The sequence below is a fragment of the Aeromonas sp. 1HA1 genome (assembly GCF_029237385.1).
Lineage (GTDB): Bacteria > Pseudomonadota > Gammaproteobacteria > Enterobacterales > Aeromonadaceae > Aeromonas > Aeromonas popoffii.
In genome coordinates this window covers 1-57,671 of sequence record NZ_JAACGC010000013.1, presented here as the reverse complement: position 1 = coordinate 57,671, position 57,671 = coordinate 1, and the positions used below count along the sequence as shown (strand labels likewise).

Annotated in this window: 45 protein-coding genes, 2 tRNA genes and 1 pseudogene; 29 read left to right on the top strand and 19 right to left on the bottom strand. The window is 60.1% G+C overall.

What is annotated here, in order from left to right:
- Positions 1-34: 34 nt before the first annotated feature.
- Positions 35-1,951: a transglycosylase SLT domain-containing protein gene (locus GWQ22_RS06720; protein ID WP_275929833.1), complete on the bottom strand. Its 1,917-nt coding sequence runs from the start codon at positions 1,949-1,951 to the stop codon at positions 35-37.
- A gap of 82 nt (positions 1,952-2,033) precedes the next feature.
- Positions 2,034-4,541 (bottom strand): EAL domain-containing protein, encoded by a 2,508-nt coding sequence (locus GWQ22_RS06715; RefSeq protein WP_275929825.1) that lies wholly within the window; start codon positions 4,539-4,541, stop codon positions 2,034-2,036.
- 371 nt (positions 4,542-4,912) lie between these two features.
- Here GWQ22_RS06715 and raiA point away from each other — a divergent pair, with 371 nt between their 5' ends.
- On the top strand, positions 4,913-5,254 hold the full coding sequence (gene raiA, locus GWQ22_RS06710) for a ribosome-associated translation inhibitor RaiA (protein ID WP_042034639.1): 342 nt from the start codon (positions 4,913-4,915) through the stop codon (positions 5,252-5,254).
- 99 nt (positions 5,255-5,353) lie between these two features.
- Here the strand turns inward: raiA and GWQ22_RS06705 are convergent, their stop codons facing one another.
- The gene (locus GWQ22_RS06705; RefSeq protein ID WP_275929824.1) at positions 5,354-5,863 is read right to left on the bottom strand and encodes a VC2046/SO_2500 family protein; all 510 of its coding nucleotides are present in this window, start codon (positions 5,861-5,863) and stop codon (positions 5,354-5,356) included.
- A gap of 125 nt (positions 5,864-5,988) precedes the next feature.
- Between GWQ22_RS06705 and GWQ22_RS06700 the strand changes: the two genes are divergently transcribed.
- Together GWQ22_RS06700 and GWQ22_RS06695 are read left to right on the top strand one after the other, a co-directional pair.
- A tRNA-Tyr gene (locus tag GWQ22_RS06700) sits at positions 5,989-6,073 on the top strand.
- A 49-nt stretch (positions 6,074-6,122) separates the two neighbouring features.
- A tRNA-Tyr gene (locus GWQ22_RS06695) sits at positions 6,123-6,207 on the top strand.
- Between the two features lie 120 nt (positions 6,208-6,327).
- Here GWQ22_RS06695 and GWQ22_RS06690 read toward each other — a convergent pair.
- Together GWQ22_RS06690 and GWQ22_RS06685 are read right to left on the bottom strand one after the other, a co-directional pair.
- Entirely contained in the window at positions 6,328-10,050 is a 3,723-nt protein-coding gene (locus GWQ22_RS06690; protein WP_275929823.1) for a translocation/assembly module TamB domain-containing protein, read from the bottom strand.
- A 79-nt stretch (positions 10,051-10,129) separates the two neighbouring features.
- Positions 10,130-11,905: an autotransporter assembly complex family protein gene (locus tag GWQ22_RS06685; protein WP_212512433.1), complete on the bottom strand. Its 1,776-nt coding sequence runs from the start codon at positions 11,903-11,905 to the stop codon at positions 10,130-10,132.
- Positions 11,906-12,500: 595 nt separating this feature from the next.
- On the opposite strand from GWQ22_RS06685, the gene GWQ22_RS06680 reads away from it, so the two are divergent.
- Complete coding sequence (locus GWQ22_RS06680; protein WP_042036929.1) at positions 12,501-12,875, top strand: hypothetical protein; 375 nt, start codon at positions 12,501-12,503, stop codon at positions 12,873-12,875.
- Positions 12,876-12,954: 79 nt separating this feature from the next.
- Positions 12,955-13,233 (top strand): peptidylprolyl isomerase, encoded by a 279-nt coding sequence (locus tag GWQ22_RS06675; RefSeq protein ID WP_005309750.1) that lies wholly within the window; start codon positions 12,955-12,957, stop codon positions 13,231-13,233.
- Positions 13,234-13,237: 4 nt separating this feature from the next.
- On the opposite strand, the gene GWQ22_RS06670 is transcribed toward GWQ22_RS06675, so the two are convergent.
- Positions 13,238-13,795, bottom strand: a complete 558-nt coding sequence (locus GWQ22_RS06670; protein WP_108537896.1) for a peptide-methionine (S)-S-oxide reductase — start codon at positions 13,793-13,795, stop codon at positions 13,238-13,240.
- A 51-nt stretch (positions 13,796-13,846) separates the two neighbouring features.
- Between GWQ22_RS06670 and GWQ22_RS06665 the strand changes: the two genes are divergently transcribed.
- The 8 genes from GWQ22_RS06665 to mltB all read left to right on the top strand — a co-directional run bounded on the left by GWQ22_RS06665 (position 13,847) and on the right by mltB (position 22,644).
- A complete protein-coding gene (locus GWQ22_RS06665; RefSeq protein ID WP_212512436.1) occupies positions 13,847-14,533 on the top strand; it encodes a DUF1499 domain-containing protein in 687 nt (228 codons plus the stop codon).
- Between the two features lies 1 nt (position 14,534).
- On the top strand, positions 14,535-15,116 hold the full coding sequence (locus GWQ22_RS06660) for a carboxymuconolactone decarboxylase family protein (protein WP_212512437.1): 582 nt from the start codon (positions 14,535-14,537) through the stop codon (positions 15,114-15,116).
- Positions 15,116-17,278, top strand: a complete 2,163-nt coding sequence (locus GWQ22_RS06655) for a bifunctional TVP38/TMEM64 family protein/FAD-dependent oxidoreductase (protein ID WP_275929822.1) — start codon at positions 15,116-15,118, stop codon at positions 17,276-17,278. The genes GWQ22_RS06660 and GWQ22_RS06655 overlap by 1 nt, the downstream gene beginning before the upstream one ends.
- Positions 17,279-17,300: 22 nt before the next feature.
- On the top strand, positions 17,301-18,473 hold the full coding sequence (locus tag GWQ22_RS06650) for an ABC transporter substrate-binding protein (RefSeq protein WP_275929821.1): 1,173 nt from the start codon (positions 17,301-17,303) through the stop codon (positions 18,471-18,473).
- Complete coding sequence (locus GWQ22_RS06645; RefSeq protein ID WP_275929820.1) at positions 18,473-20,158, top strand: ABC transporter permease; 1,686 nt, start codon at positions 18,473-18,475, stop codon at positions 20,156-20,158. Before GWQ22_RS06650 ends, GWQ22_RS06645 begins: the two co-directional genes overlap by 1 nt.
- 16 nt (positions 20,159-20,174) lie before the next feature.
- Positions 20,175-20,840, top strand: a complete 666-nt coding sequence (locus tag GWQ22_RS06640) for an ATP-binding cassette domain-containing protein (RefSeq protein ID WP_275929819.1) — start codon at positions 20,175-20,177, stop codon at positions 20,838-20,840.
- Positions 20,833-21,435: a CDP-alcohol phosphatidyltransferase family protein gene (locus GWQ22_RS06635; protein WP_275929818.1), complete on the top strand. Its 603-nt coding sequence runs from the start codon at positions 20,833-20,835 to the stop codon at positions 21,433-21,435. Before GWQ22_RS06640 ends, GWQ22_RS06635 begins: the two co-directional genes overlap by 8 nt.
- 129 nt (positions 21,436-21,564) lie before the next feature.
- Positions 21,565-22,644: a lytic murein transglycosylase B gene (gene mltB / locus GWQ22_RS06630; RefSeq protein ID WP_275929817.1), complete on the top strand. Its 1,080-nt coding sequence runs from the start codon at positions 21,565-21,567 to the stop codon at positions 22,642-22,644.
- A 47-nt stretch (positions 22,645-22,691) separates the two neighbouring features.
- Here the strand turns inward: mltB and GWQ22_RS06625 are convergent, their stop codons facing one another.
- On the bottom strand, positions 22,692-23,174 hold the full coding sequence (locus GWQ22_RS06625) for a MarR family transcriptional regulator (RefSeq protein WP_042036914.1): 483 nt from the start codon (positions 23,172-23,174) through the stop codon (positions 22,692-22,694).
- A 95-nt stretch (positions 23,175-23,269) separates the two neighbouring features.
- Between GWQ22_RS06625 and GWQ22_RS06620 the strand changes: the two genes are divergently transcribed.
- Positions 23,270-24,151 carry an EamA family transporter gene (locus tag GWQ22_RS06620; RefSeq protein WP_275929832.1) on the top strand — a complete coding sequence of 294 codons (882 nt, stop codon included), beginning with the start codon at positions 23,270-23,272 and terminating at the stop codon, positions 24,149-24,151.
- Positions 24,152-24,255: 104 nt separating this feature from the next.
- Here GWQ22_RS06620 and pgm read toward each other — a convergent pair whose 3' ends face one another.
- Together pgm and seqA are read right to left on the bottom strand one after the other, a co-directional pair.
- Positions 24,256-25,920, bottom strand: coding sequence for a phosphoglucomutase (alpha-D-glucose-1,6-bisphosphate-dependent) (gene pgm, locus GWQ22_RS06615; RefSeq protein WP_275929816.1), 1,665 nt, complete (start codon positions 25,918-25,920; stop codon positions 24,256-24,258).
- A 58-nt stretch (positions 25,921-25,978) separates the two neighbouring features.
- On the bottom strand, positions 25,979-26,488 hold the full coding sequence (seqA, locus tag GWQ22_RS06610) for a replication initiation negative regulator SeqA (protein ID WP_212512446.1): 510 nt from the start codon (positions 26,486-26,488) through the stop codon (positions 25,979-25,981).
- 288 nt (positions 26,489-26,776) lie between these two features.
- Between seqA and GWQ22_RS06605 the strand changes: the two genes are divergently transcribed.
- Genes GWQ22_RS06605 through fldA form a run of 4 tightly spaced genes read left to right on the top strand, consistent with a single transcriptional unit; the run spans position 26,777 to position 28,699 of the window.
- The gene (locus tag GWQ22_RS06605; RefSeq protein ID WP_275929831.1) at positions 26,777-27,541 is read left to right on the top strand and encodes an alpha/beta fold hydrolase; all 765 of its coding nucleotides are present in this window, start codon (positions 26,777-26,779) and stop codon (positions 27,539-27,541) included.
- Between the two features lie 55 nt (positions 27,542-27,596).
- Entirely contained in the window at positions 27,597-27,818 is a 222-nt protein-coding gene (locus GWQ22_RS06600) for a DUF2788 domain-containing protein (protein ID WP_042036907.1), read from the top strand.
- A 20-nt stretch (positions 27,819-27,838) separates the two neighbouring features.
- Positions 27,839-28,135 carry a LexA regulated protein gene (gene ybfE, locus GWQ22_RS06595; protein ID WP_042036906.1) on the top strand — a complete coding sequence of 99 codons (297 nt, stop codon included), beginning with the start codon at positions 27,839-27,841 and terminating at the stop codon, positions 28,133-28,135.
- Between the two features lie 39 nt (positions 28,136-28,174).
- Positions 28,175-28,699: a flavodoxin FldA gene (fldA, locus tag GWQ22_RS06590; protein ID WP_017412672.1), complete on the top strand. Its 525-nt coding sequence runs from the start codon at positions 28,175-28,177 to the stop codon at positions 28,697-28,699.
- Between the two features lie 71 nt (positions 28,700-28,770).
- Here the strand turns inward: fldA and GWQ22_RS06585 are convergent, their stop codons facing one another.
- Positions 28,771-29,244 carry a DUF4442 domain-containing protein gene (locus tag GWQ22_RS06585; RefSeq protein ID WP_042036905.1) on the bottom strand — a complete coding sequence of 158 codons (474 nt, stop codon included), beginning with the start codon at positions 29,242-29,244 and terminating at the stop codon, positions 28,771-28,773.
- 244 nt (positions 29,245-29,488) lie between these two features.
- Here GWQ22_RS06585 and fur point away from each other — a divergent pair, with 244 nt between their 5' ends.
- The gene (gene fur, locus GWQ22_RS06580; protein ID WP_042036904.1) at positions 29,489-29,917 is read left to right on the top strand and encodes a ferric iron uptake transcriptional regulator; all 429 of its coding nucleotides are present in this window, start codon (positions 29,489-29,491) and stop codon (positions 29,915-29,917) included.
- Between the two features lie 116 nt (positions 29,918-30,033).
- Here the strand turns inward: fur and glnS are convergent, their stop codons facing one another.
- The 3 genes from glnS to nagE form a co-directional block, all read right to left on the bottom strand.
- Positions 30,034-31,695, bottom strand: coding sequence for a glutamine--tRNA ligase (glnS, locus tag GWQ22_RS06575; protein ID WP_275929815.1), 1,662 nt, complete (start codon positions 31,693-31,695; stop codon positions 30,034-30,036).
- A gap of 343 nt (positions 31,696-32,038) precedes the next feature.
- Positions 32,039-34,705: a beta-N-acetylhexosaminidase gene (locus GWQ22_RS06570; RefSeq protein ID WP_275929814.1), complete on the bottom strand. Its 2,667-nt coding sequence runs from the start codon at positions 34,703-34,705 to the stop codon at positions 32,039-32,041.
- Positions 34,706-34,826: 121 nt separating this feature from the next.
- Positions 34,827-36,281 carry an N-acetylglucosamine-specific PTS transporter subunit IIBC gene (gene nagE, locus GWQ22_RS06565; protein WP_275929813.1) on the bottom strand — a complete coding sequence of 485 codons (1,455 nt, stop codon included), beginning with the start codon at positions 36,279-36,281 and terminating at the stop codon, positions 34,827-34,829.
- A 272-nt stretch (positions 36,282-36,553) separates the two neighbouring features.
- Here nagE and nagB point away from each other — a divergent pair, with 272 nt between their 5' ends.
- Genes nagB through GWQ22_RS06550 form a run of 3 tightly spaced genes read left to right on the top strand, consistent with a single transcriptional unit; the run spans position 36,554 to position 39,728 of the window.
- Positions 36,554-37,354, top strand: coding sequence for a glucosamine-6-phosphate deaminase (nagB, locus tag GWQ22_RS06560; RefSeq protein ID WP_275929812.1), 801 nt, complete (start codon positions 36,554-36,556; stop codon positions 37,352-37,354).
- Between the two features lie 9 nt (positions 37,355-37,363).
- Entirely contained in the window at positions 37,364-38,509 is a 1,146-nt protein-coding gene (nagA, locus tag GWQ22_RS06555) for an N-acetylglucosamine-6-phosphate deacetylase (protein ID WP_275929811.1), read from the top strand.
- A gap of 4 nt (positions 38,510-38,513) precedes the next feature.
- Positions 38,514-39,728, top strand: coding sequence for an ROK family protein (locus GWQ22_RS06550; protein WP_275929810.1), 1,215 nt, complete (start codon positions 38,514-38,516; stop codon positions 39,726-39,728).
- A gap of 71 nt (positions 39,729-39,799) precedes the next feature.
- Here GWQ22_RS06550 and GWQ22_RS06545 read toward each other — a convergent pair whose 3' ends face one another.
- From GWQ22_RS06545 to aspS, 3 genes are all read right to left on the bottom strand, one after another.
- The gene (locus GWQ22_RS06545; RefSeq protein ID WP_275929809.1) at positions 39,800-41,416 is read right to left on the bottom strand and encodes a phosphoethanolamine--lipid A transferase; all 1,617 of its coding nucleotides are present in this window, start codon (positions 41,414-41,416) and stop codon (positions 39,800-39,802) included.
- Between the two features lie 282 nt (positions 41,417-41,698).
- Entirely contained in the window at positions 41,699-42,439 is a 741-nt protein-coding gene (locus GWQ22_RS06540; RefSeq protein WP_275929808.1) for a YebC/PmpR family DNA-binding transcriptional regulator, read from the bottom strand.
- Positions 42,440-42,531: 92 nt separating this feature from the next.
- Positions 42,532-44,298: an aspartate--tRNA ligase gene (aspS, locus tag GWQ22_RS06535; RefSeq protein WP_275929807.1), complete on the bottom strand. Its 1,767-nt coding sequence runs from the start codon at positions 44,296-44,298 to the stop codon at positions 42,532-42,534.
- A gap of 431 nt (positions 44,299-44,729) precedes the next feature.
- On the opposite strand from aspS, the gene GWQ22_RS06530 reads away from it, so the two are divergent.
- The 6 genes from GWQ22_RS06530 to GWQ22_RS06505 all read left to right on the top strand — a co-directional run bounded on the left by GWQ22_RS06530 (position 44,730) and on the right by GWQ22_RS06505 (position 51,044).
- Entirely contained in the window at positions 44,730-45,578 is an 849-nt protein-coding gene (locus tag GWQ22_RS06530; protein WP_275929806.1) for a DUF72 domain-containing protein, read from the top strand.
- A 389-nt stretch (positions 45,579-45,967) separates the two neighbouring features.
- A complete protein-coding gene (cmoA, locus tag GWQ22_RS06525; RefSeq protein WP_212512453.1) occupies positions 45,968-46,711 on the top strand; it encodes a carboxy-S-adenosyl-L-methionine synthase CmoA in 744 nt (247 codons plus the stop codon).
- A 3-nt stretch (positions 46,712-46,714) separates the two neighbouring features.
- Positions 46,715-47,692, top strand: a complete 978-nt coding sequence (gene cmoB / locus GWQ22_RS06520; protein WP_275929805.1) for a tRNA 5-methoxyuridine(34)/uridine 5-oxyacetic acid(34) synthase CmoB — start codon at positions 46,715-46,717, stop codon at positions 47,690-47,692.
- Between the two features lie 82 nt (positions 47,693-47,774).
- Positions 47,775-48,533 carry an ATP-dependent zinc protease gene (locus tag GWQ22_RS06515; protein WP_181364625.1) on the top strand — a complete coding sequence of 253 codons (759 nt, stop codon included), beginning with the start codon at positions 47,775-47,777 and terminating at the stop codon, positions 48,531-48,533.
- 3 nt (positions 48,534-48,536) lie between these two features.
- The gene (locus tag GWQ22_RS06510) at positions 48,537-50,075 is read left to right on the top strand and encodes an inactive transglutaminase family protein (protein WP_275929804.1); all 1,539 of its coding nucleotides are present in this window, start codon (positions 48,537-48,539) and stop codon (positions 50,073-50,075) included.
- 3 nt (positions 50,076-50,078) lie between these two features.
- Entirely contained in the window at positions 50,079-51,044 is a 966-nt protein-coding gene (locus GWQ22_RS06505) for an alpha-L-glutamate ligase-like protein (protein ID WP_042036878.1), read from the top strand.
- Positions 51,045-51,192: 148 nt separating this feature from the next.
- Here GWQ22_RS06505 and GWQ22_RS06500 read toward each other — a convergent pair whose 3' ends face one another.
- Positions 51,193-51,795, bottom strand: coding sequence for a peroxiredoxin C (locus GWQ22_RS06500; RefSeq protein WP_275929803.1), 603 nt, complete (start codon positions 51,793-51,795; stop codon positions 51,193-51,195).
- Between the two features lie 146 nt (positions 51,796-51,941).
- Here GWQ22_RS06500 and GWQ22_RS06495 point away from each other — a divergent pair, with 146 nt between their 5' ends.
- Positions 51,942-52,850: a hydrogen peroxide-inducible genes activator gene (locus GWQ22_RS06495; protein ID WP_108535784.1), complete on the top strand. Its 909-nt coding sequence runs from the start codon at positions 51,942-51,944 to the stop codon at positions 52,848-52,850.
- A gap of 83 nt (positions 52,851-52,933) precedes the next feature.
- Here GWQ22_RS06495 and GWQ22_RS06490 read toward each other — a convergent pair whose 3' ends face one another.
- Both GWQ22_RS06490 and GWQ22_RS06485 read right to left on the bottom strand, forming a co-directional pair.
- Entirely contained in the window at positions 52,934-54,781 is a 1,848-nt protein-coding gene (locus GWQ22_RS06490) for a leukocidin family pore-forming toxin (RefSeq protein WP_275929802.1), read from the bottom strand.
- Positions 54,782-55,800: 1,019 nt separating this feature from the next.
- Positions 55,801-57,566 (bottom strand): annotated as a pseudogene (locus tag GWQ22_RS06485) (leukocidin family pore-forming toxin); the annotation flags it as partial.
- Positions 57,567-57,671: the final 105 nt, after the last annotated feature.

Below are 57,671 nucleotides of genomic sequence, written 5' to 3'. Positions count from 1 at the left end.
AGGGAATTGGGCAGCCGCCGCCGCGGCTGCCATCTCAATAAGCGTGACTCAGCTCGCGTTCGGACATGAAGCGCAGCGGTTGTTGCAGTTTGTGCTGATAGATGAGATCGAACGACAGCACGTTCTGCACGTAGTTGCGCGTCTCCTTGTAGGGGATGCTCTCGACCCAGACATCCATTGGCTTGTCAGTGCTCTGATCGCGCCAGCGTTTGACCCGGCCAGGTCCGGCATTGTAAGCCGCCGTTGCCAGAATGCGATTACCGTCATACACATCCAGCAGCCGCTTGAGATAGGCGCTGCCAAGGCGGATGTTCATGGCGGGATCGAACAGCTGCTGCTCGTTACGATAGGGCACCCCCAACTTGCTGGCGGTCTCCTTGGCGGTGGCTGGCATCAGTTGCATCAGACCACGCGCACCCACCGGCGATTCTGCCCGTGGATAGAGGGCGCTCTCCTGGCGCGATACCGCATAGAGCAAGCTCATATCCACCGAGCGCTCCCGCGCCATCTGGCTGAAGGTCTGCTTGTAGGGTTTGGGGAAACGCAACTCGATCGCATCCCAGGCTTCGGCACGGATGCTGGCCAGAATAGCCAGCTCATGCCATCCCTGATTGAGCGCTATGTGGCCAAACTCGATACGCTGGGCCACCGGGTTGCGATCCATGTTGTGGACCCACTCAGCGCGCGCCGCCGTGATTTCATTCATGTCCAGCAGCTCACGCACCCGCAGCAAGAAGGGCCAATGCTGAGTTGCAGTACGCCAGTCGGGTACCTTGGTGCCGGCGCTCTGGTTCTTGATCCGATATGGCACACCCGTGCGCTGAGCGGCCATGAAACCATAGAAACCGCGCAAGTTGGCCGTTTCCAGATAGAGATCCCACGCCGGTTTCTTTTGCCCCTGTACTTCCAACGAGCGCGCCAGCCAGTAACGCCAGCGATCCTCTTTCTGCAACGCCATCGGCATGCGCTTCACCCAGCCGGAGAGCCCGTGCCAGTCCTGCTCCCAGATGGCGAGCCGGGCACGCAGCTCCAGCAGATCCGGATCGACCAGCCGCACGACTGTGGCATCCACCCAACTGCGCTGGGAAGTGGATCGCGCCAGCAGCAGGCGACGGGCCACGGCTCGCTCCACCGGCTCCAGCTCTGTGGTGGTCAACCCGAAGCGCGTGCGCATCGTGGGCAATTGGCCCAGCACGGATTCGGGCTGCTGATTGGCATAACGGGCCAAGCCCAGCAGCAACAGCCGCTTTGAGGGGGCTGTGGTGGAAAAATAGGCCGGGTTCATCGCCTTGGCGGGCTGCTCGAACAAGGCGATCATCTGATCGGCGTAAGGCCGCATGCCGCTGCCAAGTTGGGCGCCCAGATGGCGTATCAGGTTGGGGTTTTCCGCTTCAAACGCCAAGGTCATGCGGGTCCAGACCTTCTCCTGGGTACGCAATCCAGCCTGCTGCCAGAGCTGGAACAAAGGGGTACAGGCATCGGGACGGGATTGGCCGCTCAACCAGAGCTTGCCCGCCTCCTGCAAGGCCTGAGTCTGGTGCCCCGTGTAGTAGCGCGCCTGATAGTGCATGCAGAGCAGATCGGTGGAGCTCGGCTTGGCCGGGTAGAAACGCAGGAACTGGGACCACTGCTGACTCTGGGCCAGATAGGTGAGGTAACTGCGTTCCAGCCGGTTGGATTGGGGCGTGTCACCGTGATCGCGAATGAAGCTGACAACCTTGTCATAGTCTGCCGCCCCGGGCCGGAAGGCCAGCTGGTAGTAATCCAGATAGGGCAACAAAGGATAATGGGTCAAACGGGCGCGAATTTGCTGGAAACGGGCCTGATCGTTGGCTCTTACTGCCTCATGGGCCTGACGGTAGAGGGACTGATCCATAGTCTGTGCTGCGACTTGCATCAGAAGTCCGGGCACGAACAGCGCCGATAATATGATTCCCTGCAGGGCTTTCACCAAAGACGTCTCCATTGCGCAGTAATACCACCGCCCGTTGGCGGTGGTGTCGTGCACTCATTCTACTCGTTAACGTGAAGGGCTACAGCTCGCTCGCCACACTATTTTTCGCGCCTGAAACAACGCCATCACTGCGGGTAAGACGTTTGACATAACGTTCCAGATAAGGCACTGGCAACGGCTTGGAGGCCAGATACCCCTGATAGAAATGGCAGCCCTGTGCCTGCAAAAACTCCAGCTGCTGGCGTGACTCCACTCCTTCTGCCGTCACGTTGAACCCCATGTGGCGAGCCATGGCGATAACGGCCTCGACGATGGCCATGTTGTCGCCATCCTTGGGAATGTCCTGGATGAAGGAGCGATCTATCTTGAGTTCATCGGCCGGCAGCCGTTTCAAGTAACTCAGGGAGGAGTAACCGGCGCCGAAATCATCGATGGCGAAACTGATGCCGAGCACCTTGAGCTCGCTCATCTTGCTGATGGTATCTTCCGCATGGCCGAGCACCACGGATTCGGTGATCTCCAGATTCAGGCAGGCGGGATCCATGCCGGTGGCGGCCAGCACATCATGAATGCGCTCGACAAAGTCGCTGGCATGGAACTGCTTGGCACTGACATTGACCGAGAGCTGGGGGATGTGGATACCGTTCTCTTCCCACAGCACATACTGGGCGCACGCCTCGTGCAGCACCCAGTTACCGATGTCAACGATGAGATCCGTCTCCTCGGCAATGGGAATGAACTCGGCGGGAGAGACCAGCGCCCGCCCCGGCGGTTGCCAGCGGATCAGCGCCTCGACCCCTATGATGTCCCCCCCTTCCACCATGTGCTGCGGCTGGTAGTAGAGGGTCAGCTCCTGTTGGCTGAGGGCATTGCGCAGCTCGTTGTGAATGAGTAGCCGACGATCCGCCTGCTGCTGCATGGAGGCATCGAAGAAGCGGCGGGTCTTGCGGCCCGCCGATTTGGCCTGATACATGGCGGTGTCAGCCTGCTTGAGCAGATCGTCCACCCCCTGCCCACGGCCGGGGAAGAGGGTAATACCGACGCTGGCGCCTATGTGCAGCACCTGCTGGCCATGGGTGTAGGGGGCGGCGATCTCGCTGATGAGCCGCTCGGTGATGATGTCGGCCTGCATCTCCGCCTGGGGCGGGCTGGCCGACAGCGAGGGCAGCAGCAGCACGAATTCGTCGCCACCCAGCCTCGCCAGGCAATCCCCCTGGCGCACCAGCCGTTTGAGGCGAGTGGCCACCTCCTTGAGCAGCCAGTCGCCGGTGGCATGACCCAGGGAGTCATTGATGGTCTTGAAGTGATCCAGATCGATGAACAGCAGGGCCCCTATCAGGTGATCGCGGCTTGCCTCGCGGAACGCCTGAGCCAGGGTCTCGTGCAACTGGCGGCGGTTGGGCAGACCGGTCAGCTCGTCGTAGTAGGCGAGATGCTGGATGCGACGTTCGGCCTCCTTGCGCTCCGAGATGTCTTCGAAACAGATGACGAAGTGGCTGATCACCCCTTTGTCATCCTGCACGGGCGTGACGATTTCCCACTGGGGATAGATGTGACCATCGACGTGCTGGCGCCGGGTCTCTCCCTGCCAGCGGCTCAAGGTATTGAGCTCATAGCCCAGCCCCCCCAGCCCTGACCAGAGGTCATTGCCAAGATACAGCCCAATCACCCGCTGACTGTCAAAGCCGCTGATCTGGCTAAAGGCATGGTTGACCCGCAAAATCTTGAAGTCGGGATCCGTGATGATGATGCCCTCGTGGGTTTCGAAGGCCACTGCAGAGAGCCGCAGCTGGGCATCGCTCTGCAACCGCTCCAGCTCGGCCACCATGCGCACAGAGAAAATGGTCAGCACTGAATCCAGGTTGGGGATCTCGATCTCGCCTGAGAAGAGCAGTGCCAGATGGCCCAGGATCTGACCCTGTCTGTCGAACAGCGGCTGGGCGTAATAACGCTGCCCCGCTTTCAACTGCGGATTAAGCTGGCAATCGGCCTCGATGGTGACCACGCAGGCCTCACCACGCCGATAGAGCTGCTGGCAGGGCATGCCCGCGAGTTCGTACTCTTTGAGATCGATACCGTGACAGGCCAGTACCTTGAGGCGGTCGCTGCTGGTGCGCTCTGCCAGCCATACCGCATCCGCGACCAGGATATGGGCGAGTTGGTTGATCAGGGTATCGAAAAAGTCGAGCCCGGTTCTGGCGGACAGCGCTTGGGCCAGCTGGGCCAGCAGGGGATCTTGCAACAGGGGGAGCTGCTGGGACAGTTCAGGCGTACTGCGGGTGGTATCCAGCGGGGCCAGCCAGCCACAGCATACTTGCTGGGCAGAGACGTACTGGCCGCTCCAGAGCACATGGCGCACCTCGCCATGCTCGTCCATCAGGTGACCGATGAACTGGGCTGGCTGGCGTGAGTGGTAGAGTCTGGAGAGAAAATCAGAGAAGCCGGGTTCATCGTCCACGGCCAGCTGACCGGCCCAGGGATGTGCCCCCTCCCCTTGCCATAACTGGTAAGAGGCATGATCGGACAGGCTCCACTGCTCATGTTGCCGATCATAAAACCACATCATCTGAGTGCCCTGCTGTTTCATCTACTACTCCAACACCACGACAACCACGTTCAATACCCTGACAACTTGATAGAGCCACACAATACCCTCTCGCACTACGGGCATAGCGCGATAGGTGAGGAGTGAGAAAGAAGCGAGACTATGCGGTGAAAACCGGACATGAAGTCGACATGCGGCGCTGCCAAGGGGGGACAGAAACGATCCAAGTTTCCCATACTGCCTGCCAGTTTCATGGAGCTCAAGTGCTTTTTGACGCAGAACGGGAAAAGATCACAATTTATAAGTCGCGTGATAGTAAAGGATTCATTTCGTGACAAAGATCACATTTCAATATTCTGCCATGAGTACTCTGAAGGTGAAGACACAAGCAAGACGACCCGAAGGGGGCCAATATGAAAATCGAAATTACCAGCAAAATCATCGACATCACCCCGGCTATCCGCGAGCGCATTGAATCCCGCTTTGAAAAGCTCGAACGTCTTCAGGTGCCTCTTATCACACCCCATGTGATTGTCTCCAAAGAACGCCTGATGTTTATCGTTGAAGCCAGTGCTGGCATCCCCAACGGCAAACTGTTTGCACAGGCAGAACACGAGGATATGTACGCCGCCATCACCGAACTGGGGCAAAAGCTGGAACGTCAGCTCAACCGACACATCGAGAAGCCCATCGCCCGTCGTGCGGCCGCCAGTACCAAGGAAGTCGTACCCCAAGTGGATGAAGCCGACGCATAACCTGCAGCACATCGCGCGAATCAAACAATAAAGGCGGGATCTTCCCGCCTTTTTGCATCCTGACGTTGCCGCGAGTCGATGCCCCCTCCTTACCCTGTCTCAGCTTAACCAGTGCAGACGAGCATCCACCCCCTGTTGCAACGCATCCAGTATTGGCAGCATGAGCTGCGGATCGTCACCCCTTGGCTGATCCGCTATCTTGCGTTGCCAGCGCTCACGCCCCAGAAGCGAGAGGTTGTCATACACGGCGGGATCCAGCGTCGGCTGCGTGCCCAGCAAGGGCGGCGAGCGCAACGCCAGCCAGAGCCTGACATCCACCATAGAGCCCCCCTGTTGCAGCCGCTCGTTGAGTCGCACACCATCCCCATCATCCTCACCCCCTTGCAGGGGGGCCAGCGCTGGCAGCGCAAAGCGGCTGCGCCAGTCCCGGGGATCCGGCTTGGACGCGGCCACCGGATCGAACCAGGGCTGCGCCTCCACAGCATCGGTCAGCAAGGCCAAGTGCAGACGAAAATCAGCCCTGTCGCCGTGCTGGAGATCCCGATTTAGACGTTGCCCCAGCTGGGCCTCGTCAACCAACAGCTGATCACGTATCGCGCTGGGTAGCATGAGATAACTCTTGGAAATGGTGGTTTCATCGCTTATCGGCCGCAAATCGGATCCTGTGAGCAGGAAAAATCCCGTCAAGGGGTTCACAACAGCGGAAGATCTGTTAGTATGCGCCTCGCACTTGTGGAGGGGTTCCCGAGCGGCCAAAGGGATCAGACTGTAAATCTGACGGCTCTGCCTTCGAAGGTTCGAATCCTTCTCCCTCCACCATTTCAAGTGCAGTAGTCAGCAAGGCCAAGCAACAGATGCAATGCCCCGTGGAGGGGTTCCCGAGTGGCCAAAGGGATCAGACTGTAAATCTGACGGCTCTGCCTTCGAAGGTTCGAATCCTTCTCCCTCCACCAATCTTCAGAAAACCCGGCCTGGCGCCGGGTTTTCGCATTTCTGACCATGCAAAAACAGTGGGCCTTAAACCATCACACTGGCCCTATGAAAACGGGAGGCCTAAGCCTCCCGTTTTATATTCACCTGCCCGGCAGGGTGAAGCGATAGAAGATATCCACTGCCTGGGCCACCCCGCTCATGGCCTGCAGGTAGAGTCTGGGCATCAGCTCATAACGCAGCCTGAGCTCGGCAATGGGGCTGAACACACCGACCCCATACTGGAACTGCAAGCCGGGCAACAGATAGGCAGACAAGGTAACCTGAGTGTTGTTGCCACTGCCAGCAGTATCAAGCGCCACATCGCTCATGCCGAGGGATTTCCCCAGGCTGGAGACAACGCCGCTGGCCTGACTGACGGCACCGGCCACCAGCAAGCCATTGAAACCGCCATCTGCGCCACTGGTCTGCAAACCCCTGCCGCGCAGCAGATAGGAAAGCTGTTCGGATTGCGCCATCTGAGGTTGAGAAAAAACGGTGATATTGGGCTTGCTAGCCGGCCCTGTCACCCTGACCCCGACAGTCACATTGGCCGCTATGGTCGCGGGATCCCGAATGGCTTCTATGTTGAGGAAGGGCCGATCAAGCGGGCCGGAGAAGAGGATGCGACCATCCTTGATGATAAGGTTCTGGCCATAAGCCCTGAAGCGACCATCGTTGAGCACCAGCTGACCATTGCCGGCAAGTGGCCGGGAAGGCCCCTGGCTGATGTTGATGCCCCCGCCCACCCTGGTGGTGAGCCCCATGGCATCGAACCGTATGTCGTCTCCGAGCCGAATGGCAAGTTTGATCGCTATTGGCAGCGGCGTAGCCCTGGGCTCCGGCGGCAGATCGTCATGGATCACTATCACGTCATCGGAGACGGAGACCGCGCTCTCGGGCAGGCTCTTGACCAGGATCCGCGCCCAGGGAATGTCGACCTGACCGGTGATCTGGGTCTGCTCTCCCAGCGAGATGGCGATATCGGGGGAGAGTCGCACCCGTCCCATGCCCGGATATTGGGCATCCAGCTCCTTGCCCTGAATGGTGAGGCTGCCACTGACCGGCATCTGAGCCCAGCTCAACCAGCCCCCCAACACCAGCGGACCCTTGCCCACCAGCATGGTGCCGTCGAGTTCAGCCCGGTTGCCTTCAATCTTGAGGCGGGTCACCAGCTTGGAGAGGGTCACCATGTCGGAATGGGTCTGCACCTCCCCATCCAGCAGGTTGAGTTGACCAAACAGCAAGGGGGCGGCCAGGGTACCATCGAAACGGGCATCGGCGGAGATAACGCCCTGCAGGGAGCGTACCTCCGGGATGAGCGGGGCGAAGGTCGTCAGCTTGAGGTCGTCAAACTTGAGCTGCCCCGACAGCCTGCCACGGCCGGATGGATCCGTGACCAGCAGATTGGTATCGATAGTGCCTATCTGTTTGGAGACGAAATCGAGCCGGAGCGCCGCCTGCTGACGTTCGAAATCGATCCCAAACTCGAGCTGCTGATAATCGGTCTTGAGCCCATTAGCAACCAGGGTGCCCGGCGTGGTACGCACGGTGGCGCGCAGGGTCGGCTGGCTGCCTCGCCAACTGGCTTTGCCATCGGCGGAGAGCACCGCCAGCCAGCAGAAATTGTCCGGTAGCCAGGGGTGCAGACGCTGGAGATCTAGCCCGCTCAGGGCAAATTCGAGACTACCCTGCTGGGCCGAAACCTGGCTGCCCTTGACACAGAGGCTAGCCCCCTTGGATCCCAGGCAGAGATCCCCCATGGTCAACCGCTGGTGCGGCAGATCGAGGTCAAGCGCCCAGGGGGCTGTCAGCTCCCAACGCTGCAGCGGCGTCTTCAGCTTGAGCTCCGATAGGGTGCCACGCCAGCGGTCCCCGCGCAGGCTACCGCTCAGGTTGAGATTGGCCGCCACCGGCTCGCCCTTCATGGTCAGCGATAAAACATGCTGATTGAGATCACCGCTCAGGTTCAGGGCCAGCTGGCTGAGCGCGTTGGCCCCTTGTACCAGGCTCGCCACCGTCAGCGCCAGCTCACCGGCCGGCTTGTCGCCGACCAGGGCATTACCCTTGATGGCAATCCCCTTCAGATCCGTGCCCGCATAGTAGAGCCGGCTGGCGGCTAGTTCCGTCGTGACCCTTGGTGTCTGCTGGTTGCCGGTGAGGCGCACCTGTCCCTTGATGTCCCCCTTCAGACCGGGGTAGAGCCCGGCCAGATTGGGGGCATCGATATCCGCATCCAGCCTCCATGCCTGCTGGCTGAGGCTGCCCTTGACCTGCAGCTGGTTAGGGCCGCTTTGCAGTGCCAGCGCGGGGATCTGCCACTCCATCTTGTCGTTGCCGCTGAGGCGGCCCTTGATGGCCAGCGGATGCTGGTTGAGCTTGCCCTCGACCTTCAGTTCTGGCAGCTGCAGCTGCCAGTGGCCTGTCTCGTTCAGTTCGAACTGGCTGGTAATCTTGCCCGCCAGCTTGCCCTTGAGCTCGGGAACCAGTTCGGCGGGATTGATCTCCTTGAATTCGGTGGTGCCCTGCCAGCGTACCCCCTGGTTCCAGGCCAACTTGCCATCGAGCTTGAGCTCCCCTTTCAGGGCGTTGAGCTGCAGCTTTATCTGGTTCAGTTGTTCCAGATCCCCCTTGCCCGTCAGCGCCAGCTTGAAGGGGGGGACGTCAGTGCCTTTGCCAGCCGTATTCAAGGCAAACTGATAGCCGGAGAGTTTACCCTTGGCAGTCAGGCTGCCTTTGTCCAACTGATAGCTGGGCTCGTCCTTGGCTGGCTTGTGCAGGGGCCAGTCGAGGCGCTGCCACTCCAGCCCCAGATCAAACGGCAAGTCAGGGTTGAGGGCGGCCAATGACCCCTTGAGGTTGGCGGCCACCGGCCCCTTGGCTTGCAGATCCAGCGCCAGCTTGCCTACCGAGCCACCCAGGATCAGGGCCGCCTGCCCCCCCTTGAGTTTGCCATCCAGCAGCCCCTTGCGGGCCTTGGCGTCCAGGGTCAACTCAAGCGGATAATCCTCGGTCAGCCGGATATGGCCCTTAAGCGCCAAATCCGCCATGGCATGGCGCAGGGAGAGCTCGCGCACCTCGATGCGCTCCTCTTTCCCACTGGCCGACAGCCGCAGGGTGTCGAGCCCTTCGTTCAGCTCCCCTTGTTGATAGCGAAAGCGGGTCGCCGTCAGGCCTTCCAGCTGGATGGGGAAAGGCAGAGTGATGGCGGGCAGCGCGATGGGCGCCGCGTTGGTTGCCTTCTGCGCCTTGGCCGCAGCCGGTTTGGCTGCATCGGCAGGCGGCGTCTCGGCCAGGGTCACGGTCAGGCCATCCAGCACAGGCCCGCGCACGATGAGCCCCTGGCGACTGAGGGTGGCGCCGATGTCGAGGGACGTGAGGGTCACACCGACGCCGGGCACCGCCAGATCCAAGTCTGCCACCTGGAGGCTATCGACCTGGATCCGCAGGGGCAGCGGACGCCAGACGAAGGGTTCTGATGGCTCTTCCTGCACCGGCTCCGATTCAGCGACCTTGACCACGGGGTGGGTGACCGTCAGAGATTTGATCCAGAGCTTGCCCTGCAACAACTTGCCGAGATCCCAGTTCAGCACGGCCCGCTCCACCATGACATCCACCAGCTCGTCCTGCCAGCCGACCCCTTCCAGGGTCCAGCCATAACCGAGTTGGCCCGCCACCAGCTCTCCCTTGAGGGAGGGCAGCGCCGCCCTGGCCTGTTGCCATAGCCACTTGTTGCCCTGATGGGTGAAGCCCAGCAGGCTGACGCCAATCAGCAGCAGGAAGACGAGCCCCATCAGCCAGAGAAGAATGCGTTTTACCCAGATCACAGCACAGGCCCCCGCGAAACATGCAGCCGCAGCGGCCAAGAAAGAGAACAAAGAGGAAGATGGGTGCGTTTAAACCGGATCATAGTTCAGGCCCCAACGCGAAATGGAGCCGCAGCGGCTTGTCATCCTCGGTAATGGCCACCGCCAGATCGAGCCTGACCTGACCTATGGGGGTGACCCAACGCACGCCGACACCCGGGCCTATCTTCCAAGCCTCGCTGTAATCGACCGTGGCCGTCCCGCCATCCACGAACAGGGCGCCGAGCCATCTGTCACTGAAGCGGTAGCTGTATTCGGCACTGGCAACGCTCACGTAACGGCCCCCCAGCAACTTGCCGTCGCTGCCGCGCGGCGAGATGGTCTCGTAGCCATAGCCACGCACCGTCTGGTCACCACCGGTGAAGAAGCGCAGTGACGGCGGCACCAGCGAGAAGCTGTCCCCTATGATGGCGCCCTGCTCCGCCCGCAGCAGGAAGCGGTGATCCTCTCCCAGGGAGCGCAGCCACCTGCTGCGGCCCCACACCCGCACGAAGCTGATATCGGAGCCCCAGTAGGGATCGGAAAACTCCAGAGTCAGCTGCTGGCGATCGCCCCAATCAGGCACCAGACCACCGCGCATCCGCAACCGCGACCAGGAGACACCGGGGATCAGCAGCAAGCTGTTCCCCTTGTCTGCACCCTGGGTAAAGACCTCGTTTTCGAGCCGGATGAAGACGTTTCGGTCCCAACTCTCCGGCTGCCGCGTCCAGCGGCGCACGCTGAGGGTGGTCAGGTCGGAGCGGGTATCGTTGATGTCCTTGTATTGATAACCCGCCTGCAGCGAGTAGTAGTTCCGCAGTGGGTTGCCCACCGGGATCTGGTAATCGAAGCTAAGCTCGGCCTCGGGTTGCGAGACCTTGGCGGTGGCGTTGAGACGGTGACCATAGCTGTTGACCCAGGGCTTCTCCCACGTGGCGCTAATACGCGGCCCCACGTCGGTGGCAAAACCGATACCCGTTTCTATTTCGTGGTCGACCCGGTTGGAGAGCGTCACCTGCACCGGCACCCGGTTGCCCTCCGCCTGGCTGACCATGGGCCTGATATCCACCTCCTTGAACATCCTGGTGGAGGAGATATCCTGCGACATCTCGGCCAGCCGGATCGCCAGATAGGGGTCGCCGCTCTTGATGTTGACGAGCGGCCGAATGAGGCGCAGCGCCTCGGGCGTGGCGTCGTAGTGGATCTCGCCAAAGTGATAGCGCTGGCCGGAGCGAAACAGTATGTAGATCTCGGCCGTGCCCTGATCCGGGAACACCTTGACCTGACTCTTGCTGATCTTGGCGTCGAAGTAGCCGCGGGCCAGCCCCAGGCTGCCGAGATCCGCCTTGATGGATTCGTATTTGCCGTGGTGGAGGGGATCTCCCTCCTGCAGGGGCAGCTTGTCCAGCAGCGCACTGAAGATGTCGTCGCTGCCCGCATCCCCTTCCAGCAGTATGTCGAGGCGGGAGATGATGACAGGCTTGCCTGCATCCACCTCGATCACCACCCTGGCGGGGGCATTTTTGTAACGGCTCAGGGTGATCTTGGGCTGATAGTAGCCAAAGACCTGCAGGGCTTGTTGCACACTCTCGGTGATCTTGGGGCGGGCCGTGCGGAATTGGCGCTCTTGAAAGACGGGCAGCGCATTGAGGAAGGCTTCGACGTTATCCTTGGTTTCCCCTCTCAGCCCCTTGACCTGATAGGTGAGTTTGGCCGCCATGGCCGGGGTGACGAACAGCAGCAAACAGAGACTCAGGCCCAGTGCGCGGAGCCTGCGACGGAAAACCCGTCCGGGCGATGAGATCCCTGCTGGCAGGGGCGGATTGCATCCTGTCAAACGTCAATTTCCCCGAAAAACATGATTAAAATAATGCAAGAGTCAGAATGCATATGAGGCTCATTCGATGGCAAGCGCGCCTCATCCTAGCATATCCCCAGCGCAACATCAGAGCGAAGCGGCATCGAAATTCACCATAGTATTGAAGCCTTTGTCACTCGGCTTGCCCACTTTCCTCCCGCCAGCGCCACAGACTGATGCCATTGTGGGCAAAAAAAGAGCCATTCCTCAGCCATCAAGCCATAAATGCATCACAAGCGGCGCTTTGTCTCTCATCGCCCTTGCAGCCCCCCCCCCCTCGCCGACGCGACATCAACTGTCGGCAAGTGGTCAAGATGACGACGGCCAGCCCGCTACCTACCCCCTGAGTCCCTGCCTTCCTCCTTGAACCAAAGCTGACTTTAGATGATAAAAATCAACTGGTTGAATCTGAACAATCAAAGCCTCGTTCACCTCAATCGATTTATCCCGCTGCCCCCGGCTCCTTGTCTCGCCCACACTGGGTTCATCTACCGAAGACAACACATCGCCCGCACCGGCGTCATGAGTCCAGGGTCCCGCCGCCCCCGGTGCTCTTAACCGAAGGAGACACATCATGCCTGCACGTAGCGAACAGATGGCTGACTATATTGCGGACCGACTCGAATTCATCACCTTTCTCGCCTGCTGCAGCGCCCTGGTGGCCCTGCTGACCGGCATGAACGGCCAGCAGGCACTGGCCTTCACCGCCCTCAACCTGCCGTTCGGGCTCGCCATCCTGCTGGGCATCGCCATACTGGCGCCACTGCCAGTGCACTGGCGTCTGCCGGGCATCACCCTCTTGCTGGCAAGCTGCGCCCTGGCCACCTTGCAACTGGGGGGCGACTGGCTCAACCCCTTAGCCATCTGGAGCCTTCATGCCCTGCTGGGGTTGGAGATCCTGTGGCAATCGCGTCCAAGGGCCCGCCTCGGCGCCCGCACCCGCAGTTAATCCCTGCATGACGGCTGACGCGCGGCGGGAATTGGAGTAATCTTGCGCCCCGATTTGCCCGCCGCCGAGGAGCGCCAATATGAAGAAAGCCTGTGCCCAGCACATCCTGGTCAAGACAGAGAAGCAGTGTCTGGAGATCAAGGAGAAACTTGCCAAGGGGGCCGACTTTGGTCAGATGGCCAAGCGTTTTTCCACCTGTGCCTCGTCCAAACGCTCGGGGGATCTGGGGGAGTTTTCGAAGGGCGACATGGTCAAGCCGTTTGACGATGCCGTGTTCAAGGGCGAACTGCTGACCGTACTCGGCCCGGTACGCACCAAGTTTGGCTTCCACCTCATCAAGGTGCTTTACCGCAACTGATGGCTCAGGGTTGGGGTGTCAATGCCACGGGCCAGCCGCCGCAACGGCGGGCATAAACACCAAAGCGCCAGGGATGGCGCTGCGCCCAGTCATCCATCTCGGGTGCGGGCGTGAATTGGCTATCCGGCCAGAGCGATACCCGGCTCGCGCGACCATGCAGCGCCTGCCAACGCGTCAGGCTCACCTGGGCCAAGCGCCACTGATAATCATCTCTGGGCAACAGGGTCGGGACAAATTCCTGGCCGCGATTGCAATATTGCCCGCCACCATCGTGCCCATCCACCAGCTGCCAGAAGACATTGAGCAGATCCCCATAACCCACCAGGACCGGATCGTAATCGATGCGCACTGCCTGGCGCCGCGCCAGCTCCTGTGCCGGCGTGGTTCCCTGCGGCAAGGGTGTGGCATAGCCGGGTTCGACCCGCGACACCCCAGGCATGGCCTCATAGACGATCTCGGCGCGCCACATGTCCCCCGCCGCCAGCACGGCTGTGTCAGCCCACAGCGAAGCGCTTGGGAAAAGCAGCAGGACTGAGATAAATTTACTAACGTTATCAGTCAATTAAGTTTATCCTTCAGGGTACTTGTCCATCATAACCAGTGGTTCCCCGTTATGCCCAGTTATTTGTGGTGGCCCCTGCTGGCCTGGTTGCTGCCCCTTGCTGGCGCCCTCGGCAGCCGCTCTCACCTCTGGCCCTGGTGGCTGGGGTTCGCCATCTGTCTGCTCGGTGCGCTGATATCGCTCCTGTTACTGGTACGCCTGCCCTGGAGCCGGCATAAGGTGCCGAGCCTCTGGGGGATCACCCCGCTGCTGCTGCCCCTGCTGTTCCTGGTGCAGGCACTGCGTATGCCGTTGCTCAACGATGTCAGCACGGACCCCTATAATCCCCCCCCCCTGCGCTGGGCCGCCGAGCTGAGAACGGCGCAGGATCTGCCCATCAATTCGGCACCCTTGAACGCGTTTGAGGGCAAACCCGGTCCTCTCTATACCAGCGCCTCCCCGGTCGAGGCGATCACGGAGGCCCACGCGCTGATGATACAACTGGGCTGGCAGGTGCGACCGAGCCCGGACGGCCTCGATGCAGTGGCCACCACCGGCTGGTTCGGCTTTCAGGACGATGTGGCGCTACGGGTCTTTGCCGGCCCCAAGGAGACCCGCATCGACATGCGTTCGGCCTCCCGCCAGGGACGCAGCGATCTGGGTACCAACCGGGCACGGATCGAGGTGTTTCTGATCCGGCTCAATGAGCGGCTGGGGGGTGCCTACAAACCCAAGATGCAGAACAAAAAAGAGGAATAACATGCGCGTTGAGGTCAAACCCGATCGGGAATATGCCTGGTTTATCCGCCCCTTTTTCTGGCTGCAAAAACGCAACTACGGCCAGGTGCTGATCCCGGGCAAATGTTGGGGCCGCTCGCCACGGCTGTTTGCCGCCGTAGCCACTCTATATGGCGTCATCAACCGCAGGCGCTCCCCCATCGATCCCGTGCTGCGATCCCTGGTGACGGTGCGGGTCTCCCAGCTCAACTGGTGCCGCTTCTGCGTCGACATCAACGCCATGACCCTCATCAAGCGGGCCGGTTCCAGCGAGAAGGTGGAGGCGCTGGCCCACTGGCGCAACAACCCCCTGTTCGACGAGCGGGAAAAGGCGGTGCTCGACTACACCGAAGCCATGACAGGGCTGGATGGGGTCAGCGATGAACAGGCGGCCCGCCTCAAGCCCTGGTTCGATGACGACGCCATGGTGGAGCTGACCGGCCTTATCGCCTTCCAGAACATGTCGGCCAAGTTCAACGCCGCCCTCGATATCGCACCACAGGGCTTCTGCCAGTTGCCGGTGCAACCCGAGCGTCCCGCCCAGACTGACAGCAAGGACGCCTGATGAACCGGGCCCGCCTGCTGCTTCTGTTGGTGATGGGGTGCCTCATCGGCGCCTTCTTTGCCCTCGATCTTGGCCGCTATCTCAGTCTGGGCGCCTTGCAAGCCCAGCAGGCCGCACTGACGCAATGGGTCGACAGCCATTTTGTCACGGCCAGTCTGCTGTTTGTGAGCATCTATGTGCTGAGCACCGCCCTCTCCCTGCCCGGCGCCAGCCTGCTCACCCTGGGCGGCAGCGCAGTGTTCGGGATCGGCTGGGGGCTGCTGCTGGTCTCCTTTGCCAGCACCATTGGCGCCACCCTGGCTTTTCTCAGCGCCCGTTTTCTGCTGCGCGACTGGGTCACGACCCGCTTTGGCGACAAGCTGGCCACCTTCCAGGCCGGGATGGAGAAGGACGGCACCTTCTACCTGCTGAGCCTGCGCCTTATCCCCCTCTTCCCCTTCTTTCTGGTCAACCTGCTGATGGGGCTCACCCCCATCAGAGTCAGTACCTACTACTGGGTGAGCCAGCTTGGCATGCTGCCCGGCACCTTCGTCTATGTGCTGGCGGGGAGCGAGCTTGGCCAATTAACCAGCACGGGCAACATTCTCTCCCCCGGCCTGATGGTGGCGCTGACCCTGCTGGGGCTGATGCCCTTCTTGATCAAGCGCGCCATACAACAGCTTGCCCTGCGCCGCCTGCACGCCCCCTATCGAAAGCCCGCCCGTTATGACTACAACCTGCTGGTAGTCGGCGCCGGTGCCGGTGGGCTGGTCACCAGCTATATCGCCGCAGCAGTGAAGGCCAAGGTGGCGCTTGTCGAGAAACACAAGATGGGGGGCGATTGCCTCAACAGCGGCTGCGTCCCCTCCAAGGCGCTGATCCGCAGCGCCCGCTTTGCCGCCGAGCAGCGCAAGGCCGAAGCGCTGGGCTTTAGCCCAAGCCAATCCAGCGCCGATTTTGCTGCTGTGATGGAGCGGGTGGCGACGGTCATCAAGGAGGTCGAGCCCCACGACTCGGTAGAACGCTATGAAGGGCTTGGGGTGGAGTGCATCGAAGGGGAGGCACGACTGATCTCCCCCTGGGAGGTTGAAGTCAATGGCCAGCGCCTTACCAGCCGCCATATCGTCATCGCCACCGGCGCCAGACCGTTTGTGCCGGTTCTACCCGGATTGGCCGACGTGCCTTATCTCACCTCGGATAGCCTCTGGCAGCTGCGCACCCCGCCGCGCCGCTTGCTGGTGCTTGGTGGCGGCCCCATCGGCTGTGAGCTGGCCCAGAGCTTTGCCCTGCTCGGCATCCCGGTCACGCAAGTGGAGCTGGCCGATCAACTGCTGCCACGTGAAGAGCGGGAGGTGGCCGACGCGCTGCAATCACAGCTGGCCCGTGACGGTGTCACTGTACTCACCGGCTGGCGCACCGAGCGGGTCGACTATCTGCCATCCGCAGAGGCACAAGACACGCAGCTGCCCATTCGACTGCAACTGCGCCGAGGCGATGACGTGCAAGTGATTGAGGGAGATCAACTGCTGCTGGCACTGGGACGGGTTGCCAATGTGAGTGGCTTCGGGCTGGAGGCGCTAGGGGTGGAACTGGCACCCCGTGGCACGGTTGCCGTCGATGGTTTTCTCGCCACCAACTACCCCAGCATTTTGGCGGTGGGGGACGTGGCAGGTCCCTACCAGTTCACCCACGTTGCCGCCCATCAGGCCTGGTATGCCGCCGTTAATGCCCTGTTCGGCCAGTTCAAGCGCTTCAAGGCGGACTACAGGGTGATCCCAACTGCCACCTACACCACGCCGGAAATCGCCCGGGTCGGCCTCAACCGCAAGGAGGCAGAGGCAGAGAGTATCCCCTTCGAGACGACCCGCTTCGAGCTGGCCGAGCTGGATCGCGCCATCGCCGACGGTGAGCGCCATGGCTTTATCGAGGTGCTCACCGTGCCCGGCAAGGAGAAGATCCTGGGTGCCACCATAGTGGGCACTCACGCCGGCGAGCGGATCGCCGAATTCGTGCTCGCCATGCGCCACCAGCTGGGGCTTGGCAAGATCCTCGCCACCATACACGCTTATCCTACCCTGATGGAGGGGAACAAGTACGTGGCCGGCGAGTGGAAGCGGGCTCACCAGCCCACCCGGGTGCTGGCACTGCTGGCCCGATATCATAGCTGGCGCCGTGGCGCCTGACCCTTTGCCCAAGGTAACTCACATGCTCAAGACTCTGCCCTTGCTCAAATCCCTGTTGTGCGCCCTGCCCCTGCTGGCCAGCGGCCCGCTGTTAGCAAACCCCGATGACAACTGGCAACGGACCCTTGAGGAGGCAAAAGGGCAGACCGTCTACTTCAACGCCTGGGGCGGCAGCCCGGAGATCAACGCCTATCTGGTGTGGGCCGGCCAGGAGCTTGAGCGTCAGTATCAGGTCAAGCTGGTGCAGGTGAAGGTGGATGACATAGCCCAGAGCGTCAGCCAGTTGCTGGCCAACAAACAGGCAGGTAAGCACACAGGCGGCCCCATCGATCTGCTCTGGGTCAACGGCGAGAACTTCAAGGCGCTCAAGGAGCAGGGCCTTTTGGGTGCCCCCTTTACCCAGGATCTGCCCAATATGGCGCTGGTGGACACGACGCTGCCGGTGAGTGAGGACTTCACCGTGCCGGTCGACGGGCTGGAGGCGCCCTGGGGCATAGGCCAGCTCAACCTCATGGTCAATCGGGACGAGGTGGCCACCCCGCCCACCTCGGCAACCGCCCTGCTCACCTGGGTCAAGGAACATCCCGGTCGCTTCACCTATCCCAAGCCACCCCAGTTTCATGGCGCAAGCTTTCTCAAGCAGATCCTGCTGGAGTTGACAGCGGATCCCGCCCCCCTCTATCGGGAGGCGACCGACGCCGACTTTGACCGGCTCACTGCCCCACTCTGGGCCTGGCTCGATGCACTGCATCCGGCGCTCTGGCGCAAGGGCAAGTTGTTCCCCGCCAGCGCCGCCGAGACCCGCCAGTTGCTCGATGATGGTGAGCTCGCCATGGCCATCAGCTTCAACCCCCAAGAGGCCCAGAGCGCGGTGCAAAACGGCACCCTGCCCCCCAATGTGGTGGCCGTCGCCATGGAGAAGGGGGCGCTGACCAACAGCCACTTCCTCGCCATCCCCTTCAACGCCAGCGCCCGGGCCGGCGCCAAGGTGGTGACCAACTTCCTGCTGAGCCCGGTGGCCCAGGTACGCAAGGCCGAGCCCGCCTTCTGGGGCGATCCCAGCGTGCTACAAGCCAGCGCCCTGCCGGTCTCGGCCAAACAGGCGTCTGCGCTGCGCTTCAAGGCCGTGGGCGAGCCCCATCCCAGCTGGCAGCTGCGGCTCGAAGCGGCCTGGGCCGAGCGCTACGCTCACTGATGATCCTGGTCGGTCCAATCCTATCCAACTGGCGCCCTTTTTTTGGCGCTGGCTGCGCCGCCCTGCTGGCCGTCCCTGTGCTGGGGGGAATCGGGTTGTTGCTGGCCGAAGGGATGGCCCCCCCGCACCTTCAGCTGCTGCTGGCCCAGCCCGGCCTCTGGCACTCGGCTGCCCTGAGCCTCTGGATTGGCGCCGCCTCGACCCTGGGCAGCCTGCTGCTGACGGCACTGCTGCTGGCACACAGCGGCCAGCAGGGCGCACAGAGCCGGGCCTTTTCGTTGCTGCAGCGCTTGCTCTCTCCCCTGCTGGCACTGCCCCACGTCGCCTTTGCCATCGGTTTGGCCTTTCTGCTCGCCCCCTCCGGCTGGCTGTTGCGCCTCATCTCGCCAGCACTCACTGGCGTTGAGTTTCCCCCAGACTGGCAGACCATCAAAGATCCGCTGGGCCTTGGGCTGATCCTCGCCCTGATCCTGAAAGAAACGCCCTTTCTGCTGCTGATGGCGCTGGCCGCACTTGATCCCGCCAAGCTGGCTCGCCAGCAGTGGCTCGGTGCCAGCATGGGGTTCAGCGCGCCGCAGATCTGGTGGCGCTTGCGGCTGCCAGCGCTCTGGCCCGCCCTGCGCATGCCCCTCTATGCGGTGGCCGCCTACGGGGTGGCCGTGGTGGATCTAGCCCAGCTGCTGGGGCCCGATGCCCCCGCCCCGCTGGCGGTCAGATTGTGGCTCTGGTATCAGGATCCGGATCTCGTCTGGCGTGGCGCCACCGCCAGCGGAGCCCTCTTGCTGCTCGCCCTCAGCCTGCTGCTGCTCGCCGATTTGCGGCTGCTGGAGTGGTGCCACACGACTATCGGCAAGCACATCTGGCTCGATGGCCGCCGGACCGAGCCTGGCCTGCTGGCCGCTAACCTGGCCAGCGGCAGCGTATTTGTCCTGATCGCGGTCAATCTGGCGGTGCTGGGGGCGCTGCTGCTCTGGTCGCTGACCCGGCGCTGGTCCTTCCCCGACCTGTTGCCAAGCCAGTGGAGCGGCCAGCATTGGCAAGATCTGCTGCCGGGCCTGATACCGCTGCTCACCCACAGTGCCCTGCTGGCACTGGCAAGCGGGCTGCTGGCACTGGTGATGGCAGTGCTGAGCCTGGAGGCGCAACAGGGTCGCCGTCCCTGGCCGCTCTGGCTCATCTGTCTGCCACTCTTGCTGCCCCAGGCCAGCCTGTTGTTTGGCGTCCGCCTGGGGCTCGACTGGCTTAGCCTTCGCTGGACAGCCCATGGCATCGGCTGGGGCTGGGTGCTCTGGAGCCAGCTGCTGTTTGTCTTCCCCTACGTCTACCTTTGCCTGCACGGTCCCTACCGCCAGTTCGACCCGCGCCTTGTGCAAGCCGCGCTGACGCTGGGTGCCCGCCCCTGGCGTGTCTGGTGGCAGGTGAAGGGGCCCCTGCTGGCCCGCCCGCTACTGTTTGCCCTGGCGGTGGGGGCGGCGGTGAGTCTGGCCCAGTATCTGCCGACCCTGCTGTTTGGCGCGGGCCGGGTGGTCACCATCACGACTGAGGCGGTGGCCATCGGCAGCGGCCTCAATCGGCGGCTGGCAGGCCTCTACGGCCTGCTGCAACTGCTGCTGCCGCTCGTTATCTATCTGCTGGCGCTCTGGCTGCCGGCACGGCTCAATCCGGCGCTCAAGGGCGCCCGCTGAACACGAGAACTTGCCGATGCTAAACACCACGCCTCTTCGCCTCTATCTCGATGAAAACCTGCTGCTGTCGCTGCCTGCACTGCAGGTGGCGCCGGGCGAGGTGCTGACTCTGATGGGGCCAAGCGGTTGCGGCAAAAGCTCGCTGCTGGCGGCGCTGGCGGGGGTCTTGCCCCCCAGGGGACCCATCCGGCTGGAGGGGGAAATATGGCTCGACGAGCGACTGCTTACCCCCTTGTCCCCCCAGGCGCGGCACATTGGCATGCTGTTTCAGGATGACCTGCTGTTTGACCATCTGACGGTGGCAGAGAACCTGATGTTTGGCATGCCTGCCGCCATCAAGGGAAGAAGTGCACGACGGGAAAAGGCGGTAACGACATTGGCACAGGTCGCGCTGGCGGATCAGGCTGACAAGCTGCCGCAGCAGCTCTCCGGCGGTCAGCGGGCGCGGGTCAGCTTGCTGCGGGCGCTGCTGGCCGAACCGCAAGCCCTGCTGCTGGACGAGCCCTTCTCCCGCCTCGACAAACCGCTGCGCGCCGCGTTCAGAACCCTGGTGTTCGAGCGGCTCAAGGCCAAAGGCATCCCAGCCATCCTGGTGACCCATGACGAGGAGGATGCCCCCGGCACCATACTCGATCTCACACCGTCTCTTTGTTTGCTAACCGAGGACCCCGACCTTGTTTGATCGCCACCTTATTCCCATGATCCGCCGCCCCCTCACCCAGCTGGCCAAGCCGCTGTGCCGGGCCGGCATAAGCGCCAACCAGATAAGCCTCACCGGCTTTGCCGTCGGCATGCTGGCGCTGCCGCTGCTGGCCTTTGGTTGCTATCAGTGGGCGCTCGCGGCCATCCTGTGCAACCGGCTGCTGGACGGGCTCGACGGCGCTGTGGCACGGGAAACCAGCATCACCGACTGCGGCGGCTTTCTCGACATCACCCTCGATTTCATCTTCTACGCCGCAGTGGTGCTGGGTTTTGCCCTGAGCGCCCCCGCCAACGCCCTGCCCGCCGCTACCCTGCTGTTCACCTTCATGGGGACGGGCTCGAGCTTTCTGGCCTTCGCCATCATGGCGGGCAAGCGGGGGATAGAAAACCCCGTCTACCACCACAAGTCTCTCTACTATCTCGGTGGGCTCACCGAGGGGAGCGAGACCATCGCGCTGTTCGTGCTGATGTGCCTCTGGCCCGCGGCTTTTGCAACCCTCGCCTATGGCTTTGCCCTGCTCTGCCTCATCACCACCCTGACCCGACTCTGGAGCGGTTATCACACCCTGCGCTGAGTCGCCCCGACCCCCAGGGGCTAATCCATCGCACGATGTATTGGCGACGTGTCAGGCGCACGGAACACTTGCGTGCGGATGACAATGTTTTACCATGTCGGCACTCTTTGTCAGGCTCATGAGAACCTTATGCGTCGCCTTGTCTCCGTACTCACACTTTCCCTGTTTCCCCTGCTCTACGGCTGCAGCAGCACACCGGCTGCCAAGCCCGTGGTCACACCCCAGCCCAAGAGCGCTTTCATCAATCAGACGCCGCCGAGCCGCCCCGTCTACGGACAGGGGGATGTTGCCAATCGCAGCAGCGTAGATAAGTTCGTGCAACACATGGTGCAAAAGCACGGTTTCGACAGTGCCGAGCTGCACAGGGTACTGGCACAGGCGGAGCGTTCTGACTGGATCATCCGGCTGATGGATGCCCAGGCCCCGACGACCGCCAAGCCGACGGGTCCGACTGGCGCCTGGAATCGCTACCGCGCCAAGTTCATCACCCCCGACAACGTGCAAAACGGCGTCAATTTCTGGCGCGAATACGAAAGCGAACTAAACCGAGCCTACCAGCTCTATGGCGTACCACCCGAGATCATCGTCGGCATTATCGGGGTAGAGACCCGCTGGGGCCGGGTGATGGGCAAGACTCGCATTCTGGATGCGCTGGTGACCCTGGCATTTGACTACCCGCGCCGGGCCGAGTTCTTCACCAGCGAGCTGGAGTCCTTCCTGGTGATGACCCGGGATGAGGGGATGGATCCCACCGAACCCAAGGGTTCCTACGCCGGTGCCATGGGCTATGGCCAGTTCATGCCGTCGAGCTTCCAACGCTATGCGGTGGACTTCAACGGCAACGGCCACACCAACCTGTGGGATCCAGTGGATGCCATCGGCAGCGTGGCCAACTACTTCAAGGCCCATGGCTGGGAGAAGGGACAGCCGGTGGCGGTACGTGGTCAGGGCCAACTGCCCGGCTATGAGCACGGCTTCCAGACCCGCTACCCGGTCCCCACCCTGCGCCGCGCCGGGCTTACCCCCACCAGCAGCCTGGGCAACCACAGCGAATCGAGCCTGCTGCGCCTCGACGTAGGCAGTGGTTATCAATACTGGTACGGCCTGCCCAACTTCTACACCATCACCCGCTACAACCACAGCACCCACTACGCCATGGCGGTGTGGCAGCTGGGGCTGGCGGTGAAGGATGCCAGAGGCGGTGACTGAATCGGGCACCAGATTGCCAACAAAAACGGGCCCGCGGGCCCGTTTCATCATTCGTTTTCCAACAGCCAGCGCTTGAGCAGGGCCGCCAGCTGCACCTGCTCGGCCTCGGTCAGTGGCGCCAGCAGACGGCGCTCATTGGCAACGTGCAACTCGACCGCCCGGTCGATAAGCACCCTGCCCGCCTCAGTCAGGCAGACCAGCAGGCTGCGCCTGTCGCTGGGTGCCGCCTGCCGCTCTATCAGCCCCCGCTCGGCCAACTTGTCGAGCCGGGCCGTCATGGCCCCCGAGCTCAACATGGCGGATTGATAGAGCACGGTCGGCGTCAGCGGCTCGCCGGCCCGGCGCAGGGTTGCCAGAATATCGAAGTCACTGCCGAGCAGGCCGCACTCCTTGAGCTCTTCGCTCACCTCGCGGCCGGCGATCGCCGCCATACGCGCCACCCGACCCAGCACCCCCATGGGCGAGCAGTCGAGATCCGGTCTCTGCCGGGCCCACTGGGCCAGCAGCAGGTCTACATGATCACTGTCCATCTCAGGTCACTTATCTTTTCATCGAGATACTTGATACTAAACCAATTTGGGACTAGATTATCTCTCCTTAAAGATACTTCACAAAGAGATAAATGATGCCTCTGCTGATCGCCCTGCTGGCTCCCCTGCTGTGGGGCAGCACCTATGCCGTCGTCAGCCTCTATCTGACCGACTACTCCCCCTACTGGGTGGCGGTGTGGCGCGCCTTACCCGCCGGGCTGCTACTGCTGTTGCTGCACCCGCGCCTACCCCCCCTGCCCTGGGGCAAGCAGTTTCTGCTGGCGTTTTGCAACATCACCGCCTTCTTTGCTTTGTTGTTCGTGGCCGCCTTCCGGCTACCGGGGGCCGTAGCGGGCACGCTCGGCGCCACACTGCCGCTGGTGCTGATGCTGCTGGCCTGGCTGCAGGATGGCACACGACCCAGCCTGAAGTGGCTGCTGCTGGGGTTGATGGGACTTGTCGGGGTCTTGCTGCTGCTCAACCCCTCCGCCAATCTGGATCCTGTCGGCGTGACGTGCGCCCTGTTGGCCACCCTGCTCATCGGCCAATCCAGCCGCTGGATGCGACGCTGGCCGGTAAACGATCTGCTGGCGCTGACTGCCTGGCAACTGCTGCTCGGGGGCTTGATGCTGATCCCGCTTGCCTGGTGGCTGGCTGGCCCAATGCCGCTACCCAGTCCGGCGAGTGCGCCGGGGTTGCTCTGGCTTATCCTGCTTAACACCGCACTGGGCTACTGGGCCTGGCTGTGGGGGTTAAAGCACCACGGCCCCGAGGTAATGGGCATGCTGGCCCTCACCAATCCCATGATGGCGGTGTCACTTGGGGTGCTGATGGTGGGGGAGACCCTGGATGGTCGCCAGTGGCTCGGCATAGGGGTGATCCTGCTCTCCCTCTTCCTGATGAAGCTGCCGGCGCGGCCCTTCTTCAAACGCTGGCAGGCCCGCAGGGCGAGCACAGTCCAGTGCGACAAGCCATGAGCGCAGACAACCTCGGCCAAGAGGAATAAAAAAGAGGAGCCATTGCGGCTCCTCTTTTGGTTTTAAATCAGTTTTTATTTAGCTTTCAGTGGCTTGACGCAGGCTTAGACGCCAGCCTTGGCCAAGGCCGCAGAGACGATCTGCTGAGCCTCTTGCTGGATCAGATCCAGATGTGCTTCGCCCTTGAAGCTCTCCATGTAGATCTTGTAGATGGACTCGGTGCCGGAGGGGCGCGCCGCGAACCAGCCGTTCTCGGTCACCACCTTGAGGCCGCCGATGGCGGCATCGTTGCCCGGTGCTCGGGTCAGCTTGGCAATGATGGGCTCACCGGCGAGCGTTGAGGCTTCCACCAGTGCCGGATCCAGCTTGGAGAGCACCGCTTTTTGGGCGCTGTTAGCCGGGGCGTCGATGCGGCGGTAGCAGGAGCGGCCAAACTTGGCTTCCAGCGCGTCGTAATGGGCTTGGGGATCCTTGCCGGTCACCGCCAGAATTTCAGCCGCCAGCAGCGCCAGAATGAAACCATCCTTGTCGGTGGTCCAGACGGTGCCATCTTTGCGCAGGAAGGAGGCGCCCGCGCTCTCTTCGCCACCAAAGCCGAACTCACCGCTGTAGAGGCCATCCACGAACCACTTGAAGCCGACCGGCACCTCTTTCAGGGTGCGGCCAATCTCGCCGGCAACCCGGTCAATCATCGAAGAAGAGACCAGCGTCTTGCCGACGGCAGCATGGGCAGACCAGCCGGTGCGATGGGTAAACAGATACTGGATCGCCACCGCCAGATAGTGGTTCGGGTTCATCAGGCCGGATTTGGTGACGATGCCGTGACGGTCGTAGTCAGGGTCGTTGCCAAGGGCGATGTCGAACTTGTCTTTAAGCGCAATCAGGCCCGCCATGGCGAACGGGCTGGAGCAGTCCATCCGGATCTTGCCGTCTTTATCCAGGGTCATGAAGGAGAAGGTGGGGTCTACCTTGTAGTTCACCACCTCGATATTCAGACCATAGGTCTTGGCGATGACGTCCCAGTAGGCGACGCCGGAGCCACCCAGCGGATCGACACCGATCTTGATGCCCGCGTTCTTGATGGCGTCCATGTCCAGCACGTTCTTCAGATCATCCACATAAGGGGTGACATAGTCGTGCTCCACCACGAACGGGCTCTTGAGGGCATCGCTAAACGGCATCCGTTTCACGCCGGCCAGACCCGCTTCCAGAATGGCGTTGGCACGGTCTTCCACCCACTTGGTGATCTCCCCTTCCGCGGGGCCACCGTGGGGCGGGTTGTACTTGAAGCCACCATCTTCCGGCGGGTTGTGAGACGGGGTGATCACCACACCGTCAGCGCGGGCAGCAGGCTTGCTGGCCCCTTCTTTGCCAGAGTTGTAGCGCAAGATGGCGTGAGAGATGACCGGGGTCGGGGTAAAGCCGAGGCCAGCCTGAATGCGGGTTTCGACGCCGTTGGCCGCCAGCACTTCGACTGCGCTGGCAAAGGCGGATTCGGACAGGGCATGGGTATCCATGCCGACAAACAGCGGGCCAGTGATACCGGCCTGCTGGCGATACTCCACCAGCGCCTGGGTCACCGCCAGAATGTGGGATTCGGTAAAGGCGTTGTGCAGGGCGCTGCCACGGTGGCCGGAAGTGCCGAAGGCCACCCGCTGCTCGGGGCGGCTCATGTCCGGCTTATTGAGGTAGTAGGCGCTGACCAGACGGGGGATGTTGGTCAGGTCACTTAAACGGGCCGGCTGACCGGCGTGGGAATGCTGTGCCATGGCGTTGTCCTTGCTTGATGGCGGCCTTGGCGGGCAAGGCCTGAGTCTTGATAAACCGTTAAATTGCGCTGCACACCTGCGCGATCACCTCTTCGCCATAGCCCATGCTGGCCATCAGCTGGGCCACCATATTCTGCTTGCGGCTGGTATTGGTGTTGGTGATCACCCAGAACGGGGTTTCCGGTACCGGCTTGGGCTTGGTGGTGCTGCCACTGGCGCGCAGAGCCTCGGGATCCCGCGAGAAATAGACGCGCTTGCGCCCCTTGATTTCGGTGCCCTGGGTAAACCCGACCGGATCATCCCGGTAGAGGGTACTGAGCACCTGCATGAAGCGGTTGATGGACCTCTCTTCTTTTTGCAGCTCGCCGGAATCGAGCAGGGCCTGCAACCCCATGGCATCGGCGACGACACGCGGCTGGGCAACGGCGGCTGGCTCGGCCAGCGGCACTTCGATGTGCGTGGGGTGTTCCAGCAGACGACGCAGGATATCGGAGGCACTCTCACCAATGTGCCGGGTCTGGCTGGCGATATAGAAGTAGAGATCGTCATCAAGCTCGATGGTTTTCATAGGGATGCGCTGGACTCGTCGAAATTCGGATGCGGCGATTATACATAGGCAAACCCGGCAGCCCAAGCCAAGGGCTGGCAGATGTGCATGAATCTCATCGAGAATACGGCATAATGGCGGGCCAAGTGTGTGATCCTCCGCACTGATAACGCGTACGGGGCCATTTTTTTGAAAAAAAACCACAAAAAAATGCCTCACAAGGAATGAAATCCTTTTCTTTCAGTGTGTTAAAAAACAGGCGAAAAAGCCCACGACCGACAAGGTGTCATTTTGCAACAAAACCCATTATTGAACTTCAAGGAGCAGGGCCAGGGCCCGGCCGTCGTGCTGATCCACGGTCTGTTCGGCAGTCTGGACAACCTGGGGCTGCTGGCGCGCGCCCTCGGCGAACAGTGCCGGGTCATCAGCGTGGATCTGCGCAACCATGGCACCTCGTTCCACAGCGATGAGATGAGCTATCCCCAGCAAGCTGCCGATGTGCTCGCCCTGCTCGACGCCCTGGCGCTGGATCAGGTATCCCTGATCGGTCACTCCATGGGCGGCAAGGTCGCCATGCAGCTGGCCAAGCAAGCGCCCACCCGAGTCGGCAAGCTGGTGGTGGCCGACATAGCGCCGGTCACCTATCCCCATGCCCGCCATCAGAATGTGTTTGCCGGTCTCAACGCCACCCTGCGCCAGCCGGTGCAGAGCCGCAGCGAGGCGGAAGCCCTGCTGGCCCAATATGTCGAGATACCCGGCGTGCGCCAGTTCCTGCTTAAGTCTTTCGCCAAAGGGGAGTCGGGTTGGGGCTGGCGTTTCAACGTGCCGGCGCTGGAGCGCAACTACGCCAACATCATGGGTTGGCCCGACGACCAGACTCGCTTCGAGGGACCTGCGCTCTTCATCAAGGGGGGGGATTCTGACTACATGCAGCCTCCGCACACCGAGACAGTGATGGCGCAATTCCCGGCGGCAAAGGCGCGCGTTATCGCAGGAACCGGCCACTGGCTGCACGCAGAAAAGCCGGTTTTGTTCAACAAATTGGTTGTGGATTTCCTGTCGACAGGCGGTTAACAGTTTCAAATCCTTTGTGATATAGTGCGCCCGTCATAAGGAGTGTGCGCAATCCATGCTAAGTGAACATATCGATCTTATCGAGAGTCTGGGCCTGAAGTTGTTCTTTCTGGCCATTTTCATATTGATTGGCTTGGCCATTCACGACGTGCTTAAACGCGGTAATGTACCCCGTTTCGGCCGACTCATCGTCTGGTTGGTTCTCTTTCTCGGTTGCGCGGGTTTTGTCGCCAAGGGGCTGATCGAATTGGGCTGGGAAGGCTCAGGGATCGGCTAACTTATTTTCATCTGTGATGTATGGCCAAACAGCAAACTGATCGAACAACACTGGATCTGTTCGCAAATGAGAAGCGCCCCGGCAGGCCAAAGACCAATCCACTCCCCCGTGAGACCCAACTCAAGATCAACAAGCGCAACCAGCTTAAGCGCGATCGAGAGAATGGCCTGAAACGGGTTGAGTTAAAGGTGGAGGCCGAGTTGCTGGAGCGCCTGAACCAACTTGCGTTACAACAGAACGTCAGCCGAGCCGAGCTGATCCAATCTATCCTGAAGCAACAGATTGAGTCTGCGAATCCAGCAGGCATTGCAATCTGACCGTTAAGTATTAACACCAGATACGGGTAACTAAACACTATGGCTAGTGTAGGTCTGTTTTTCGGCAGCGATACCGGTAATACCGAAGCTGTCGCCAAGATGATCCAGAAAGAACTGGGCAAACAACTGATTGAAGTCCGTGACATTGCCAAGAGCAGCAAAGCCGACATCGACAGCTTCGATCTGCTGATGTTCGGTATCCCGACTTGGTACTACGGCGAAGCCCAAGCCGATTGGGATGACTTCTTCCCCGAGCTGGAAGAGATCGACTTTACCAACAAGCTGGTCGCCATCTTCGGATGTGGCGATCAGGAAGACTATGCCGAGTACTTCCTCGACGCCATGGGCACCCTGCGTGACATAGTCGAAGCCAAAGGCGCCATCATCATCGGCAACTGGCCAACCGCCGGTTACGAATTTGAAGCCTCCAAGGCTGTGGTGGATGACAAGCACTTCGTCGGTCTGGGTATCGACGAAGATCGCCAGCCAGAGCTGACCGCCGAGCGCGTCAAGGGCTGGTGCAAGCAGCTGCATGAAGAGATGTGCCTGGCCGAGCTGGAGTGATCCGGCAAGCCAGTCACCTCTGACAACAAGGGCCCCGCCGGGGCCCTTGTTGTTTCTGCGATATGCCCTTGCTAGCCGCCCCTGTGCTCAGGTTTGGCGCGCACATAGAGGGTACGCTTGACCTGGGCCACCAGCTCGCCGCCCTTGTCCTGTACCGTCACCTCAAACTCGGGGAAGTGCTTGTTACCCCCCTCGGTCGCCGCCGCTATCTCGGCCAGCTTGCCGTCGGTCAGGTTGAATTCGGCCACCAGCTTGCCTTTGCCCGGCTTGATGTAGTTGATGCAGCCCGCCTTGTCCCAGACGTAATAGCGATTCTTGAAATAGCCCATCAGCATCAGCGGATAGATGGGATCCGTCATGGCAAACATGCTGCCGCCAAACTGGGTACGGTTGGCGTTCTTGTTCCACCAACGAGACTTGAGCGTCACCCGGCAGTAGCGAAAATCATCGCTCAGGGTCTCTATCTTGATACCGGCGCCCCAGAAGGGGGGCCAGGCGTTGAGGGCGCGGCGCACCCAGGCCGCATTGTCAAAAAGCCAATCCATGGTTCTCATCCGACCAGACAATGAAGAAGATTACATCTTATCAACATTCGACGGGCGAGCAAGCTGGGGCCGCGATTGAATCAGTTCGGCAAAATGGCGGACTTTGCGCTAAAGCCCTTGAATTACTAGGTTTATTTTTAGGTGAGCTACGACCTATAATGACAGGCCAAGCGAGTTCGTGGTTGCCATTCCAGCGGCAGTCAATCAGAATGACCACACCTTCGAGAATGCGAATAAGTAGAATATGGCAGACAACAACCAAGCGTTAAAAAAGGCCGGACTCAAGATAACCTTGCCCCGCGTCAAAATTCTGGAAATCCTGCAACAGCCGGATTGCCAGCACACCAGTGCGGAAGATCTGTACAAACGACTGATCGACCAGGGTGAAGAGATTGGTCTCGCTACCGTATATCGCGTTCTCAACCAGTTCGATGATGCCGGTATTGTTACCCGTCACCACTTTGAAGGGGGCAAGTCGGTGTTCGAGCTGGCCACCCAGGAACACCACGATCACCTGGTCTGCCTCGATTGTGGCAAGGTGATCGAGTTCTCCGACGAGGTGATCGAGCAGCGCCAGCGCGACATCGCCAAGCTGCACAACATTCGCCTGACCAATCACAGCCTCTATCTGTATGGCCACTGCGCCAACGGCGATTGCAAGCACGACGATTGATAGCGGCTTGCACCGGCCAATAAAAAAGCCAGCATAGCGCTGGCTTTTTTTGTGTCCGTAATCCGGACAAGAAGAGGCAGGGTCTCCCCTGCCCTCTGCTTGTCCGGCTATGGCCATCAGGCCTCGGCCTTGCCCCATACGTCGCGCAGGGCCACGGTGCGGTTGAACACCAGGTGATCGGCGCTGGAGAGCTTGTTGTCGGCGCAGAAGTAGCCTTCACGCTCGAACTGGTAGGCAAACTCCGGCTTGGCGTTCTGCAGGGAGGCTTCCACACGGGCGCCTTCGATGATCACCAGGGAATCCGGGTTGAGCGCCGCCTCGAAGTCAGCCTCGGCACCCGGGTTCGGCATCTTGAACAGACGATCGTAGAGACGGATCTCGGCCGGCAGGGAGTGAGTGGCGCTGACCCAGTGGATCACCCCTTTCACCTTGCGGCCATCGGCCGGATCCTTGCCCAGGGTCTCGGGATCGTAGGAGCAGTAGATGCAGGTGACTTTGCCATCCGCATCCTTCTCGACCCGCTCGGCCTTGATCACATAGGCGTTGCGCAGGCGCACTTCCTTGCCCAGCACCAGCCGTTTGAACTGCTTGTTCGCCTCTTCTTTGAAGTCCGCTTCGTCGATGAAGATTTCGCGGGTGAAGGGAAGCGTGCGGGTGCCCATCTCGGCGTTGTTCGGGTGCGCCGGTGCGGTCAGCACCTCGTCGGCCGCCAGGTTCTCGATGACCACCTTCACCGGATGCAGCACGGCCATGGCACGCGGTGCGTTCTCGTTGAGATCGTCACGGATGCAGGCTTCCAGCATGCTCATCTCGACGATGTTGTCCTGCTTGGTGACGCCGATGCGCTTGCAGAACTCGCGGATGGAGGCAGAGGTGTAGCCACGGCGGCGCAGACCGGAGACGGTCAACATGCGCGGATCGTCCCAGCCATCCACGTGCTTCTCGGTCACCAGCAGGTTCAGCTTGCGCTTGGACATGACAGTGTATTCGAGGTTCAGGCGAGAGAACTCGTACTGACGGGGGTGGCAGTCGATGGTGATGTTGTCCAGCACCCAGTCATACAGACGGCGGTTGTCCTGGAACTCCAGAGTACAGATGGAGTGGGTGATCCCTTCCAGCGCGTCCGAAATGCAGTGGGTGAAGTCATACATGGGGTAGATGCACCACTTGTCACCTGTCTGGTGGTGGTGGGCAAACTTGATGCGATAGATAACCGGATCGCGCATCACCATGAAGGGGGACGCCATGTCGATCTTGGCGCGCAGGCAGGCACTGCCTTCGGCGAACTCGCCGTTCTTCATCTTGGCAAACAGCGCCAGGTTCTCTTCCACGCTGCGCTCGCGGAACGGGCTGTTCTTGCCAGCTTCGGTCAGGGTGCCACGGTATTCGCGCATCTGCTCGGCAGACAACTCGTCCACATAGGCCAGACCCTTTTCAATCAGCTCGATGGCGTAGCCGTGCAGCTTGTCGAAATAGTCGGAGGAGTAGCAGATCTCGCCATTCCACTGGAAGCCGAGCCACTGCACGTCCTGCTTGATGGACTCCACGTATTCGATGTCTTCTTTCACCGGGTTGGTATCATCGAAACGCAGGTTGCACTGGCCCTGATAGTCACGGGCAATGCCGAAGTTCAGGCAGATGGACTTGGCGTGGCCGATATGGAGATAACCGTTCGGCTCGGGCGGAAAACGGGTATGCACGCTGTTGTGCTTACCGCTGGCCAGATCTTCATCAATGATCTGACGAATAAAGTTAGTTGGGCTGTTCGCCTGACTCATGGCTCACCTCAAAAATGCGTCACTGGCGGAAGTTGTGCCGGCTGGCACCCTCAACCCCCCGCCGTCAAGCCGGTTATGATCCCTCATTACGCGCCCTGTCTCAACCTGAATTTACCCGATTCGGGGCGCGGGCAGGTCAAAACGACACGCGCCCACTCGCTGAATGTCATGGCGGATAAAAAAGACCCCGCACAGGGCGGGGTTCAAGGTGATGAAAAAACACAAATAGACAATACACACACAACAAAGGCTCACACGCACAGTCAACCTTTCCCAAGGCCGATACACCATCGTCCTTGGGAAAGGCGGGTCTTGCGACCCACCTTGTGTTAACGGTTGACGGCTATCCGTTCAGTTCGGTAACGCGGCTGGTGCGCTTGCCATCGAAGCTGGTGGTACGCAGGTAGACCTTGCCAGTCACGCTCGGCTTGGCCGCGGCGTCATAGGCACTCCAGGTGGTGCCGTCCAGACTGTACTGGATGGGCAGACCCGGCAGGTCCACGTTCGCTTCCAGCACACCGTTCATCACTTTGGCACCCGGTACGGAGAGGCGGTATTCAACACCGGCCTGATCCAGTTTCGGCAACACGCGCTGACCCAATACGTTGGCAAACTGGTTCCACTCTTGGTCGAGGGCGGCCTTGTTGACATGCGTGGTCTCGCCGGAGAACTCGCGACCCTTCACATAGTTCAGCTCGAAGCCACCTTTGTGCCAGGCACGCTCGGCCACGGAGAAGATACGCGGGTAGACCATGTACTCGTACTGAGCATCGGTCCGCACGGTTTCACTCCACTGCTGACCGGAGATCCCCTTGAACTTGACCGGATCCTGGTCACCCTTGGCCACGAAAGCGTTGCCGTCGCGGTCAACCGAGGTCTCGGCGTTCTGCGGCAGGTTTTCCGGGGCGAAAGCGAACACCTTGCGGGTGTCGTTGAAACGGGTTGCCCAGTAGTAGCCACGCTCGGCCGGGTGCACCTCGTTCGGGAAGTCGAAGTAGAGGTAATCCGGGTTGGAGAGCACGACGTCATACCCTTTGTGCGCCCACTTCATCGCTTCGTTGAAGCCACCCCAGTAGAGGGTTTCCCAGAAGTTGACCACTGTCTTGTCGGTGGCGAAATCCTTGGCGCTGCTCGCGTACTTCAGCCCATCTTCCCACGCCTGCAGAGTGGAGAAGCCACGCTCTTTCGCCAGCGCGCTCACTTCCTTGGCAAAATAGACCGGCAGCTCGGCCACGTCCTTGATCTTGCCATCGGCGATCATCTTCTGGCACATCGGGGACTTGCCAAACGGCTTGTCCTGCTTGCTGGAATCGACATTGCCCTTCCAGGCGACCAGATCGGCTTTCTGGGTGACGGCAGGATCCTGATAACCACCGCCCTGCATGATGTTCTTCGCCTCGTCACCACCGTAGTGCCAGGCGGTCAACGGCTGACCGGCGGCCTGGTGCATCTGGGCCACTTCATCCATTACCTTGGCCACAAAGGTCGCCGCCCCCGGCTGGCAAGGGTTGATGAAGGACATCTTGTCGTAGAACTGGACCGAGGTGACGTTGGAGGTATCCGCCGGATCAGTCAGACGGAACTGGTTGGCTTCCGCCTCTTTGCCTTCCGCCAGCAGACGCTGGTAGCGCGCCTCCATGGAGACCACAGCCGCACGGGCGTGGGCTGGCATGTTGATCTCGGGGATCACGGTCACGCCGCGCGCCTTGGCATAACGCACCAGGTCGATGTAGTCGGACTTGCTGTAGAAACCGGAGCCCTGATTGTCGCTGGTCGGGCCGGAGCCCAGCTGCGGCATCAGGCACTTGGTTTCGGACTCGTCGTGGCAACGCTGGCTACCGACCTGGGTCAGCTCCGGCAGACCCGGGATCTCCAGACGCCAGCCCTCATCGTTGGTCAGCCCCAGGTGCAGCGTGTTGAGCTTCATGGCAGACATCTGGTCAACCAGTTTCTTCATGGTATCGAGGCTTCTGAAGTGGCGGGCCACGTCGGTCTGCATACCACGGTATTCAAAGCGCGGCGCATCCTCGACGCTCATCAGGCTGACCCGCTTGTCGTCAACACCCAGCAGGGAGATCAGGGATTGCGCCCCCCAGAAAGCCCCCTCGATATCATGGCCCTGGATCACAGTGCCCTGCGGGCCTATGGTCATGTCATAACCTTCCGCCTGCTTGAGCTTGCTGCCGAGTTTGATGGTCACTGGGTAGCCGGTGTCGGAGAGGGTAACACCCAGCTTGGTCAGTTGAGCCTTGATGGCATCGGCGCGATCGCTTGGCAGGTCCAGCGCATGGAGCTTGATGCTGGAGAAGTCAACCTGCGGGCCCGCCTTGATCACTTGCTTGAGCGGGGTCGGCACTATCTGGTCATCGATCTTGCTGGCCGGCAGCAGGCTGCTGGTCTGGTTGGCAGCGAAACGGGTTTCGCTGTTCATCAGGATGTTGTTGTCATCCTTGGTGCGCTTCCAGCCATCGGCCGGCATCGGCGTCTGATAGGTGCTGGCATCATCGATGTTGCTCATGCTGGCCAGTACTTTCGGCTCGGCACCTTCGCTGGCGACATACCAGTTCGGCATGATGTCGGATTCGAACAATACCCAATATTCCACCACCAGCGGCACTTCGACCGTGGCATCCTTGGCAAAGCCCTTAAACTGCCCGGTGGGCGTCAAACGATAAAGGTCGCCGGTCATGTGAGTGATGGTGAACTGGTCGTTATCCACACGCTGGATACGACGGATGGAGGAGATATAGATGTTCCAATCTTTGGAGGTCACCTCAGCACCTGTGTTGGTCAGGTGCAGCTTGGCAACGCCACAGCTTGCCCACTCGGAACCGAGCGCTTGGCAATCGAGGCCGGCACCGGCACCGTCGTTGGTGACCACTTCATACTTGACCACCAGATTGCTGGCGAGGGAGTCAACCACGGCTTGCTTGGCGGCATCAGCGGCCTGGACCTGGCTGACAAAAACGGTAGACATGGCAATGGCTAACAGAGAATGTTTCAAGTTCATAACTGCTGCTCTCATTTGAAGTAAAGGTTCGATTTTCTTGGCTTTTTTTATATTGGGCCCCATGGCGGGGCCCTAGTTATGTCAACAATGGACTTAGACTTGAGGCGAGCTTGGCGCCCGATTAACGCAGGGCCTTCAGCTCACCGGCCATGATCTCGGCCAAGGGGCCCAGAATCACCTGCAGGTTCTGCTCACCGAGTTTGACCACACCGGCCGCACCCAGGGCTTTCAGCTTGCGCTCATCGACGATGCTACGGTCTTTCAGGGTCAGACGCAGACGGGTGATGCAGGCATCGATGGTGACCAGGTTCTCTTGACCACCCAGCACTTCCAGGTATTGCTTGGCCAACTCGGTACGGTTGGTAGATTGAACCGCAGCCGGTACGGCTTCATCATCTTCACGACCCGGGGTTTTCAGGTTTAACTTGAAGATGACGGCCCGGAAGATGGCGTAGTAAAGACCGAAGAATACCAAGCCCTGGACCAGCAACATGTACCACTGAGTGGCCAGCGGGTTGCGTGATTGAATAACCATATCGACGAAGCCTGCACTGAAACCAAAACCGGAGATCCAGTGCATGCTGGCGGCGATGAACACGGACAGACCGGTCAGCAGTGCATGGATGACATACAGCACCGGCGCCACAAACATGAAGGAGAACTCGAGCGGCTCGGTTACACCGGTGAAGAAAGCGGCGAAGGCGGCTGCGATCATGATGGATGCAACCTTGTCCTTGTTCTCTTTCTTGGCAGAGTGATAAATGGCCAGCGCGGCGCCCGGCAGACCGAACATCATGATGGGGAAGAAGCCGGCCTGGTACATACCAGTGACACCCACAACCGCTTTACCCGCGTCAATGGAGGACTGACCACCCAGGAAGTTCGGGATGTCGTTGATGCCAGCCACGTCGAACCAGAATACGGAGTTCAGGGCATGGTGCAGGCCCACCGGGATCAGCAGACGGTTGAAGAAACCGTAGATACCGGCGCCGGTAGCGCCCAGGTTGACGATGGATTCACCAAAGCTCACCAGACCACCGTAAATGACCGGCCAAATGGCCATCAGGATGAAGGCGACGACGATCATCACCACTGAGGTCACGATCGGCACCAGACGACGGCCAGAGAAGAAAGCCAGCGCCTTGTGCAGTTCGACGGTGCTAAAGCGGTTGTAGAGCTCGGCGGCGATCACACCGGTCAAGATGCCGATGAACTGGTTCTCGATCTTGCCGAAGGCGGCAGGCACTTGATCCAGCGGGATCTGCTGAATTTGCGAGACAGCCCCGGGGCTCAACAATGTGGTCACGACCAGGAAACCAACCAGACCGGCCAGTGCGGCAGAGCCGTCTTTATCCTTGGACATGCCGTAGGCAACACCGACAGCAAACAGGATGGCCATCTTGTCGATGATGGCGGCACCGGCCTTGATCAGGAAGGCAGCCAGCGCACTGTCGCCACCCCAACCGTTCGGGTCAATCCAGTAGCCAACCCCCATCAGAATCGCAGCGGCAGGCAATACCGCTACCGGCACCATCAAGGCCCGGCCGATCTTTTGCATATAACCGAGAATGTTCACGGTTCCTCTCCTTAGTTAAGGTTTTTCTAGAAATTAAGTGCTTATCACGTTTGACGCATAAGCCATCAAGGCTTGATCGGCAGTCTATGTCTTTTATTTCGCTGCGCAAATTAATAAACCAATAATCGTGATCATTATCACCCAAACGAGGAAAGTTGGCGGATACATGTGGCTTATTTTGCAATCTTTATTTACGCTGTAAAAAAACTTAAATTCGTCTCAGCCTATTTGCCGCCGACACCCCGGCAGCAACCCGTACAGAGGTATCTACAATGCGCCTGATCCCGTTGAAATCTGCCAGCCAAGTGGGCCTGTGGTCTGCCCGTTACATCGTTGACCGTATCAATGCGTTCAAACCCACTGCCGCTCGCCCCTTCGTACTGGGCCTGCCCACCGGTGGCACCCCGCTCAACACTTACCAGCGTCTGATCGAACTGCATAAAGCCGGTGAAGTGAGCTTCGAGCACGTGGTCAGCTTCAACATGGACGAATATGTTGGCCTGCCGGAAGATCACCCCGAGAGCTACCACAGCTTCATGCACAACAACTTTTTCTGTCACATCGACATTCGCCCGGAAAACATCAACATCCTCAACGGCAATGCCGAGGATCTGGTGGCCGAGTGCAAGCGCTATGAGGACAAGATCAAGTCCTACGGCAAGATCCACCTGTTCATGGGGGGCATCGGCAATGACGGTCACATCGCGTTCAACGAACCGGCCTCTTCCCTCTCCTCCCGTACTCGGGTCAAAACCCTGACCGAAGACACCCGCATCGCTAATTCCCGCTTCTTCGGTGGCGACATGGAGCAAGTGCCCAAGCTGGCACTGACCGTGGGTGTCGGCACCCTGATGGACGCCGAAGAGATCATGATCCTGGTCACCGGCCACGCCAAAGCCCAGGCTCTGCAAGCCGCGGTGGAAGGCAGCGTCAACCACATGTGGACCATCTCCACCCTGCAACTGCATCCGAAGGGGATGATGGTGTGCGACGAGCCCTCCACCATGGAGCTCAAGGTCAAGACGGTGCGTTACTTCCAGCAGCTGGAAGCCGCCAACATCGGCCGTCTGTAAGGAGCCACCATGTTCGCATTGACCAACTGCACCCTCTACACCGGCAGCTGTGTGCTGACCGGTTACGGGGTGGTGATCGAGGGCGACAAGATTGTCGCCATTCAGCGTCGGGCCGATTTGCCCGCCGGTATAGCACAACATGATCTGCACGGCGCCAACCTGAGCGCCGGTTTCATCGACGTGCAGCTCAACGGCTGCGGCGGCGTCATGTTCAACGGCCACATCACCATCGAGACCCTGGCGACCATGCAGGCCGCCAACCTCAGGTCCGGTACCACCAGCTTCCTGCCGACCCTGATCACCAGCCCGGATGCGGACATGAAGCAGGCCGTCGCCGTGACCCGCGACTACATGGCCGCCCGCCCCTTTGAGGTGCTGGGCGTGCATCTGGAAGGGCCTTACACCAACCTCAAGCGCAAAGGCATACACCCGGCCGCCCAGATCCGTCAGCCCACCGACGAGATGATCGACTTCTTCTGCGCCAATGCAGATACCATCGCCAAAATCACCCTGGCGCCGGAGCGCAACAAACCGGAACACATCCGCCAGCTGGTGGAAGCGGGCATCCTGGTCTCTGCCGGCCATACTGCCGCCAGTTACGATCAGGCCATGGCCGGGTTTGACAACGGCATCCGCTTTGCCACCCACCTCTACAACGCCATGAGCCCGACCGTGAATGGCCGCGAGCCGGGCATGGTGGGCGCCATCTACGATCGCAAGGATGTCTATGCCGGCGTCATCGTCGATGGGCATCACGTGCACTGGGCCAACGTGCGCCTGGCCCACACTATGCTGGGGGAGCGGCTGGTGCTGGTCACCGACGCCACCGCCGCTGCCGGGGCGCCGGAAGGCTTTGAGAAGTTTGATTTTTGTGGCGCAACCGTCTATTTCCGCGATGGTCAGTGCGTCGACGAGAATGGTACACTCGGCGGTTCTGCCCTCACCATGATTGAGGGGGTGGAGAATCTGGTCAAACAGGTCGGATTACCGCTCGATGAAGCACTGAGAATGGCCACCCTTTATCCCGCTCGCGCCATTGGATGGGACTCATGTCTCGGTAGTATCCAGGTCGGAAAAATAGCCAACCTGACTGTCTTTGATCAGACCTTCACGGTCTGCGGGACCGTGGTTAACGGACACTACACAACACAGTGACACTATGACTGGCGGACAAATAGCAAACGTAGATCTTATCAAGCAGGTCAACAGTGCGGCCGTATATCGGCTCATCGACCTGCAAGGCCCTATCTCGCGGGTCAAAATTGCCGAGTTGAGTCAGCTGGCCCCGGCCAGCGTGACCAAAATAACCCGGCAACTGATCGAGCATGGCCTGATCAAGGAGACCTCACCGCAAGCCTCTACCGGCGGACGGCGCGCCATCTCCTTGACCACCATCAAGCATCGCTTTCAGTTTGTGTCCGCCAAGCTCGGTCGCGGCTATCTGCAGCTGAGCCTGTACGATCTCGACGGCAAGGAGCTCGATCAGCACATCACCCAGGTGACCGAGATTGACCAGCAACCCGTGGTCGACATGCTGCTGCGCGAAATTGGTGCCTTCATCGACGCCCAGCAGGAGCGCAGCCGCAACCTCATCAGCATAGCGCTGACCATGCCGGGTCTGGTCAATCCGGAATCGGGCATGGTCATCTATACCCCCAAGTACCAGATCCGCAATCTGGCGCTGGCCAAGCTGCTGGAAAACCACTTCAACCTGCCCTGCTACGTGGGCAACGACACCCGCTCCCTGGCGCTGGCCGAGCACTTCTTCGGTGAATCGCGCGACTGCATGGACTCCATCCTGGTGAGCGTGCACCAAGGGGCAGGCTCCGGCATCATCACCAAGGGCAAGGTGTTCCTCGGTCAGAACCGAAACGTCGGCGAGATTGGCCACATCCAGGTCGAGCCGCTCGGCAAGCGCTGCCACTGCGGCAACTTTGGCTGCCTGGAGACCATCGCCTCCAACGAGGCCATCGTCGACAAGGTGAAGGAGCTCATCAGCCGCGGCCACCGCAGCTCGCTGCAGGAGAAGCACATCACCATCCAGGAGGTGTGCAAGGCCGCCATGGCCGGTGATGAACTGGCCCGCAGCGTGATCGAGAACGTGGGCGAGCATCTGGGACGAGCGGTCGCCATCACGGTCAACCTGTTCAACCCGCAGAAGGTACTGATCGCCGGCGAAATCACCGCCGCCGAAGAGATCCTGTTCCCGGCCATCCGCCGCTGTGTCGAGCACCAATCCCTGCCGAGCTTCCACCGTGGCCTGCCCATCGTGAAGGCGCGCTTCCAGAACCAACCTACCATAGGCGGCTTCGCGCTGGTGAAGCGGGCCCTGCTGGAGGGTGATTTGTTGCAGATCATCATGGAGCAGAAGTAAGGCGAAGGCCTTGCGAGATAAAAAACGGCAGCCAATGGCTGCCGTTTTTGTCTGGTGTGCTTTTCGCCGGCTCACCCCGCTCTACACGGCTTGAACAGGTCCAGCGCACCATCGTAGACGCTGGTTTGTACATCCATGATCCCCAACATGGAGTGAAACAGGTTGTCGTGGGAGAAACGCTGGCTGCCCGCCTCCACCGCCAGGCAGCCCATATCCAGCTGGCGATCGGCCTGCAACTGGGGCGAGAACCAGGTCAGCAGCGGCACTCGGGTCTGATCATCCGGCGCGAATTTGTAGGGAGTGCCATGCAGGTAGAGCCCCATGGCACCGAGGGATTCGCCGTGATCGGAGAGATAGACCAGCCCCACGTTGTAGTCATTCTGCAGCGTCTTGAGCTTGTCTATTAGCTGTGACACCACCTTGTCGGTGTAACGTATGGTGTTGTCATAACTGTTGACCAGCTCCTCATTGCTGCAGTTCTCGATGTCGCTGCGCGGGCAATCCGGCACGAAGAAGCGCTCGGAGGCGGGGTAGCGCCGATAATAGGTCGGGCCGTGGCTGCCCATCAGGTGGAAGGCCACCAGCTTGTTGCCCTTCATCTGCGCTATCTGCTGATCCAGCCCTTCCAGCATCACCTCGTCGTAGCAGAAGCCTTGCTGGCAATACTGCGGGAACGCCTTGGCTTTTATCTCTATGGTGGGCACGTTCTTGCACACCCCCTTGCAGCCGCCGTCGTTCTCTTTCCACAGCACAGAGATACCTGCGTGTTGCAGCACATCCAGCATGCCATCCCGTGACTGGGCCAGGGTGTCGTCATATTCCCGGCGCGTGAGATTGGAGAACATGCAGGGCACCGAGACAGCCGTGGCGGTGCCGCAGGAGCGCACGTTGCGAAACGAGACCATGCCCGCCTCCTGCTCGGTGAAGCTGTTGGTCTGCTTCCCGTAGCCGTTGAGGGAGTAGTTCTGGCTGCGGGCCGTCTCCCCCACCACCAGGAACATCAGGGTCGGCTTGCCGCCCTGCCCCACCACTTTGGCATCCATCCCCAGTGGCTGATAGGGGATGGGGGTGGCAAACAGGATATCCGTGGCATAGCGATAGAGACCGTGCACATAGTTGGCGGGCACTATCTCCTTGCCGAGGGACTTGTTGTTGCGCCCGACCGAGGCGTAATCCTGGTAATAGAGGGCGGCCACTCCCACCAGAAACAGCAGCGACAGGGCGATGGAGCCAAGGCGCAACCCCACTCCCTTATACCAGGGGCTGGGATAGGTTATGTTCACCCACAACAAGGCCAGCGCTGGCAGCACACCGGTCAGCAGGAACCAGAGCGCGACCGATCCATTGAGATAGGCCGCCGCCTCCCCGCTGTTGGTCTGGGCTATGTTCTGCACCATGCTCACGTCGAAGATAACGCCGTACTTGAGCATGGCGTAGCTGACCACAGAGCCCATCAGGATCAGCAGCACGAAGAAGGGCTTGAGCAGATAGCGGAAGGTAAAGGGCAGAAACACCGCATTGAGCGCGGCCAGCAGCACCAGGGGGATAGAGAGGACAAAGCCCGCCTTGACGTGCTCCAGCTGGGTGAGAGTGCGGTAAAAGTGCAGGAAGATGGGCCAGTTGAACACCAGTGCAAACAGCAGCACCAGCAACAGATTCACCTTCATCACTCCCAGGGTGATGCGCATAACGATACTCCGACAAACCAGGCAGGACTGGGGCCCCTGCATGGGGGCACCGGTTGTGAGTGCTCGCTTGCCGCGCGTCCTGAAGGCAAGCGCGGCAAGGGGCTGGGGCGCCCGGACACTGCAGGCAGCTTAAGTTGCCAAACTTAAGGGAAAATTAAGGCAGGGAAATACCACGGCCAGTGCGGCCTGCGGGTGCAAAACCGGCATAAAAAAACGGCAGCCGAGGCTGCCGTTTTAGCGGGGGCGAACAGAGCGTCGCCACCTGAGTGTTCACGGACCGGATTACAGGGTCGCGGCGACTTCGTCGGAGATGGAGCCGTTGTGGTACACCTCCTGCACGTCGTCCAAATCTTCCAGCATGTCGATCAGACGCATCAGCTTGGGCGCGGTTTCCGCATCCAGCTCGGCTTCGGTAGAAGGGATCATGGTCACTTCGGCGTTCTGTGCCTTGAAGCCGGCGGCTTCCAGCGCATCCAGCACGGTACCGAAATCGTTCGGGGTGGTGTACACCTCGATGGAACCATCCTCTTCGGTCACCACGTCGTCGGCGCCCGCTTCCAGTGCCGCATCCATCAGGGCATCTTCATCGACACCGACGAAGGTCAGCAGCCCTTTCTTGCTGAACAGGTAGGCGACCGAGCCATCGGTCCCCAGGTTACCGCCGCTCTTGCTGAAGGCATGACGCACTTCCGCCACGGTACGGTTGCGGTTGTCGGTCAGACACTCCACCATCACGGCGGAGCCTGCCGGGCCATAGCCTTCGTAGACGATGGTCTCGAGCTGCTCGCCGTCGCCACCACCGACCCCACGCGCGATGGCGCGGTTGATGGTTTCGCGGGTCATGTTGCTGGTCAGGGCTGCCGTCACCGCAGCACGCAGACGCGGGTTGTTGGCGGGATCCGGATCGCCGATACGGGCAGAGGTGGTGATTTCACGGATCAGCTTGGTGAAGATCTTGCCGCGCTTGGCATCCTGAGCTGCCTTGCGGTGTTTGATGTTGGCCCATTTACTGTGACCTGCCATAGAGACTCTCCGTTATATTTTTTAGATTTCAATAACACAAAGTGACCGGGTAGGCCGCGCTGGGCGCGGCCGGGACTATGCCGGATGCCGGCTTATTCATCACCCTTGACGGTCGTCGCAATCGCCAGTTCGCTCATCTGCGCCTGGTTGGCAAAGCTGGGGGCCTCAGTCATCAGACAGGCGGCCGCCGTGGTTTTCGGGAAGGCAATCACGTCCCGGATGTTGTCGGTACCGGTCAGCAGCATGCTCAGGCGATCCAGGCCGAAGGCCAGACCGGCGTGCGGCGGGGTACCGTACTTCAGCGCATCCAGCAGGAAGCCGAACTTGAGGCGCTGCTCGGCCGGGGTGATACCCAGGATGTCGAATACAGTGGCCTGCATCTCGCTGTTGTGGATACGCACAGAGCCGCCACCCACTTCGTAGCCATTGATGACCATATCGTAGGCGTTGGCATAGGCGCTGAGCGGGTTGGCTTTCAGCTCGCTCGGGCCCAGGTTGCTCGGGGCGGTGAAGGGGTGGTGCATGGCTGCCAGACCGCCTTCGCTGTCTTCCTCGAACATGGGGAAGTCGATGACCCACAGCGGCTTCCAGCTGTTTTCCATCAGACCCAGATCGCGGCCCACTTTCAGACGCAGGGCACCGATGGCATCGGCCACCACTTTCTTGCTGTCGGCGCCGAAGAAGATGATGTCGCCGTCGGCCGCGCCGGTACGGGCCAGGATCTCACGCACTATCTCATCGGAGAGGAACTTGGCAACCGGAGACTGAACGCCTTCGAGGCCGCTTCCAGCATGATTGACCTTCATCCAGGCCAGGCCCTTGGCACCGTAGATGCCGACGAACTTGGTGTACTCGTCGATCTGCTTGCGGGACAGCTCGGCGCCGCCCGGCACTTTCAGGGCTGCCACGCGGCCTTTCGGGTCGTTGGCGGGGCCAGCAAACACGGCAAACTCGACATTAGTCAGCAGGTCTGCCACATCGACCAGCTCCATCGGCAGACGCAGGTCCGGCTTGTCGGAGCCAAAACGGCGCATGGCCTCGTCGAAGGTCATCACCGGGAAGTCGCCCAGATCCACGGCCAGCACGTGTTGCCACAGGTTGCGGATCATCTCTTCCATCAGCTCGCGCACTTGGGGCGCCGTCATGAAGGAGGTCTCCACGTCGATCTGGGTGAATTCCGGCTGGCGGTCGGCACGCAGGTCTTCGTCACGGAAGCACTTGACGATCTGGTAGTAGCGGTCGAAGCCGGACATCATCAGCAACTGCTTGAACAGCTGCGGGGACTGCGGCAGGGCGTAGAACTTGCCCTTGTGCACCCGGCTCGGCACCAGATAGTCACGGGCACCTTCCGGGGTGGCCTTGGTCAGCATGGGGGTTTCGATGTCGAGGAAGCCGTGCTCGTCCATGAAGCGGCGCACGAAGGCGCTGGCCTTGGCACGGGTCTTCAGGTACTTGGCCATCTCGGGGCGACGCAAGTCCAGATAACGGAACTTGAGGCGCTGCTCTTCGCTGTTGACCTGGTTGAAATCCAGCGGCAACGGCTCGGCGCGGTTGATGATGGTGAGCTCGTGGGCGAACACTTCGATGGCGCCGGTGGCCATGTCGCTGTTGCGCTGGGAGTCGGGACGGGTACGTACCACACCGGAGACCTGAATGCAGAACTCGCCGCGCAGTTCGGAGGCCAGGGCGAAGGCGTCCGGCTTGTCCGGATCGAAGAACACCTGCACGATCCCTTCCCGGTCACGCATGTCGATAAAGATGAGGCCGCCCAGGTCGCGACGACGATGGACCCAACCGCACAATGTAATGGTCTGCCCAGCATGGGCCTCATTGACCTGTCCGCAATAGATAGAGCGCATGGACTTCTTCCTTCGAAATTGTAGAGAGACGGTGAACCTGGGTCGCCGGGCACGACTGGCAAGCACCGTCTGTCTCACAGCTGGCCAGAGTCTTGTTCTTGCCCGGTTTGAAATCTGTCTCATACCGTCCGACCCCCGGGATCGGACACCTGCCACCGATATCGGCTCGACCAGAGGCGGCTGGCAAGCGGCCGGGCAGTCGGTCAGAGGGCATCGGAAAGCGTCGTTGTTTGGCCAATTCATGGCCGCTACCGTCGCCACAATATGCGCACAGCGGCGTGAGTCACAACCATTGGCAAACAAAAGGGCTGGCATTATAGAGGAAAACCCCCATTTGGGTAAAATGGCCAGCAGCCCCCTTTGCCCTGTTTTTTACATCTCAAGACAAAAAATGGGCGCAAAACGAGATAAACCCGCAGACAGGATCCGCCATGAGCCTCTTTTTGGGCCTGCCACAATGGTCACACCCGGCCTGGCCCGGTCAATTATTGGGCGTGGGCGCCAAACCCGCCGAGCACCTCGCCCACTACGCCCGGGTGTTCAACACGGTAGAAGGCAACACCACCTTCTACGCTTCGCCGACCCCGGAAACAGTGCGACGCTGGGCCGATGCGGTGCCCGCTCACTTTCGCTTCAGCTTCAAGTTTCCGAAAGAGATCAGCCACCAGAGCGATCTGGTGGACGCCGACAAACAGGTGACCGACTTTATCCGGCTGCTCACCCCGCTGCACGACAAGCTGGGGTTGCTCAAGCTGCAACTGCCTGCCCGCTTCGGCCCGAGCGGCCTTCCCCGTCTCGCTGAATTCTTCAACCGGCTGCCGACACAGTTTCGCTATGCCCTCGAGGTGCGCCACCCCGATTTCTTCGCCAAAGGCGAGGCGGAGCGAAGCCTGAATCGGATGCTGATGGAAAACGGCATCAACCGCATCATGCTCGACAGCCGGCCGCTGTTCTCTGTGCCGGCCACCACGGCAGCCATGATAGATGCCCAGGGCAAGAAGCCCAGACTGCCAGTGCATCTGTTGGCTACCGCCAGTGCCCCCGTGGTACGGCTCATCGGTCTGCCGGATCCGGCCGCCAATCGCCCCTTCCTGCCAAGCTGGCTACCCCACTGGCGTCAGTGGCTGGCGGAGGGAAAGGATCTCTACCTCTTTATACATACCGCTGACAATGCCCAGTCACCCGAGCTGGCCCGTCAGATAACCCGCCTACTGGGTCAGGAGATGGCCCCCTGGCCGGGGGAAAACGATCGCGCGCGCCAGGGCGTGCTGCGCTTTTAGTCAGCCATGTCACCGGCCATCGGGCGGGCGTAAAAAAAGCCGCTTTTTTGTGGCTGGACGGGGCTCGGCGTCAAGACAAACGCCCATCAATCCTCTACACTAGCGCCCCAAGCAAGGGGCCTGCCGTTGACCATTGCAATTCATTGCAACAAACAGCGCGGCTCCATATAAGGGGCCTGCCGTTGACTACTGCAATTCATTGCAGCAAGCAGCGCGGCTCCGGATCAAGGGCCCGGATAATGGCCCATTGCGAACAGGACAGGCCCGAAGGATCTCACGGCCAGCCACCCCGTTCGTAAACCGGTGATAAAACAACCCTGAAGGGTGTCACCCAACGACTCAATTGAACAAACAGTCGGTTCATATACCGACTGTCAGGTTGCGCCAGCATGCATACCAAAGACCAGATTTTTGCCGCCCCTATCGCCCGATTGGGGGACTTTTGCTTTGACGAACAGGTCGTCGATGTCTTCCCCGACATGATCCAGCGGTCGGTACCGGGCTACAGCAACATCATCTCCGCCATCGGCATGATGGCTGCCCGCTACGCCCAGCCGGGAAGCCATTTATACGATCTCGGCTGTTCGCTGGGCGCCGCTACCCAGGCCATGCGCCGCCACGTGACCCAACCGGGTTGTCACATCACGGCGGTCGATCTCTCCCATCCCATGATCGAACGCGCCCGCGCCCACCTCTCTGGATTCAAATCCGAGGTGCCGGTGGAGCTGGTGGAAGCGGACATCTGCGACGTCGCTATCGAGAACGCCTCCGTGGTGGTGCTCAACTTCACCCTGCAGTTCGTGGACCCCGAAAAGCGGATGACCTTGATCCAGCGCATCTTTGATGGGCTGCGCCCGGGCGGCATCCTGATCCTGAGCGAGAAGTTCCGCTTCGACGATGAGCCGGTCAACGAGCTGCTCATCGATCTGCACCTGGATTTCAAGCGGGCCAATGGCTACAGCGAGCTGGAGATAAGCCAGAAGCGCAACGCCCTCGAAAACGTGATGCGCACCGACAGCCTGGCGATACACAGAGCCCGCCTGCGAGACGCCGGTTTCGTTCATCAGGATCTCTGGTTCCAGTGCTTCAACTTCGGTTCCATGATTGCCATCAAATCCAGCGACACCAAATAAGCCATGATCGACTTTGCCCATTTTTATCAACTGATCGCCAAAAACCGACTGAGCCACTGGCTGCATACCCTGCCCGCCCAGCTGCACGCCTGGCAGCATGACAACCAGCACGGGGACCTGCAGCGCTGGAACCGCGCCCTCAACAAGCTGCCGGTGGTACCCCCCGGACACATAGAGCTGAAAAGCCGGGTCGAGATAGGCGGGGCCGAAAGCCTCGGCGAGGGGGAGCGCAAGAAGGTCGAGAGCCTGCTGCGCCACTTCATGCCCTGGCGCAAGGGCCCGTTTACTGTACACGGCATCCACATCGACACCGAATGGCGCTCCGACTGGAAGTGGGATCGGGTATTGCCCCATATCAGCCCGCTGGCCGGTCGCTATGTACTCGATGTGGGCTGCGGCAGCGGTTATCACCTCTGGCGCATGGTGGGGGAAGGGGCCAAACTCGCGGTCGGCATAGATCCGAGCCCCCTGTTTCTCTGCCAGTTCGAGGCCATCCGCCACTTTCTCGGCGGCGACCAGCGCGCCCACCTGCTGCCGCTGGGCATTCAGGAGCTGCCAGCGCTGCGCGCCTTTGACACCGTCTTCTCCATGGGGGTGCTCTATCACCGCAAATCCCCCATCGAGCACATAGAGCAGTTGCGCAATCAGCTGAAAGACGATGGCGAGCTGGTACTGGAAACCCTGGTGATCGATGGCGGCGTCAACGATGTATTGGTGCCCACTGATCGCTACGGCAAGATGCGTAACGTCTGGTTCATCCCCTCAAGCACCGCGCTCAAGCTCTGGGTCGAGCGCTGCGGATTTACCGATGTGCGTATCGTGGACGAGAATATGACCAGCACCGACGAACAGCGTCGTACCGACTGGATGATAAATGAATCACTGAGCGATTACCTGGACCCTCAAGACCCAGCGCTCACGGTGGAAGGACACCCGGCGCCGAAACGTGCCGTACTGATTGCCAGAAAGGCCAAAGACTAGCCGATAGCGCCTGTGGAAGTTACACTGACCCAATTCCAGGAAGCACAGTTAAATGAATGACATGAAAAGCAAATTTAAAGGAATGACCCTGCTCTCCCTGCTCAGTCTCGGCGGGTGTGTCAGTATGGAGAAAGCGCCCCCGGTACCTACCTTGACGCTGGCCGAGCTTCGCACCGAGATCACTCTGAGCGAGCAACGTCTGCAAACATCCATGGAACAGCAACAGAAGCAGTACGTGCAGCAACAGCACCTGCTGGTTCAGCTCAACACTGATGTCAACAACATGAAAGAGTCCGTGAAAAAAGTCGATAGCAAGCTCGAATCCTTGCCGCCCGAGCCACCCAAGCCTATGGCGATCCCGACCGAGAAGTGCCAGGCGCCAAGCCAGGGCCACACGGTCGATGGCAAACTGCTGGTCGGTGAAGCCGAGTGGATCTGGGTAGACGCCGCCAATGACGCCTTCCAGGCGCGGGTCGATACCGGTGCCACCACCTCCTCCATCAGCGCCCAGGACATCACCATCTTCGAGCGCAACGGCAAAAACTGGGTGCGCTTCTTCCTGAGCCACCAGGAGATGGATGACAAGATCCAGATCGAAGCACCGCTGGTGCGTCACGTGCGGGTGCGTCAGGCTTCCGCCGACGACCTCGACCGTCGTCCGGTGGTCCGTCTGGCCGTGCGCATTGGCGACATGACCGAGAAAGCCGAATTTACCCTCAAAGATCGCAGCGACATGACCTTCCCCGTGCTGCTGGGTCGTGAGTTTTTGAAAGACATCGCCGTCGTTGATGTGGCCCGCGAGTATATCCAACCCAAACCCAAGCTCAAGGATGTGAAATAATCCATGGTTTCCCGTAAGCCGTTCTATTTGCTGGTCGCCCTGCTGTACATTGTCGGCTTGGGGATGACGTTTTATCACCACATAGCGTTGGATGTGCCGCTCACGCCCGGTGAAAAGCGCCAGATCTGGTCCATCGAAGCCAAACTGGAATTTGAAGCCACCGGCGAACCTGTGATCGCCTCCCTGGCCATTCCGGGCACTCAGCCCGGTTTCACCCTGATGAACGAGAACGCCGCGAGCCCGGGCTATGGCCTGTCGTTTGTCGAGAAAGACGGTGATGCCCGCGCCGAGTGGTCGATCCGTACCGCCTCCGGCCGTCAGGAGCTCTACTACCGCGTCGACATGATGGCAGATGCCCATGCCAAACCGGCCGCCAACCCGCAGCCGCCGGCCATAGAGAAGCAGATCGAGAGCGAGCCCTACGCCACCGCCATGAAGCAGATCCTGGAGCGTGCCCAGGAGCGCTCTGCCGATGGCTATACCCTGACCCGCGAGATCATCAAGGAGATCGAGAAGCAAGAGCAGAACGCCGAGCTGCTGAAAAAGCACAAGACCCGCGCCAACCTGATCGCCGAGCTGCTCAACAATGCCAATGTACCGGCCCGCGTGGTGCAGGCCCTGAGCCTGGAAGATGGTCGCCGTCGTCAGGAGCTGGTGGATTATCTGCAGGTGTTCAACAACCCGACCGACTACAAGCTGTTCAATCCGCAGACCGGTGAACAGGGCCGCCCTGCCAACCTGCTGCTGTGGGAGTACAACTCCGGCGCCCTGCTGGACGTGACCGGTGGCCACAACTCCCGTGTCACCTTCTCGATGATCGAGCAGGAGCAACCGGTCAACGTGGCGCTGGCCCAGAAATTCGAGAAGTCCGATATTCTCAACTTCTCCATCCACGGCCTGCCGCTGGAAGAGCAGACCCTGTTCAAGGGCTTGCTGCTGATCCCCATCGGTGTGCTGATGGTGGTATTCCTGCGGGTTATCGTCGGGATCAAGACCTCCGGCACCTTCATGCCTGTGCTGATCGCGGTCGCCTTTATCCAGACCCAGCTGATTACCGGTCTGGTGGGTTTCCTGCTTATCGTCGGGACCGGCCTCATCATCCGTTCGTACTTGTCGCGGCTCAACCTGCTGCTGGTGGCGCGGATATCGGCCATCATCATCATGGTGATTTCGATGATCGGCATCTTCTCCGCGTTCGCCTTCAAGCTGGGGCTGACCGACGGCATGAAGATCACCTTCTTCCCGATGATCATCCTCTCCTGGACCATCGAACGTATGTCCATCCTGTGGGAAGAAGAGGGCTCGAAAGAGGTGTTCCGCCAGGGTGGCGGCTCCCTGCTGGTGGCCGTCATCGCCTACCTGGCGATGGACAACGAACTGATCCGCCACCTCACCTTCAACTTCCTCGGCCTGCAGTTGGTGCTGATGGCGACCGTGCTGCTGCTGGGTAACTACACCGGCTACAAGCTGAGCGAGCTCAAGCGTTTCAAACCGCTGGTGAACGAGATCGAGTCTGGCGCCACCCCAGGTAAGGACAAGTAACAGATGTGGTTCTGGGAAAAATACACCACCCCGTGGAGCCTGTCCCAGGCAGGCATCCTCGGCATGAACAAGCGTAACCACTCCTACATCAGCCGCTACAACCCGCGCAGCCTCTATCCCCTGGTGGATGACAAGCTGCAGACCAAGCGCATCGCACTGGATGCGGGGGTGACGGTGCCGGAACTGATCGGTACCATCCGCGCCCAGCACGACGTGACCCGCATCACCACGCTGGTCAAGGATTGGCCGGGTTTCTGCATCAAGCCGGCTCGCGGTTCGGGCGGTAAAGGGATCCTGGTGATCCTGCGTCAGCAAGATGGTCTCTTCTACAAACCCAACGGTAGCGCCAGCAACGGTCAGGATCTGGAGCGCCATGTTTCCAACATACTGGCTGGTCTCTATTCGTTGGGCGGCAAGCCCGACGTGGCGCTGGTGGAGGGCCTCATCAACTTCGACGATGTCTTCGATGGCTACTCATTCGAAGGGGTGCCCGATGCGCGGGTGATCATCTTCAAGGGCTTCCCCGTGATGGCCATGATGCGCCTCTCCACCGCTGCCTCCGATGGCAAGGCGAACCTGCACCAGGGCGCCGTGGGCGTGGGCCTGTGCCTGCGCACTGGCCGGGCACTGCGGGCGGTGCAGTTTGGCAATCCGCTGCGTCATCACCCGGATACTGGCCTCGATCTGTATGAACTCAAGGTGCCCCACTGGGACACACTGCTAACCCTGGCGGCCTCCTGTTACGAAATGTCGGGCCTTGGCTACATAGGCACCGACATGGTGCTGGATAAGTTCCGTGGCCCCATGCTGCTGGAGCTCAACGCCCGACCGGGCCTCGCCATCCAGATCGCCAACGGTCGCGGCCTGGTGCCCAATCTCAAGACCATAGAGAAGCTGGGCCAGGTCAAGATGAACGTGGAGCAGCGGGTCAACTTCGCCAAGGATCACTTCGGTATCTTCGACGAATAGCCTGACGGCCTGACTCGCAACAGCGCGCCTGTGGGCGCGCTTTTTTATGGCTGACATTCGGCCAGGTAACGAGCACCGACGCAAAAAAAAGAGATAAAAAAACCGATGCCTTGGCATCGGTTTTTCAGTATCCAGTACGCAGTCGTTATTACAGGGACGCAGCGTTCTCGGACAGATACTTGGCAACGCCATCCGGAGAGGCGGTCATGCCTTTTTTGCCTTTTTCCCACTGAGCCGGGCAGACTTCACCGTGCTCTTCGTGGAATTGCAGGGCATCGACCATGCGCAGCATCTCGTCGATATTGCGGCCCAGCGGCAGATCGTTGACGACCTGATGACGCACAACACCGTTCTTGTCGATCAGGAAGGAACCACGGAAAGCAACGCCGGCTTCCGGATGCTCAACGTCATAGGCTTTGCAGATGTCGTGTTTCACGTCGGCGATCAGCGGGTACTTGACCTGACCGATACCACCCTCTTCCACTTTGGTGTTGCGCCATGCGTTGTGGGAGAACTGGGAATCGATAGAAACACCGATCACTTCCATGCCACGCTTCTGGAACTCTTCATAACGGTGATCGAAGGCAATCAGCTCGGACGGGCAGACGAAGGTGAAATCGAGCGGATAGAAAAACAGGACGGCTGCCTTGCCTTTGATGTGGGATGACAGGGTGAAATTGTCAACAATCTCACCATTACCCAGAACAGCTGCAGCGGTAAAATCAGGTGCGGGACGGCCTACCAATACCATATTCAATTCCTCTTTATGTGAAGTGAACAATCCTGTCAGGATTGGGCTACCTAGAGCCAAGTCCGTCTAATTGAAGCGACAAACTATAGACCCGGTGGTAGATTAGTTAAATCAAATTAAATAGATAGCATTAATCGGGTTTTCCTATGCAACGTTGGCCCAGCCTGAAACAGCTGCAATATCTGGTCGCTCTCGACGAGCACAAGAACTTCAACCGCGCCGCCAAGGCCTGTCACGTCAGCCAGTCCACCCTCAGTACCGGGATCCAGACGCTGGAAGATATGATGGACCTGCAACTGGTGGAGCGGGACCACAAGAGCTTCATTATGACCCCGGTCGGCATGGAAATCGTCGAGCGCGCTCGCAATTTGCTCTCAGATGCACGGGATCTGATGGAGCTAGGCCAGCATCAGGGCGGGGTCATGCATGGCACGGTGCGGCTCGGCTGCATCCCCACCATAGCGCCCTTCCTGCTCAGCAAGCTGCTGCAGGTATGTGGCAAGAGCTATCCTGAGCTGGAATTGTTGCTGCGTGAAGACACCACCACCAACCTGCTCAAGCAGCTGGAGCAGGGGCAACTCGACTTGCTGATCCTGGCGCTGCCGGTCGAGATCGGCGGCTTCCACTGCAAGATGGTCGGCCAGGATCCCTTCCACATGGTGATGCCCGCCAGCATGGCGGCCGCTCTGCACACCCCGTTCGATTACAAGGAGCTGCCCAACCAGAGCATCTTCCTGCTGGAACGGGAGCACTGCCTCACCGAACATGCGGTGAGCGCCTGCCGGTTGCAGGACAAGAGCAAGATCAACCCGTTTGCCGCCACCAGCCTGCACACCCTGGTGCAAATGGTCGGCGCCGGGCTCGGCACTACCTTCCTGCCGCAGATGGCCATCGATGCCGGTATCCTCGACAACACGGATTTGGTGGCCATTCCCCTGCCGGGCGAGACGCCGTACCGCGAGATAGGCCTGGTGTGGCGTCCCAGCACCACCCGGGTACAGACCTTCTACAAGCTGGCCGAGCTGCTCACCCCGCTGATCGAACCCAAGGCCTGACTCTCGGCTGACCCCCATGAAAACGCCGGCAAGTTGCCGGCGCTTTTATTGTTCAAGATACGAACATTCAATCACTTGCCGATTTACTTTTCGAAGGAAAATACCCGGGTGTAGTTGGTCAGGGTACGCAGACTGACGTCACCAGGCAGGGCATTCTCGTCATAGAGCGCCAGCGCCCCCGTCTGCTTGTTGTGACCCAGCAGCTTATTGGCGTACTCGTTGCTCAGCAGATCGCTCCCCGACTTCCACGTCCAGCGTTGTCCCTGGCTCAGGCTGCAGGACTGCAACACACGGAGGTTGTTGGCATCCAGGCAGTAGCCGGTATCCCGCGCACTGACATAGCGGCCGTACTGGTCATAGATGAAGGATTGGTCGGTCGAGGTCTCGTTACACATCACGGCGCTCACGCCTTGCTGGGCATTGGCGCTCAGGCAACGGTTGTCAACGCCCCCCAGCTGCAGATTGACCGGGCGACCGCCGGTAAACACCGGGTGGTTCCAGTCCACCGTGAAACGTTCGGATGCAGTCACCCGTCTGCGCTTGTCGGTTTCCTCAAAGCCCTGGTAGTCGATACGAACCGGGATCCACATGACCGTGGTCTGAACGGCACCGGTGTAGATGGGACGGATGTTGACCGAGGAGTCAATGTTAAACACGGTGGTGCCCGTCTCGTCCGGTTTCGCCTTGTAGATGACGTCCAGATTAGGCACGAACCCCTTGTAGCTGAGCGGCTTGATACGGCGGTGATCCACGTAGTACTTGAGGTCAGTGGGGAGGCTCTGCTTGGTGACGAGCAGGGAGTCCGCGCTCGCGTACTGCTCCCGCACCCAGCTGAAACTCACCTTCTGGGCGTTTGGCGCCGAGCGCTCGACCCGGTAGTCCTGGGTGTTATAGGCGAGCTGGCGCTGCTGGCTGAACTTGGCCGAGGCATCCAGCTTGACCTTGGGCCCATCCTTGTTCACCTCGCCCCCGCCGGTCACCCCCACCTCGAAGCCGGAGATCTCACGATTATCATAATTGGTGTTGAGGTTGTTGGGCAGGCTCTTGAGCACAGACGCCTTGGTGTTGGAGGCTGCGATGGTGAAACTGTAGTCCTGGGCGATGGCATCGGTGGCCCAGTCCATCACCCAGCCCCACAGCGGGAACCCCGAGTTACCTGACCAGGAGAGCGCGTTGTTGAGCTGAATGCCAGCACCGGCCGACTCCTCATCCAGCGAGATCCGCACCAACTTGGCGTCCGGCGTGGCGGCGCCCGTGGTGCCAAATTGCAGGGAGCGCATCAGATTGACCCGGTAGACCAGCGAGATGTTCGCCGAATCGCAGAACACCTTGTTACCCTTGTCCCACTTGATCGAGCGCGGGAAGGTGCACTCGGCGTTGCTGATCGGGCGGTTGACGTTGAGATAGAAGGCCACGTGAGGCAAGCTGGCGTCAGCGGCGGCTGGCTGGATCAGGGAGCGTTTGCCTCGCTTGGCAAGACTCTCGACCCGCTCCATCACCTTATAGAAGGCCGGATCATCGACGCCCCCCAACGGGGTAAACAGCAGCGCCCCCTTGTAAGCGGAGACCAGCACCCAGTCGGCATCGAACGAAATACCGGTCAGCCGCTCCATGGCTTTTTTGGCCTGTTGACGCTCGTCCTTATCCGTGAGGGCGCTGAAATCGATGAAGACGCGCTCACCCTGCTCCAGCACGCGTTCGTGCAGCTGCTCAGGGGTCAGCCCCTTGGTGGCTTGCTGCTCATCCAGCCAGATGCTGGCGTTGAAGTAGACAAGTCCCTGCTCCGATTGCAGGCTGGCCAGCATGGTGATGCCCTGATCGGTACGCTCGCCTATGTCTTCGGCCTGCACGCTGCCTGCCAGCAAAGCCAGGGTGAGCAAACTGAGAGTGGGAACCCGAGTAATGAATTTGCGTGGTTTTTTATTTTTCATTGTTAACTCCATGTCGAAGCACGCCAGACTATTTCCATCATGAGGCGAAACAGCACAACCCTATTGTTGATGGTTATATTTCGGCGTTATTCTGCTTGCTTGCCGAACAATGCCAACCATTTTTATCGCCGTGAATGAGCAGATGTTCATGGTAGGTCTTTCATATGACAAAACAAGGACTACGATACAGTCTAGGGTGGAATATTCGGCGCTTGCCGATACTATTACACGGTTGTCGCGCTGTCATAGCGCTGCCCCTTTTTGATGTGGGCGACACCTGTTTTGATCCTCGCGCCCCTGTTCATCGGCCTGAACGATGAAGCGGGAGCCTGATGCCTTGGGCATTCTGCCGCGAGGAAACACTCAGGGCTATGAGATCAATATCATGGGGCGACCCTCCTCTGTCTGGTGATATTGTCAGCCAATGCCCGCCACAGGCTGCATATTGCCCAGTGAACCGATGACGGAAATAAACGAAAATATATTTCGTTTTCTGCCATCATATGGATGACGGGCGTGACATGTCTCGCTACTAGCTGTAATACCATTTTATCATAACAAACCATCTTGATACTCAAACGTGACACAGATCACACTGTGGCATCGGCAATGTTAATTATAAAAACATTTATATTTAAATGGAATAATTACGTTAATATTGAAATGCTCATTCCAGATAATCGCCAGATATTATTAAATATGAATACTATCGATAATATAACCTCACTCGGTCTATGTCCTTGCTGGATCCTTAAGTGCTGTTGATTGCCAGCAAGGCTATGTTCGAGCCCCAAACCCCGCTTATGATGAGCGGATCACCTGGTCAAAAGAGCCCCCATGCATAGCAAGTTACTGCTGTTGGTCGGTGCCGGGCTCGGCACCACCCGGGTAGAGACCTTCTACAAGCTGGCCGAGCTGCTCACCCCGCTGATCGAACCCAAGGCCTGACTCTCGGCTGACCTCCATGAAAACGCCGGTATGTTGCCAGCATTTTTATTAGTCAAAACACCAACACTCAATCAGTTTCCTATTGGAGCCCCGAAGATCCGGGTGTAGGCGGTCAGGGTACGCAGGCTAACGTCACCAGGCTGGTCATTCTCGTCATAGAGCGCCAGCGCCCCCGTCTGCTTCTTGTGCCCCAGCAGCTGATGGGCGCGCAGGTTGCTCAGCTGATCACTCCCCGGTTTCCACTCCCAGCGTTGCCCCAGACTCAGGCTGCAGCGCTGCAACTGGCCCAGGTTGTTAGCATCCAGGCAGTAGTCGGTATCCCGCGCACTGACATAGCGGCCGTACTGGTCATAGATGAAGGACTGGTCGGTCGAGGTCTCGCTACACGTCACGGCGCTCACGCCTTGTTGGGCATCGGTGCTCAGGCAACGGTTGTCAACGCCCCCCAGCTGCAGGTTGACCGGGCGACCGCCGGTAAACACCGGGTGGTTCCAATCCACCGTGAAGCGGGTGGAGGCGGCCACCCGTCTACGCTTGTCCTCATCTTCGAAGCCGTGAAAGGAGGCATGCGCTCCCACCACGTAGAAATGCTGGTAGATGCCGGTGTAGATGGGACGGATGTTGACCGAAGAATCAATCGTGAACGTAGTGCTACCCTGCTCGTTGGGTCCCGCCATGTAGATGACGTCCAGATTCGGCACGAAGCCCTTGTAGCTGGGCGGCTTGATGCGGCTGTGATCCACAGGGTACTTCATATCCCAGACGCCGGCCGTCTGGGAAGAGAGCAGAGACTCCGCGGTGGCATATTGCTCCCGCACCCAGCTGAAACTCACCTTCTGGGCGCTGGGGGCCGAACGTTCGACCCGATAGTCCTGGGTGTTGTAGGCGAGATGGCGCTGCTGGCTGAACTTGGCCGAGGCATCCAGCTTGACCTTGGGCCCATCCTTGTTCACCTCGCCCCCGCCGCTGACCCCCACCTCGAAGCCGGAGATCTCGCGATGCTCATACTTGCTGTTGAGGTTGGTGGGCAGGCTCTTGAGCACGGCCGCCTTGCCGTTGGAGGCTTCGATGGTGAAACGGTAGTCCTGGGCGATGGCATCGGTGGCATAGTCCCACAGCCAGCCGTCGAGCACGGCGTAATCGACAACGTTCTCGCTCCAAGTCAGCTCTTCGTTGAGCTGGATGCCGGCACCGGCCGACTCCTCATCCAGCGAGATCCGCACTATCTTGGCATCCGGCGTAGCAGAGCCCGTGTTGCCAAATTGCAGGGAACGCTCCAGATTCACCCGATAAACCAGCGAGATGTTCGGCGAGTCACAGAACAATCGATCCCCCCGACCCCAGGTGCGCGAACGTGGGAAGGTACACTCGGCAGCGGTGATCTTGCGATTGACGTTGAGGTAGAAGGCCACATGTGGCAAGCCGGCATCGGCGGCGGCTGGCTGGATCAGGGAGCGTTGGTCCCGCCTGGCAAGACTCTCGACCCGCTCCATCACCTGATAGAAGGCCGGGTCATCGATGCCCCCAACGGGGTAAACAGCAGCGCCCCCTTGTAGGCGGAAACCAGCACCCAGTCCGCATCGAACGAGATACCGGTCAGCCGCGCCATGGCCTTTCTGGCCTGTTGCCGCTCGTCCTTATCCGTGATGGCACTGAAATCGATAAAGACGCGATCCCCCTGCACCAGCACGCGTTCGCGCAGCTGCTCAGGGGTCAGCCCCCTGGTGGCTTGCTGCTCATCCAACCAGATGCTGGCGTTGAAGTAGACAAGTCCCTGCTCCGATTGCAGGCTGGCCAGCATGGTGGTGCCCTGATCCTGTCTCTTGATCAGATCTTGATCCCCGAAGCCATCATCTCTTTGGCGGCAATAAAGCCGTCCAGTTTACTTTGCAGTGTTTGCCAGCCTTCCCAGAGTGAGCTCCAGCCTGCAATCCCTGTTCGC

Coding starts and splice junctions, on each gene's coding strand:
- GWQ22_RS06705 (WP_275929824.1), bottom strand. CDS start 5,863: ATGCTACCCAGCGCGATACGTGATCAGCTGTTGGTTGACGAGGCCCAG.
- ybfE (WP_042036906.1), top strand. CDS start 27,839: ATGGCCAAACAGCAAACTGATCGAACAACACTGGATCTGTTCGCAAAT.
- GWQ22_RS06645 (WP_275929820.1), top strand. CDS start 18,473: ATGATCCTGGTCGGTCCAATCCTATCCAACTGGCGCCCTTTTTTTGGC.
- GWQ22_RS06515 (WP_181364625.1), top strand. CDS start 47,775: ATGACCCTGCTCTCCCTGCTCAGTCTCGGCGGGTGTGTCAGTATGGAG.
- cmoB (WP_275929805.1), top strand. CDS start 46,715: ATGATCGACTTTGCCCATTTTTATCAACTGATCGCCAAAAACCGACTG.
- raiA (WP_042034639.1), top strand. CDS start 4,913: ATGAAAATCGAAATTACCAGCAAAATCATCGACATCACCCCGGCTATC.
- GWQ22_RS06550 (WP_275929810.1), top strand. CDS start 38,514: ATGACTGGCGGACAAATAGCAAACGTAGATCTTATCAAGCAGGTCAAC.
- GWQ22_RS06600 (WP_042036907.1), top strand. CDS start 27,597: ATGCTAAGTGAACATATCGATCTTATCGAGAGTCTGGGCCTGAAGTTG.
- fldA (WP_017412672.1), top strand. CDS start 28,175: ATGGCTAGTGTAGGTCTGTTTTTCGGCAGCGATACCGGTAATACCGAA.
- pgm (WP_275929816.1), bottom strand. CDS start 25,920: ATGGCACAGCATTCCCACGCCGGTCAGCCGGCCCGTTTAAGTGACCTG.
- glnS (WP_275929815.1), bottom strand. CDS start 31,695: ATGAGTCAGGCGAACAGCCCAACTAACTTTATTCGTCAGATCATTGAT.
- mltB (WP_275929817.1), top strand. CDS start 21,565: ATGCGTCGCCTTGTCTCCGTACTCACACTTTCCCTGTTTCCCCTGCTC.
- GWQ22_RS06540 (WP_275929808.1), bottom strand. CDS start 42,439: ATGGCAGGTCACAGTAAATGGGCCAACATCAAACACCGCAAGGCAGCT.
- GWQ22_RS06660 (WP_212512437.1), top strand. CDS start 14,535: ATGCGCGTTGAGGTCAAACCCGATCGGGAATATGCCTGGTTTATCCGC.
- nagB (WP_275929812.1), top strand. CDS start 36,554: ATGCGCCTGATCCCGTTGAAATCTGCCAGCCAAGTGGGCCTGTGGTCT.
- nagA (WP_275929811.1), top strand. CDS start 37,364: ATGTTCGCATTGACCAACTGCACCCTCTACACCGGCAGCTGTGTGCTG.
- fur (WP_042036904.1), top strand. CDS start 29,489: ATGGCAGACAACAACCAAGCGTTAAAAAAGGCCGGACTCAAGATAACC.
- GWQ22_RS06505 (WP_042036878.1), top strand. CDS start 50,079: ATGTGGTTCTGGGAAAAATACACCACCCCGTGGAGCCTGTCCCAGGCA.
- GWQ22_RS06620 (WP_275929832.1), top strand. CDS start 23,270: ATGCCTCTGCTGATCGCCCTGCTGGCTCCCCTGCTGTGGGGCAGCACC.
- GWQ22_RS06510 (WP_275929804.1), top strand. CDS start 48,537: ATGGTTTCCCGTAAGCCGTTCTATTTGCTGGTCGCCCTGCTGTACATT.
- cmoA (WP_212512453.1), top strand. CDS start 45,968: ATGCATACCAAAGACCAGATTTTTGCCGCCCCTATCGCCCGATTGGGG.
- GWQ22_RS06680 (WP_042036929.1), top strand. CDS start 12,501: ATGCCTGCACGTAGCGAACAGATGGCTGACTATATTGCGGACCGACTC.
- seqA (WP_212512446.1), bottom strand. CDS start 26,488: ATGAAAACCATCGAGCTTGATGACGATCTCTACTTCTATATCGCCAGC.
- GWQ22_RS06500 (WP_275929803.1), bottom strand. CDS start 51,795: ATGGTATTGGTAGGCCGTCCCGCACCTGATTTTACCGCTGCAGCTGTT.
- GWQ22_RS06675 (WP_005309750.1), top strand. CDS start 12,955: ATGAAGAAAGCCTGTGCCCAGCACATCCTGGTCAAGACAGAGAAGCAG.
- GWQ22_RS06570 (WP_275929814.1), bottom strand. CDS start 34,705: ATGAACTTGAAACATTCTCTGTTAGCCATTGCCATGTCTACCGTTTTT.
- GWQ22_RS06715 (WP_275929825.1), bottom strand. CDS start 4,541: ATGAAACAGCAGGGCACTCAGATGATGTGGTTTTATGATCGGCAACAT.
- GWQ22_RS06545 (WP_275929809.1), bottom strand. CDS start 41,416: ATGCGCATCACCCTGGGAGTGATGAAGGTGAATCTGTTGCTGGTGCTG.
- GWQ22_RS06640 (WP_275929819.1), top strand. CDS start 20,175: ATGCTAAACACCACGCCTCTTCGCCTCTATCTCGATGAAAACCTGCTG.
- GWQ22_RS06655 (WP_275929822.1), top strand. CDS start 15,116: ATGAACCGGGCCCGCCTGCTGCTTCTGTTGGTGATGGGGTGCCTCATC.
- GWQ22_RS06495 (WP_108535784.1), top strand. CDS start 51,942: ATGCAACGTTGGCCCAGCCTGAAACAGCTGCAATATCTGGTCGCTCTC.
- GWQ22_RS06585 (WP_042036905.1), bottom strand. CDS start 29,244: ATGGATTGGCTTTTTGACAATGCGGCCTGGGTGCGCCGCGCCCTCAAC.
- GWQ22_RS06625 (WP_042036914.1), bottom strand. CDS start 23,174: ATGGACAGTGATCATGTAGACCTGCTGCTGGCCCAGTGGGCCCGGCAG.
- aspS (WP_275929807.1), bottom strand. CDS start 44,298: ATGCGCTCTATCTATTGCGGACAGGTCAATGAGGCCCATGCTGGGCAG.
- GWQ22_RS06665 (WP_212512436.1), top strand. CDS start 13,847: ATGCCCAGTTATTTGTGGTGGCCCCTGCTGGCCTGGTTGCTGCCCCTT.
- GWQ22_RS06490 (WP_275929802.1), bottom strand. CDS start 54,781: ATGAAAAATAAAAAACCACGCAAATTCATTACTCGGGTTCCCACTCTC.
- GWQ22_RS06650 (WP_275929821.1), top strand. CDS start 17,301: ATGCTCAAGACTCTGCCCTTGCTCAAATCCCTGTTGTGCGCCCTGCCC.
- GWQ22_RS06530 (WP_275929806.1), top strand. CDS start 44,730: ATGAGCCTCTTTTTGGGCCTGCCACAATGGTCACACCCGGCCTGGCCC.